Consider the following 57,671-nt stretch of genomic DNA (forward strand, 5'->3'; position numbering starts at 1 on the left):
GGGGCCTATCTGCGCCTGGGCCAGGCCGTGGGTGACGACATTATTCCGCTGCACAACAACCGCTACGACTTCAATGACGATGTGCTGCCGCTGGGTGCGGCGCTGCACGCCGGCATTGTCGAGCGTGGCATGCCACTTGCTTTGGGCTAAAGCCTCAGCTCCCGGCCCGGGGGGGCCGGACTTCAGAAAAGGGGAAAACGATGAAACACACGATGAGCAAGACCTTGTTGGTATCGATGTTGGCCGCCGCCTATGTTTGCGCCGGCGCGCAGACGGTGCGCATCGGTTCCCAGGGCGATGCCCTGTCCATGGATCCGCATTCCTTCAATGAGACGGTGCAGCTGAGTGTGACCGGCAATGTCTACGAGCCGCTGGCCGGCCGCAACAAGGACCTGAGCCTGCGCCCGGTGTTGGCGACCAAGTGGGAGCAGACCTCGCCCACCGTCTGGCGTTTCACCTTGCGCAAGGGCGTGCAGTTCCACGATGGCACGCCGTTCACCGCCGATGATGTGGTGTTCTCGATGATGCGCACGCAGCTCGAGGGCTCGGACATGAAGTCCTACACCAACCCCATCAAGGAGACGCGAAAGGTCGATGACTACACGGTCGACATCGAGACCAAGGACCCGGCCCCGATCCTGCCGAGCATGATCTCGCAGGTCTACATCATGAGCAAGGCCTGGTCCGAGGCGAACAATGCCGTTAACCCGGTGGACCGCCGCAAGGGCATCGAGAACACCGCGTCGTTCAAGGCCAATGGCACCGGCCCCTACCGCGTGCGCGAGCGCCAGCCCAATGTGCGCACCGTCTTCAACCGCAGCGCCAACTACTGGGACAAGGTCGAAGGCAATGTGCAGGAAGTGGTCTACACGCCGGTGGCCAATGATGCGACCCGTGTGGCCGCGCTGCTGTCGGGCCAGGTCGATGTGATCGACCCGGTGCCGGTGCAGGATCTTGACCGTGTCGCCAATACCGGCAGCACCCGCGTGGTGTCCGGGCCGGAGCTGCGCGCCATCTTCATGGGCATGGACCAAAAGCGCGATGAGCTGCTGAACGCCAGCGTCAAGGGCAAGAACCCGTTCAAGGACAAGCGCGTGCGCCAGGCCTTCTACCAGGCCATCGATATCGAGGGCCTGCACAAGCAGGTGATGCGCGGCGCCTCGGGCAATCTGGCCACCTTGATCGGCAAGGGCGTCAATGGCTATACCGACGACATCAAGCGCCTGCCCTACGACCCGGCCGCCGCCAAGAAGCTGCTGAGCGAAGCGGGCTACCCCGATGGTTTCTCGCTGACCTTGAACTGCTCGAATGACCGCTACATCAACGACAGCCGCATCTGCCAGGCGGTGTCGGCCAACCTGGCCAAGATTGGCGTCAAGGTGCAGCTCAATGCCGAGACCAAGGGCACCTATTTCCCGCGCATCATGCGCCATGAAACGGCCTTCTACATCCTGGGCTGGACGCCGTCGACCTACGACGCCCACAACCCGCTGCTGGCCTTGATGAACTGCAATGACGGCAAGGGTGCTGGCGCGTTCAACTATGGCAACTACTGCAACCCCAAGGTCGATGCCTTGACCCGCCAGGTGCAGTCCGAGACCGACACCACCAAGCGCAACCAGGCGATCCATGAGGCGCTGCAGACCGTGGCCGACGATGTGGGCTACCTGCCGCTGCACCAGCAGTTCATGAACTGGGGGGTGAGCAAGAACGTCGAGCTGGTGCAGATGGCCGATGGCTTCATGCCCTTCAAGTGGATGACCGTGAAGAAGTAAATGCCCCGGGCCGCTGCACTGCAGCGGCCAGAGACTAGAGAGAGAAGATGACGATGAAAAACCGAATCAGGCGCTGGATGGACAGCGATGTGGGCTACAGCTTTCGCAAGTCGCCCACAGCCATCGTGGCCGCCCTCATTGCGGCGGTCTGCGTGTTTTGCGCGCTGTTTGCCGGCTGGGTGGCACCGCACAACCCCTTTGACCTGACCACCCTGGAGCTGAGCGACGCGCGCATTCCGCCGGTGTGGAGTGAAGAGGGCGGCTGGAAATACATCCTGGGCACCGATGACCAGGGCCGCGACATTCTGTCGGCGCTGATGTATGGCGCGCGCATTTCGCTGATCGTGGGCCTGGCCTCGGTGGCGCTGTCCGTGGTCGTCGGCGTGGGCCTGGGCCTCTTGGCAGGCTTCAAGGGCGGCTGGATCGATTCGGTGCTGATGCGCCTGTGCGATGTGATGCTGTCCTTCCCGGCCATTCTGGTGGCACTGCTGATCGCCGGTGTGGGCCGCGCGGTGTTTCCCAATGCCAATGAATCGCTGGCCTTTGGCGTGCTGATCATCTCGATCTCGCTCACCGGCTGGGTGCAATACGCACGCACGGTGCGCGGCTCGACCATGGTCGAGCGCAACAAGGAATATGTGCAGGCCGCCCGCGTCACCGGTGTGGCGCCGCTGCGCATCATGGTCAAGCATGTGCTGCCCAATGTGCTGGGCCCGGTCATGGTGCTGGCCACCATCCAGGTGGCCACCGCCATCATCACCGAGGCGACCCTGTCTTTCCTCGGCGTGGGCGCGCCGCCCACTTCGCCCTCGCTGGGCACCCTGATCCGCGTGGGCAATGACTACCTGTTCTCCGGCGAATGGTGGATCACGATCTTCCCGGGCCTGATGCTGGTGCTGATCGCCCTGTCGGTCAACCTGCTGGGCGACTGGCTGCGCGATGCGCTTAACCCGCGCCTGCGTTGATGGTGCGGACACAAGACGAACAAGGAACAACCACGATGTCATTGTTGGAAGTAAAAAATCTGGTGGTCGAGTTTCCCAATCGCCATGGTGTGCTGCGGGCGCTGGACAACATCTCCTTTTCCATCGCCCCCGGCGAGATCCTGGGCGTGGTCGGTGAATCGGGCGCGGGCAAGTCGCTGACGGGCGCCTCCATCATCGGCCTGCTCGAGCCGCCAGGCCATGTGGCCTCGGGCGAGATCGTGCTCGAAGGCGAGCGCATCGACAACCTGTCCGCCGACAAGATGCGCCATATCCGGGGCCGCCGCATTGGCGCGATCTTCCAGGACCCGCTCACGTCGCTGAACCCGCTCTACACTGTGGGCCGCCAGCTGATCGAGACCATCCAGACCCACCTCAAGCTCTCGGCCTCGGAGGCGCGCCAGCGCGCGATCGAACTGCTCAAGGACACCGGCATTCCGGCCGCCGAAGAGCGGATCGACCATTTTCCGCACCAGTTCTCCGGCGGCATGCGCCAGCGCGTGGTGATTGCGCTGGCGCTGGCGGCCGAGCCCAAGCTGATCGTGGCCGACGAGCCCACCACCGCGCTCGACGTATCGATCCAGGCGCAGATCATCAGCCTGCTCAAGAACATCTGCCGCACCCGTGGTGCGGCCGTGATGCTGATCACCCATGACATGGGCGTGATCGCCGAGACCTGTGACCGGGTCGCGGTGATGTACGCCGGCCGCATTGCGGAAATCGGCCCGGTGCATGAGGTGATCAACCACCCCGCGCACCCCTACACACGCGGCCTGATGGCGTCCATTCCGGATATGGAAGCCGACCGTGAGCGCCTGAACCAGATCGACGGCGCCATGCCCCGGCTCAATGCCATCCCCAAGGGCTGCGCCTTCAACCCGCGCTGCCCCCAGGTGTTTGACCGCTGCATGGAGCAGCGCCCCGAGCTGATGGCTGCGGGCGCCACCCAGGCCGCCTGCTGGCTGCATGCAGCCGATTACCAGCCCCAAGTGGCTGCCACCGAGGACACGGTATGAGCGAGATGGCAACCATGACGAACAAGGACGCAGCAGCGCTGCAAGGCGCGGGCGACAAGCAGCCCCTGGTGCAGGCCCGTGACCTGGCCAAGACCTTTGATGTGTCGGCACCCTGGCTCAACCGGGTGCTGGAGCGCAAGCCGCGCAGTCTGCTGCGCGCCGTCGATGGCGTGAGCTTTGACATTGAAAAGGGCAAGACCCTGGCCCTGGTGGGCGAGTCCGGCTGCGGCAAGAGCACGGTGGCGCGGCTCTTGGTGGGCCTGTACGGCCCCACGCGCGGCAGCTTCACCTTCGATGGCCAGGATGCGCATGCCGCCTTCCGCGACCCGAACGCGCGCGCGATGCGCCGCCGCGTGCAGATGATCTTCCAGGACCCCTACGCCAGCCTGAACCCGCGCTGGTCGGTTGAGCAGATCATTGGCGAGCCGCTCAAGGAGCATGGCCTGATCACCAATACCGAGCAGCTCAAGGCCCGCGTGGCCGAGCTGCTGGTGCAGGTGGGCCTGGCGCCGATGGACATGCTCAAGTACCCGCACCAGTTCTCGGGCGGGCAGCGCCAGCGCATCTCCATCGCCCGTGCACTGGCGACCGAGCCGGAGTTTCTGGTCTGCGACGAGCCCACCTCGGCGCTCGATGTGTCCGTGCAGGCCCAGGTGCTCAACATCATGAAGGACCTGCAGAAAAAGCGCGGTCTGACCTATCTGTTCATCTCGCACAACCTGGCTGTCGTGCGCCACGTCAGTGACCAGGTGGGTGTCATGTATCTGGGTAGGCTGGTAGAGCTGGCCGATAAGCAAACCCTGTTTGCCAAGCCGCGCCACCCCTATACGCGCATGCTGCTCGATGCCATTCCGAAGATGCACGACACCGGCAAGGCGCGCACCCCCGTGCAGGGCGAGGTGCCCAATCCGCTCAACCCTCCGACCGGTTGCGCCTTCAACCCGCGCTGCCCGCTGGCCAATGAGCGCTGCCGCAGCGAGCGCCCACAGCTGATCGACGATGGCGGCGTGAAGGTCGCCTGCCATGCGGTGGAAGAGGGGCGCATCCCCGTTTTGTGATGTACTGGCGACCGCCTGCGCTGTGCGCGGGCAGCCCACCAAACCGGCGTCCTGGACGCCGGTTTTGCATGGAGCGGGTGCCTTGACAAGCCCCTTTGCTATTACAGAAAGTCACACCTACGTCATCTAGCGGACAAACCATAGAGCTCTTTGTCATAACGGAGAGAGCAGAAATGGTTGCATTGTCAGTGCGAGAGGGTGCACGTCAGGTGATGGTTTGGACGGTGTGCGGTGTGGCGGCTGCCGTGTTGGTGGCTTGCGGTGGAGGCGGCTCCAGCGACAACGACAGCGAAAAAGACGATGTGCTGACGATCCTGCACATCAACGACCACCACTCCACCTTGGCCAGCAAGACGGCCACCCTGCAATTGCCCGTGGACGGCAAGACCACGGCCGTGACCGTGGACGCCGCAGGTTTCCCCCGCGTGACGGCCGCCATCGAAGCGATCGCTGCCCAGTCGACCAATGTGCTCAAGCTGCACGCCGGCGATGCGGTGACCGGTACCCTGTACTTCAACCGCGCAGGTGCCGATGGCGAGGCCGACATGGCCATGCTCAACACCGTGTGCTTTGATGCCTACACCCTGGGCAACCACGAATTCGACAAGGGCGACACTGGCCTCAAAGGCATCCTCGATCGCCTCAAGAGCGGCAAATGCACGACCCCGGTGCTGAGCGCGAACGTGCAGTTCGGTGCCAGCTCGGCACTGAACCCCAGCCGCGCACCGAACATGGTCTCGCCCTCCACCGTGGTGGAACGTGGCGGCCAGAAGATCGGTATTGTCGGCCTGACCATTGCGCAAAAGACCAAGGCCTCGTCCAGCCCGGACAAGGACACCTTGTTCGAAGACGAAGCCGTCGCGGCCCAGCGCGAAATCGACAAGCTGCAGGCCCAAGGCGTCAAGCGCATTGTGCTGCTGAGCCACATCGGCTACGACAACGACCGCACCATCGCCAAAAAGCTGCGCGGTGTGGACGTGATCGTTGGCGGTGACTCGCACACCCTGCTGGGCCCGGACGCGATGAAGACCATTGGCGTGGGCACGCCAGGCGGCGCCTACCCCACCAACACCACCGACCTCGACGGCAAGCCCGTCTGCATCGTGCAGGCCTGGGAATACTCGCAAGTCGTCGGTGAGCTCAAGGTCAAGTTCGACAAGGACGGCGTGGTCAGCCAATGCGAAGGCACGCCCCACGTGCTGATCGGCGATGACTTCAAGATCGCCGGCACTGCCGCGACCGAAGCCCAGCGCACTTCCATCATCAGCAGCGTCAATGCCGCCGGCTTCCTGCGCATCACGTCGCCGTCCGCCCAGGCGGCCGCGGTGCTCAAGCCTTTCACCGAAAAGGTCGCCAGCTTCAACGTGACCAAGGTGGCCTATGCCCCGCAAGAGCTGTGCTCGCGCCGGGTGCCGGGCGGTGAAGGCAGCACCGACTACAGCCGCTCCAGCGCGGCCTGCAATGCCGAAGGCAGCGTCAGCCTGCGCGGTGGCGACATCCAGCAGCTGGTGGCCCAGTCCTACCTGGAAGTGGCCAACGAACACTACGGCGGTGCCGACATCTCGCTGCAAAGCGGTGGTGGCGTGCGCATTCCGCTCAATGGTGAAGTGACGGCGGCCAATGCGATCCAGGTGCTGCCCTTTGGCAACATGCTGTTCCGCCTGGATGTGACCGGCACCGAAGTCAAGGGCATGCTCGAAGACGGCCTGGAAGCTGTCTACGGCGCAGGCGGCTCGACCGGCCCTTACCCCTACACCGGCGGCATGCGCTTTGATGTGAATGCCAAGGCCGCCTTTGGCAGCCGTGTCACGGGCATCGAAGTGCGCGACACCACCAGCGGCCAATGGACTGCGCTGGACCAGGGCAAGACCTATCGCCTCTTTGTGCTGAGCTTCAACGCCAACGGCGGTGACGGCTACAAGACCCTGGCCTCGGTGCCTGCAGCGCGCCGCCTCGACATCGGCGTGCTCGATGCCGATGTGTTCTTCAACTACATCGAATCGCAGCCCAAGGATGCCACCACCGGTCTGCCAGCGCTCAAGCGCCTGTCCACCGACCTGTACAGCACCAAGAGCTTTGTGGATGTGCGTTAAACGCTGACGCCGCATGACGAAGGGGCAGCCTAGGCTGCCCCTTCTTTCGTTTCGGCCAGGCAAAAAACGCCGTCAGGTATAGCGCTTGGCGTGCAGGTTGTCCTTCATCTGCTGCAGCACCGGCTGCAGCGGCTCGCCGATGCGCAGCGCCACGCTGGTAGCCAGCACATCGAGAATCAAGAGGTGCAGCAGGCGCGAGACCATGGGGCTGTAGCGGTCGTAGCCCTCGGGGTGGTCGGCGGCCAGGTGGATATTGGCCGCGCGTGCCAGCGGCGAGCCGCTGGCGGTGATGGCAATCGTCGTGGCGCCATTGCGCTTGGCGATGTCGGTGGCATCCATCAGGTCGCGCGTGCGGCCGGAGTTGGAGATGACAATGGCGCAGTCGCCCGCGCCCAGCATGGTGGCACTCATCACCTGCATATGGCCGTCGCTGGTCGCCAGGCTGGTGACGCCCAGGCGAAAGAACTTGTGCTGCCCATCCTGCGCGACGATGCCGGAGTTGCCCACGCCATAGAACTCGATGCGCTTGCCCGCCTGCCAGGTCGCCACGATGGCACTGGATGCCGCCTCCAGCGCCGTGGTGCTGGCGGCATTGCGGTAGGCCAGAAAGGCCGCGACCGAGTTGTCCACCACCTTGACCAGCACATCGCTGGTCTTGTCATCGGCATCGACGCTGCGGTGGATAAAGGGCACGCCTTCGCTGACGCTGCCGGCGAGCTTGAGCTTGAAATCGGCCAGGCCGTCATAGCCCATGCTGCGGCAAAAGCGCACCACGGTGGGTTTGCTGACATGGGCCAGTTCGGCCAGCTCGCGCACCGGGCGCGAGGCAAAGGCACGCGGATCGGCCAGCACCAGGCGGGCCACGCGCTGCTCGGCCGGTGCCAGCGAGGGGAGAGAGGCGGTGATGCGGTCTAGCATGGGGATCCCTTGTGGGTGGCGGCGGTGCTCAAAACTCTTCCATCCAGCTGTGGCCGTCGCGTGCCACCAGCGCGCTGGCGGCGCCCGGGCCCCAATGCCCGGCCACATAGGGGCGCGGGCTTTCGCCGCGGGCATTGGCCTGTTGCCAGGCCTCCAGAATGGGCTCGACCCACTGCCAGGCGGCCTCTTGCTCGTCGGCGCGCACAAACAGGTTTAGGCGCCCGGCGATCACATCGAGCAGCAGGCGTTCATAGGCGCCCACGCGCTCGGTGCCAAAGCGCTGGTCAAAATCCAGGTCCAGCGCAGCGGGCGACAAGGTCTGCACACCGCCGGTATCGGCCTGGCTCTGCGCGGCGGCCATCAGCTGCAGGGTCAGGCCATCCTTGGGCTGCAGGTGGATGGTCAGGCGGTTGGCCGCGCCCAGCGGCGTGCGGTAGATGGCATGGGGCACCTGGCGGAAATGCACGACGATCGAGGCCTCGCGCCCGGCCAGGCGCTTGCCGGTGCGGATGAAAAACGGCACGCCGGCCCAGCGCCAGTTGCTGATCTCGGTGCGCAGCGCCACAAAGGTCTCGGTCTGGCTGGTGGGCGAGACACCTTCTTCCTGGCGGTAGCCCGGCACCGGCTTGCCGGCAATCTGGCCGGCCGCGTACTGGCCGCGCACCACGTCGCGGATCACCGTCTCCGGCGTCCAGCGCTTGAGCGACTGCAGCACCTTGAGCTTTTCATTGCGGATCGCATCGGCGTCAGCGCTGATGGGCGGCTCCATGCCAATCGCGCAGAGCAGCTGCAGCGCATGGTTTTGCACCATGTCGCGCAGCGCGCCGGTGCTTTCGTAGAACTCGCCGCGCTTTTCCACGCCCAGCTGCTCGGCCATCGTGATCTCGATGCTGGCGATGTTCTCGCGCCGCCACAATGGCTCAAAGATGGCATTGCCAAAACGCAGCGCCAGCAGGTTCTGGACAGAGGGCTTGCCCAGGTAATGGTCGATGCGGAAGATCTGCGCTTCGGAAAACACCTCGCGCACCGCTGCGTTGATCGCACGGTTCGAGGGCAGGTCATGGCCCAGCGGTTTTTCCAGCACCACGCGGGTGCGCTCGGTGGCGAGGCCCGCTGCGCCCAGCTGCTCGCAGACGGTGGTGAACAGCGAAGGCGCCGTGGCCAGGTACATCACCACAGTGTCGGCATCGCGCGCCTGCAGCAGCGCGCGCAGCGCGGCATAGTCGGCCGGCTGCGACAGGTCCATGCGCAGGTAGTGCAGGTGCTGGGCAAAGCGGGCAAATTCCGCGTCGCTGGGCCGCTTGTCGGCCTCAACCTCGGCCAGCCGCTGGGCGATCAGCGCGCGGTACTCGTCGTCGCTCATTGCCCCTCGGCCTACGCCGATGATGCGCCCGCCCGCAGGCAGGCTGCCGTGGCGGAAAGATTGAAACAGCGCGGGCAGCAATTTGCGCCAGGCCAGATCGCCGGTACCGCCAAATAAAACCAGATCAAAACGCATGAAACTTCCTGAACATCAAGGCAGGGATTAATGTAACTCAGTTTCATGGCCGGAGAGAAGCCGTAGAATACATCCACCCCTGAACCGGGCATAAGTTCGGTTAAGCTTGGGCGGCCCTCATGTTGGCCGCAGTACGCCGTGGGAGACAGGCGCGGCAAACCGGATATTGACCAAGAGCAGACCATGAACCAACTCGATGCACTCAAAGCGCTGACCACGGTAGTGGCAGATACCGGTGACTTTCACCAACTCGCGCAGTTCCAGCCGCAAGACGCGACGACCAACCCGTCCTTGATCCTCAAGGCCGTGCAGAAGGCCGACTACGCGCCGCTGCTGACCGAGACCGTGCAAAAGTTCCGCGGCAAGCCGCTCGATGAGGTGATGGACCGCCTGCTGGTGCGCTTTGGCGCCGAGATCCTGTCCATCATTCCAGGCCGCGTGTCGACCGAAGTCGATGCCCGTCTGTCGTTCGACACCGACGCGACGGTGGCCCGGGCCCAGCGCATCATCGCGCTCTACGAGGCCGAAGGCGTGCACATCGACCGCGTGCTGATCAAGATCGCCTCGACCTGGGAAGGCATCCAGGCTGCCAAGGCGCTGGAAGAGCAGGGCATCCACACCAACCTGACCTTGTTGTTTGCGCAGTGCCAGGCCATTGCCTGTGGCCAGGCCCAGGTGCAGCTGATCTCGCCTTTTGTCGGCCGTATCTACGACTGGTACAAGAAGCAGGCCGGCAGCAACTGGGACGAGGCCGCGATGGCCGGTGCCAACGACCCGGGTGTGAAATCGGTCAAGGCCATTTTTGACTACTACAAGCATTTCGGCATCGCCACCGAAGTGATGGGCGCGAGCTTTCGCAATATCGGCCAGGTCACCGCGCTGGCGGGCTGCGATCTGCTGACCATCTCGCCCGAGCTGCTGGCCCAGCTGGCCGCTGCCGATGCACCGCTGCAGCTCGCGCTGAACGCCGAAGCGTCCAAGGCGCTGTCGCTGGAGCGTGTGCAGTACGACGAAGCGGGCTTTCGCTTTGCATTGAACGAAGACGCGATGGCCACCGAAAAGCTGGCCGAAGGCATCCGCGCTTTTGTCGCCGATGCCATCAAGCTCGACAAGTTGTTGCAATCGGCCTGATCGGGTGGCTGCCAGCCCGCCTGGCAGCCCCGTGCAGCCATTTACACTGCCCTATGAACCGAGAATGTGCGACACAGCGCAAGCGCTGCGATGAAACCCCCGCGTGGCAAGAACTGCAAAAATACTACGACGCTGAGGGCCGGGGCCAGGACCTGCGCGCGGCCTTTGCCGACGATGCGTCCCGCCTGGACCAGTTCAGCCAGCAGGCGCCCCATCTGTTTGCCGACCTGTCCAAGAACCTGATCGACCGCCAGAGCCAGCAGCTTTTGCTGCAGCTGGCGCGCGACTGCGGTCTGGAGCAGGCGCGCGATGCGATGTTTGCCGGCGCCCAGGTCAACGGCTCCGAAGGCCGTGCCGCCATGCACTGGCTGCTGCGCCAGCCCGCCCAGGGCCTGGACAGTTGGCTGCCGGATAGCCCGGCCACCGTGCGCGAGGCCCTGGCCGATGTGCAGCGCAGCCTGGCCCAGATGCTGGCGCTGGCCGAGCAGGTGCGTGCCAACCCGCAGATCACCGACATCGTCAATATCGGCATTGGCGGCTCGGACCTGGGCCCGGCCATGGTGGTCAATGCGCTGGAGGACTGGCGCATTGCCGGCAAGCGCTTCCACTTTGTCTCGAACGTGGACGGGCATGAGCTGGGCCATGTGCTGGCGCAGACCCGGCCCGAGAGCACCTTGTTCCTGGTCGCGTCCAAGTCCTTCACGACCCTGGAGACCATGGTCAACGCGCATTCGGCGCGTGACTGGTTTCTTGCGCAAGGCGGCAGCGAGGACCGCAGCGCCGCGCTGTCGATCTCCCAGCACTTCTGGGCGCTGACCACCAATACCGAGGCGGCAGCGGCCTTTGGCATCGACACCACGCTCGGTTTCTGGGACTGGGTCGGCGGCCGCTATTCGCTGTGGTCGGTGATCGGCCTGCCGATTGCGATTGCGGTGGGGGCCGAGTCCTTCCGTGCGCTGCTGCAGGGCGCGCATGACATGGATGTGCACTTCAAGACCGCGCCGCTGGCGCAGAACTTGCCGGTGCGGCTGGGCCTGCTCGATGTCTGGTACCGCAACTTCCACGGCTTTGCCACGCGCTGTGTTGCGCCCTACAGCCATGGCCTGCGCCGGCTGTCGGCCTACCTGCAGCAGCTGGAGATGGAGAGCAACGGCAAGGGCCGGGATGTAGACAACCAGCCGCTGCCCTATGCGACGTCGCCCGTGGTCTGGGGCGAGCCCGGCACCAATGGCCAGCATGCCTTTTTCCAGATGATCCACCAGGGCCGCGATGTGATCCCGGTGGAGTTCATCGCCGCGCGCGAGGGCGGCAAGAACCTGGCCAGCCACCAGAACAACCTGGTGATCAATGCGATTGCGCAGGCGCAGGCGCTGCTGGTGGGCCGCACCGAAGAGCAAGGCCCCAAGTACTGCCCGGGCAACCGGCCCAGCAGCTTCTTGCTGATGGACAAGCTCACCCCCACCTCGCTGGGGGCGCTGATCGCGCTGTACGAGCACCGCGTGTTTGTCAGCGGTGCCCTTTGGGGCATCAACAGCTTTGACCAGTGGGGCGTGGAGCTGGGCAAGCAACTGGCCAAGGACCTGTTTGCGCGCCGCGACCAGGGCGACTGGCAAGGCGTCGATCCCTCGACCGTGGCGCTGGTCAGCCGCTTGGCGCCCTGACGCTGCTCGCCAGGCACTGCCGTCCGCAGATACGGCAGTGCAGCACGGTGTTTCCAAAACAGCAACACATGCTTCTAAATACGCGCTAGGGATTGGCGCGACTCTCTGGAATACTCGGAGGCTGGATGCGCTGGCGCAAAACCGGCGCATCCTTTTTGTTTTAAAGCGCATGTGCAGCGCAGCAAAACCAGCGCAATCGCAAAGCTGGTGAGGCATCTTGGCCCGGTGCCGGGATAGCAGTTCGTTCATTCCAAGGAGTACACAATGAAATTCAGCATCAAGATGGTGGCTGCAGCGGTGGCTTTTGCCGCAGGCGGCGCGGCATTTGCGCAAAGCACCTTCGACAAGATCAACAGCACCGGCAAGGTGGTGGTGGGCGTGCGCGAGAGCTCGGCCCCGATGGCCTATGCGATCGGCTCCAACCAGACCTTTGGCGGCTACCACGTCGAGCTGTGCGAGCGCGTGCTCAAGGAAATTGCGCCCAAGGCCAAGATCGAATACATGGCGCTGACGGCGCAGAACACGATGCCGCTGGTGCAAAACGGCACCGTGGACATTGGCTGCGGCCCAACCACCAACAACCTGAGCCGCCAAAAGCAGGTGGCTTTTGCCGTGACCACCTATGTGAGCCAGGTGCGCGCAGCGGTGCGTGCGGACTCCAACATCACCAGCGTCAAGCAGCTCGATGGCAAGACGGTGGCGGCCTCGGCCGGCACCACCGCCGTGCAGCTGCTGCGCAAGTTCGCCAAGGACAACAGCATCAACCTGCCCACGACCCTGGGCAAGGACCATTTCGAGAGCTTCATGCTGCTTGAATCGGGCCGCGCTGACGCCTTTGTGCTCGACGACAACCTGCTCGCCGGTGTGATCGCGAACTCGGCCAACCCTGCTGGCTACAAGATTGTCGGCGAGGCGCTGGGATCGGAGCCGATTGCGCTGCTGTTCCGCAAGGATGACCCGGCCTTCAAGAAGGCCGTGGACGACAGCCTGACCAAGATGATGAAGTCCGGCGAGCTGGCCAAGGTCTATGACAAGTGGTTCATGCAACCCATCCCGCCCAAGGGCCAGGCGCTGAACCTGCCGATGAGCGATACCCTGAAGAAGCTGCTGCAAGAGCCCAACGACAAGCCACTGGAAGCCTACGCGGACCAGTAAGCTGCGCGCTTGCACCCTGCACCCACCCAGCCCCGGCTGGGTTTTTTTATGCCCGCAGGCCGCGCCTATCGGGCAGCGATGGCTGCGCCAAACATCGCATTTTTCATCGCAGGCACCGGCCCCCGCCATGTTGTGCGTAATTGGAATAATTTGCCGCGCTATTGTCGTTTGACCTGGCACAAGGCTCTGCCTAGCATGACGCGCAGTGTTGTCTTGGTGCGCAGCCGCTTTTTGGCCGGCCGCCAAGGCCCGGTTTTCCCGTTTTATTAGCTATTGATCTGGTACCCACGATGACCCACTTTGTGCACCCCGATGAGGTTCGTTCGCGCTTCTCCCGCGCCATGTCCGATATGTACCGCGACGAAGTGCCGCAATACGGCAGCTTGATGGCGCTGGTAGCCCAGGTCAATGGCGAGGTGCTCAAGGCCCAGCCCGCACTGGCCAATGCAATGGCGCAGGCCGACGAGCTGGACCGCCTGGATGTGGAGCGCCATGGCGCCATCCGCGTTGGCACCAAGGAAGAGCTGTCCACCCTGCGCCGCCTGTTTGCCGTGATGGGCATGGAGGCCGTGGGCTACTACGACCTGTCGGTGGCGGGCGTGCCGGTGCACTCCACCGCCTTCCGCCCGGTCTTGGGCAGCTCGCTCAACCGCAACCCTTTCCGCGTCTTCACCTCGCTGCTGCGCCTGGACCTGCTGGCCGATGAGGCGCTGCGCGCGCAGTCGGCCGCCATCCTGGCGCGCCGCCAGATCTTTACCGAGCGCGCGCTGGCGCTGATCGCCCAGTGCGAAGCCGCCGGTGGATTGACCGATGCCCAAGCCGACGAGTTTGTGCGCGAAGCGCTGGAGACCTTCCGCTGGCACAGCGAGGCGACCGTGGATGCCGCTACCTATGACAAGCTGCACAAGGCGCACCGCCTGGTGGCCGATGTGGTCTGCTTCAAAGGCCCGCACATCAACCACCTGACGCCGCGCACCCTGGATATCGACGCCGCCCAGCTGGGCATGCCCGCCCATGGCATGGATGCCAAGGATGTGGTCGAAGGCCCACCCCGCCGCGCCTGCCCGATCCTGCTGCGCCAGACCAGCTTCAAGGCGCTGCAGGAGCGCGTGAACTTCCCCGGCAGCGATGACCAGGGCACGCACACCGCCCGCTTTGGCGAGATCGAGCAGCGCGGCGTGGCCCTGACCCGCAAGGGCCGTGCCTTGTACGACAGCCTGCTGGCCAATGTGCGCAGCATGGGCAATGCCGGCAGCGCCAGCGCCAACTACCAGGACCGCCTGGAGTCATCCTTTGCCGCCTTCCCCGACAGCCACGACGCCATGCGCCAACAAGGCCTGGCCTTCTACCGCTATGTGCTGCAGCAGCCGGTGGGCGATGCCTCGGCCGATATCGAGACCCTGATTGCCGACGGTGTGGTGCGTGCCGAGCCCATCGTGTACGAGGACTTTTTGCCGGTGAGCGCGGCCGGTATCTTCCAGTCCAACCTGGGCGGCGAAGAGCAAAAGCACTACGAGGCCAACCAGGCGCAGCAGGCCTTCGAGGCCGACCTGGGCGCCCAGGTGCATGACGAGATCGCGCTGTACCAGTCGATGCAGGATGCATCCTTGCAAGCGGTGCGTGAGGCCCTGGCACAAGCCGATGTGGCAGAAAGCGTGGCCTGAGCGATGGCCGCCTCTGATCTGGACAACAGCGAGCTGCTGAGTGCGCTGCACGCCATTGTGGGCGAAGTCGGGGTGCTGCAAGGCGCCGACATGGCCGCCTATGAAGAAGGCGCGCGCTACGGCCAGGGCCGTGCGCGCCTGGTGGTGCGCCCCGCCGATGTGGCACAGGTGCAGGCCGTTGTGCGGCTCTGCGCCGAGCGCGGCCTGGCGCTGCTGCCCCAAGGCGCCAACACCGGCATGGTGGGCGCCAGCACGCCGGACATGAGCGGCACCCAGCTGGTGCTGAGCCTCTCGCGTCTGCGCAGCCACTGCGAGGTGGATGTGGCCAACCGCAGCGTGGTGGTCGATGCCGGCGTCACCCTGCAGGAGCTCAACGACCAGCTCGAAGCCCATGGCCTCTGGTTTCCGATCGACCTGGGGGCCAACCCCTCGATCGGCGGCATGGTGGCCACCAACACCGGTGGCACGCGCCTGATCCGCTACGGCGATGTGCGCTCCAACCTGATGGCACTGCAAGTGGTGCTGATGGACCCGCCCGGTGAGGTGGTGGAGCTGGGCCGCGCGCTGCGCAAGAACAATACCGGCGTGGACTGGAAGCAGCTGTTTGTCGGCGGCTCTGGCGCCGGTGCCATCGTGACGCAGGCCACCCTCCAGGTGCATGCCCGCCCGGCGCAGCGCGCCACCGCGCTGGTGGTGCCCGCATCGGACGAGGCGGTGATGGAGCTGCTGCAGGCCTTTGAGCGCGACCTGGGCGATTGGCTGGCCGCGTTTGAAGGCATCTCGGGCAACGCGATGCAGGCGGCCATTGACCATGTGCCCAACCTGCGCAACCCCTTTGCGCCGGATGATGCGCCCGAGTTCGCCATCCTGGTCGAGCTGGAAGCCAATGCCGCTGCCAAATACAGCCAGCTGGATCTGCAAGAGGCGCTCAACAGCTTTCTGGAAGACCAGTTCGAGTCGACCATCGTCAACGCGGCCTTGGGCAATGCCACCGAGCTGTGGCACCTGCGCCATAGCATCAGCGAAGGCGCACGCGCGCTGGGCAAGCCCATTGCGTTTGATGTGTCGGTGCCGCGCTCGCGCATCATGGAGTTCTGCCGCAAAGGCCGCGAGCTGGTCGCACGCGACTACCCCTTCCTCACCGTCGTGGACTTTGGCCATATCGCCGATGGCGGTGTGCACTTCAATGTCATCTGGCGCAAGGATGCGCCCGAGCCCTACGACCCGGCCGTAGTGCAGCGCCTGCGCGATGCCATCTACGGCATGGTGGTGCAGGACTTTGCGGGCAGCTACAGCGCGGAGCACGGTGTGGGCCCGCACAACCTGGCTTACTACCAGCGCTTTACGCCGCCGCTGCTGCAGCAATGGGCCGATGGCTGGCGCGACCGGCTGGACCCCCAGCACCTTTGCGGCACCGTGGATTTGGGCACCGCCAAAAACTAAGACCCTGGCCATGCCTGCATGGGCAGGCATGGCCAACAACAACCACTAGAGACAACCCAGCGAGACAAGGCCATGTCCTTTTTTCAATTCACTCCCGCATTCGCCAACCCCCAGGGCTCGCCCATCCGCGAGCTGTTTCCCTACCTGAGCCGCCCGGGCATGATCTCGCTGGCCGGTGGCTACCCCTCGCCCAGCCTGTTTGACCAGGAAGGCCTGGCAGCGGCGGCCGCGCAGGCGATGACCACCGGCGCCACCGCGCTGCAGTACGGCGCCACCGAAGGCTCGCCCGCGCTGCGCGAGCAGCTGGCGGCCCAGTGCCAGGCCCGGGGCATTCGCTGCACAGCGGCCGACATGCTGGTGACCACCGGCTCGCAACAGGGTTTTGACCTGCTGCTGCGCGTGCTGATCCAGCCCGGCGATGCTGTCTGCGTGGAGACCCCGGCTTACCCCGCCACCCTTGCGGCGCTGCGCCAGGCGGGCGCCAGGATGCTGAGCACGCCGGTCGATGGCGATGGCCTGGATGTCGAAGCGCTGGCCGCCATGCTGGCTGCGCTGCCGATGGCCGAGCGCCCCAAGCTGCTCTACACCGTGCCCAACTTCTCCAACCCCTGCGGCACCTTGCTGACACAACAGCGCCGCGAGCGCCTGGTGCAGCTTGCGCTGCAGTATGGCTTTGTCGTGGTCGAGGACGATCCTTACGGCGAGCTGGCCTTCACCGATGCCCGCCCAGCCCCCGTCTATGCCGCGGCCCAGCAGCAAGTGGGTGAGGGAGAGAACCCGGTGGTCTACCTGTCGAGCCTGTCCAAGACCGTGGCCCCCGGCCTGCGCGTGGGCTGGATGGTGGCCGACCCGGCCGTGCTGCGCCGCTGCACGGTGGCCAAGCAGACCAATGACCTCTGCACCTCGCCGCTGGCGCAAGCCGTGGCTGCCAGCTACCTGCAGTCGGGCCGCTATGGCCAGGCCGTCGCCAAGGCCTGCGCCGAATACCAGCGCCGCATGCTGGCCTTGACCCAGGGCCTGAAGGCGCGCCTGGGTGACCTGGTGCAGTTTGTGCAGCCCGCTGGCGGCATGTTTGTCTGGTTGACGTTCGACACCCGCATCGATCCGCAAAAGCTGTTTGATGCCGCCGTCGCCGCCAACGTGATCTTTGTGCCGGGCAAGGCCTTCTATGCCGACAACGCGAACCTGCATTCGATGCGCCTGTCGTTTGCCGCGCCCGATGTGGCGCAGATTGAGCAGGCGGTTGACAGGCTGGCTGCAGCATTTGATAAAGCCGGCTAATCACTATCCAACCCATGGCAGCCTAGCTCGTCGGTTTTTCAGCCAACGGGCTCTTTTCTTATGACTTGGGCTCTGTCGCTGTCTGCGCCGTACTGCTGCTTTTGGAAGATATTGCTTTGACCGGGTATGGTCCATTCAGGGGATTGCCGCAAACCTACCGAACACAATGGGTCTGCCCTGGACACGATGCGGTGCAAGACCTCTGTCTAAACGGGAGAAATCAGAAGGGATCTTCTGCTTGTCAGCCCGTCCTCTTCTCTTCTGGAGAGACTGGCTGCTGCACTATTTCTACCTCGCTTGCTAACGCAGCTTCTGATAGCTACACCCAGGGCTACGGCAACAATGCGGCGTTGATGACTAAAGGGCTTCTGTTCAGTAGGCGGCTCTGCGAGCTGAGTAGCTTGGTGCCCATTGGGGGAGTTGCCACGACCAGCAGTTTCTAGCCGATCAACCTTCAGGCGCCGGTGAATACGGCGGAGGCACTGGTGTCCTATACCAGCCGCTCGGATGCGGCGTTGTTCTATGGATCGGCCAGCATTGGGGCCACCCGCTATGAGAGCGCGAAATTGCTCAAAACCAAGATGACGCTGCCATCCGTAGTACACATTCACTAGATGGGCTCCCCGCAAGCGCTGAACGATTTGGCCAGTGGGATTTTGCGGCTCTGTTCGGAGCACGTCGTCACCCTTGCGCGCGTTACCGCCAACTTGGGCCCCCCCAAGCAGAGGGCAGCTGGCATAGGCTATGCCATCGTCAACGGGACTATCGCCTAATAGCAAAGCGTGTATTGGGGCACGAGAACCGGTATGTAGCTGCGACGCACTGCGCTGGTCACGACGAGTCCAGGTTTGTAGTGAGAGGCTGGCAGGGCGGATGGAGCGCTGGGGTGGTGGTCCTCACAGCCCTGCAAGCGAGCCTTCAAAGTTCAGAGCCTGTCTCAAGGCACCTTTTGACGCAAAGGTATGCGATAGGTTGCGGAACCCCCAGGATTGCTCCGGTGTGGCTCCTTGCCTTCAAAAATCAGGCTATGCGTGGCGGCTAGCCATTGCATGGCTTGCAAGGTGTAAGGATTGTGCAGCTCGGTAGGGGATGCTTGTACCCAAGCCTGCATGTCCTGGGCAGGAATGCTTTTGTGCATCGCAAGGTATTGCAGCATGACCAAACGGCGGTAGCCGTCCAAGTCGTGGACGCGTTGAAAAGAGCTTTGATAGTGATCAGAGTTCATAGCAACCATGCATGTCCCAAAGTAGTTGCGCAGCCGAAGTGGACGGGCGCAGTGATAGCGGTCAGCCGATACCCGATGGTATGTCTTGAAGGCTGCCTCTAACGCATTGGCGGGCAAATGTGCCATGGCTTTGATTTGGTCCAGATGCTCCAGCGAGGCATTCAAGGTGGCGATTGGTAGAACGCCGAGGCGTGAGAGGTTGTCATGCAGCTTTTCTTGCCAGCTGTCGTATTGCCCCTTTTGCGATACCAATGGGAGCATTCCGACAATCAACTGTTGCTCTCCCTGCAGCGCGGAGTCTAGATTTGGGCCGGGCTGCAAGATGAGCTCCCGGATTCTTGAAGAGACGATGGGTGATATGTGGGCATTCGTATGCCTCATTGCCTGGCTGAGCCAGCGTAACTCTGCGCTTTGCATTTCCAGCACCACCATGGCTTCTAACAAACTGCTGGCGGTGTTGCCCATGCGTGCTCGCAGTCTGCTGGTGATTTCCATCGTATCCAAAGCTACCTGCGCAGACAGCGGCCATTCCAGAGTAGCTTTCGCCAACATCAGCGCATGGACGCTGCGCAGCTGAGAGTAGGAAGGGAGTGGATTGAAAATATCGTAAGGAAGGTTGATGAACTGCGGAGCCGTTGCTGCCGCTTCATAGCGAACGAGCAATGGGCGATATGTTTGCACCAACGTAAGGACCTGATTTCTATTTGCCAGTGTCCAACTAAAGCAGTCTTTGTCGGCCTTCCAGGAGCAGTCAAGAGTCAGTGGAGAAACCCCGTCTTCGCCTGTGGAGGTTGCCCAAGCCATGATCGCATCGAAGCTTTGCGGCGCCTCCTTGGCCTGGTGACGTGCTTCCTGCGACTTCGCCAGGGATTGGCGCGCAAACGTCTCAGCGCTGCTAATAGGATTGCCGCTATCAGTGGGTGCATTTAAACCCACGATGATCAGATAGCCATTGCCCTCCTGCATGGCGTCAGTCGGCGGCATCTGTAGCACTTGGCGGGCCGTTTCGCTGAGAGGATCGTCATGCCAATTCGCCACTAAAAGCGCAGTCAAGACGCCCGCCCCCAATACGAACAATAGTAGGGCCAAATAGCGCACAGCCATGAAAGTTTGACGCATGAAGGTCATGGATGTGTAATGGAAGTATGCAATGTGAGTGAATTCCTCAATCTAACATGAGCGATGCATCTGGTACGAAACAGACGCCGCTGAGTGACGAGGTTGCCAGGCGCCGCGGTCAACCTCGTCTGCGTCATCAGAAGTCGTAACGCATGCCCACATTCACGCTGCGCGGCGCTCCCCAGGTGTAGTACAGGCCAATGGCGCTGAAGTTGTTCACACCCGCTTTGTAGTGCTTGTCCAGCGCGTTGTTGATGTTCAGGCTGAAGGACAGCTGCTTGTCGACCTGGTAGCGGGCCATCAGGTCCAGCACCGCGTAGCTGCTTTGTTCCAGGGTAGCAGCGCTGTTGCTGACGGAGGTCTTGTCCTGCCAGCGGGTGGAGGCACCGACGGTCAGGCCGCGCAGTGCGCCTTCGTCAAAGCGGTAGGTGCTGCCCAGCTTGAACTGGTACTCGGGGTACTGGCTGGTGTTGCTCAGCGAGCTGTTTTGCCGCACCAGGCTGCCCTGGGCCTGCCAGCCGCGTGCCAGCTCGCCCGACAGCTCCAGCTCCCAGCCGTGGCGGGTGGCAGAGGCGACGGAGCGGTAGGCGGTGTCGCCACCAGGGGTGAGGCCACCGGTTTCCTCGGCGGTGTTCTTGGTCTTGATCCAGTAGTGGCTGATGCTGGCGTTGAGGCGCTTGTCAAAGAACTCGCCCTTGATGCCGACCTCATAGGTGTTGCCTTCTTCGGGCTTGAGGGTGCGGCCCTGTTCGTCCTGCGAGGTCTGCGGCTGGAAGATGCTGGCGTAGCTGGCGTAGGCCGACATGTTCGGGTGGAAGTCATAGACCAGACCGGCGTAGGGCGTGTAGACCGCGCTCTCGTTCATGTCGTAGTTCCACCAGTAGGGGGTGGTGTCGCGCTCTTCGAACTTGGTCACGCGCAAGCCGGCAATCAGCTGCAGCGGATCGCTGAGCTGAAAGCGGCCTGCCGCATAGGCATAGCGCTGCTTTTGGCTGAAGCGGTTGTCGCCATAGGTCCAGCTGCTGGTGTCGGGCTCGGGCAGGTAGGCGCCGCCCTGGTCGTAGCTGGTGCCCAGGCCATCGAGCGGCAGCAGGGTCAGCGCGTTCAACGGCAGCTTGACGCTGCTCTGGAAGCGCGAGATACCGATGCCGGCGAGCAGTTCGTGCTGGCGGCCCAGCAGGCTGAATGGGCCCTTGATGTCCAGGTTCAGGGTCCAGTTGTCGTTGCGCATGTCGGTCCAGCGGCCGTAGTTGACCCGGTCCTGGTCGTAGAGGTAGCCGGCAAACATGTCATCCATGCGCACCTGCTGGTGCGAGAACTTGAGGCTGGTGGACCAGCCATTGCCCAGGCGCTGCTCCAGGCTGCCGAAGAGGTTGAGCGAGTCCTGGTCATAGCCGCCCCAGGGCGCACCGGTGTTGAACGAACGCGGCCGGTCGGGCGTTTTGACACCGGCACGGGTGTAGCCCTGGATGGGTTGGGTGGTGCCGATGCCGTTGGCCGCACGCTGGCGGTAGGTAAAGCCGACATTCAACAAGGTGTCCGGGCTGAGGTCCGCTTCCAGGGTGCCGAACAGCATCTTGCTTCTGCTGTCTTCATGGTCGCGAAAGCTGCCCGCATCGGTGGCCGAGGCCACCAGGCGGCCGCGCAGCGTGCCTGCCTCGTTGAGCGGGCCGCCGATATCGGCCTGTGCGCGGTAGCTGTCCCAGCTGCCGGCGCTGGCCTGCACGCTGGCCTGGAAGGTCCGTGTGGGGCGCTTGCGCACCATGTTGACGGTGGCGCCGTATTCGCCCTTGCCAACCACCAGGCCCGACGAGCCCTTGAGCACATCGATATGGTCAATCTCGGCCATGTCGTCGAGCGAGAACAAGGTGCTGGTCAGGTAGTACCAGCCGCTGCGCACTTGGGCCATGCCATCGGTCTGCAGGTTGACCGAGGTGCCGCGTGCCTGGAAATCGGTGGCATTGCCCTGGCGGTAGGTGCCGATGCCCGGGGTCTGCTCCATCACATCGGTCAGGGTGTCGAGCTTGAAGTCGTCCATGCGCTGGCGCGTCATCACGCTGACCGACTGCGGGGTTTCGCGCAGGCTCAGGCTCAAGCCCGTGGCGGTGGCGCTGGGGCCGCGCTGGGTGTAGCTGCCCGTGCCTTCGGTGGCGCCATCGCGCTGGGCATCGGCCGTCACGGTGACGGTCGCCAGGGTCGCGCCTTCTTCCCCGACCGAGGCGGCCTTGATCACCACGGCCTGGCCTTCGACCGTGGCCACCAGGCCGGTGCCGGCCAGCAAGCGGTCCAGCGCCTGGTTGGGCGTCAAGGTGCCGACGATGGCAGGGGCCCGCTTGCCGGCGACCAGGCCTTGCTGGGCAATGAGCTGGATGCGCGTTTGCCGCGCCCAATCATTGAGCGCCTCTGCCAGCGGCTGGGCCTGGATGCTGAAGGCCAGCGGCGTGGTCGGCAGCGCGGCGCTTTGCGCATGGGCTGCTACGGAGCCCAAGGCCAGGGCCATGGCCAAAGCCAGCGGAGCGGGGCGCAGAAGGGGGTACGACATGGAGGTCCTCAAAGTAGTCAATGCAAATCATTCCTACTGAGGTAGACGCACGAGTTGCGAGAAATACGGTAGTGAGCGCGAAAAAAATATTAAAAATTTTCTGGGGCTTGGCGACGTCAACGCAGCGCGCGTATTTCCAGTCCGCCCGCCACCTGCTGCAGCCGCACCGGCAGCGCATGGGGCAGCACCTTGCGCAAGGTCTGGGTATCGCTAGGGTCAAAGGTGCCGCTCAGGCGCAGCGCGGCCACGGCCGGGTCGCTGATCGTCAGGCCCGTGCTGCCGTAGCGCTCAAACTCGGCCAGCGCCTGCGCAAGCGGCGTGTTGACAAAGCTGATGCGGTGCTCGCGCCAGGCGGCAATGCCTTCGGCGGCGACGGGCTGGATGGGGCGCAGGCTGCCTTCGGGGTTGGCGCTGATCTGCTGGCCGGCCACCAAGGTCTGGGCTTCGGCGATCTGCGCCAGCGCGGGGCCGGGCGCGCCATCGCGGCGTACCACGCGCACCTTGCCTTCTTCGACGGCCACGCGCACGCCATCGCTGCCAGCCAGGCCCGGCGTGTAGCGCACCGAAAACCGGGTGCCCACCACGGTGATGCCGACCGGGCCGCTCAGCACATGGAAAGGCCGCTGCGGACCGGCCTGCACGCTGAACACGGCCTGGCCCTCGTGCAGCAGCACTTCGCGGCGGTCGCGGTAGTAGGCCACCTCCAGCCGCGTGGCGGTATCGAGGCGCAGCTCGCTGCCATCGGGCAGCTGTACCTGCAGCTGCTGGCCGCGCTGCGAGGCATAGGCCTGCTTGAACACAGGTTGCGCCTTCCAGTGCTGCCAGGCCAGCAGGCCCGTGCCGCCGGTCATCACGACCGCAGCGGCCATGCCCAGCGAGGGCAACAGCCAGCGGCGGCGCAAGGCTGACAGGGCTGCGGCAGGCGCAGGCGCTGTTGCGGCCGGGCGCGGCGCGGGTGCAGCAGCGGCCGTGGTGCTTGGCTGCGCCTTGTCATGCGCCAGGTTGCGGCGCAGCTGGGCGATGGCATCGGCGGGCACGGCATCGATCGCGCGCCAGTGCTGCTCCCACTGCACATAGGCGGCGCGGTGCGCGGCATCGGCCGCCAGCCACTGCTGCAAGGCCTGCTCGTCCGCCGTGCTCCAGCTCTCGCGCTGGCGCCGGACAAACCAGTCCAGCACCTGCAGGCGCAGGCCGGCGGTGTTGTCTGGTGGCAGGGGCGATGCGTTCATCTCGTGGTCAATTCTGGAGTCGGAGGCGGGCATGGGCTGCTCAAGACTTGGCGCGTCTGGTGCGGGCGCGTCCGTGGCGGGCATGCGCCACGCCATCGAGCCGGTCCTGGCAACGCCAGCAGGCCTCCATTGCGATTTGCAGCTGCATCTCGACCGTGCGGGTGGAGATGCCCATGTGCTCGGCGATCTGGGCATAGCTCAGGCCGTCGAACTTGTAGAGCATAAAGGCTTCGCGGCAGCGCGGGGGCAATTGGTCGATGGTGGCGACCAGGGCCGCCAGACCTTCGCGCGAGGCCAGGATGGTCTCGGGCTCCAGGGTGCGCGGGCCCGGCAGGTGCTCCAGTGCCGGCTCATCGCCGGCTGCGGGCGCTGCGGTCTCCAACTCGGCGCGAATGCTGCTGCGCCGGTGCTGGTCGATGACCAGGTTGCGGGCGGTGCGGTAGAGCAGCGCGCGCGGGTCTTGCACGGCCTCGCCGGTCTGCTGGGCCGCCAGCACGCGGGCATAGCTCTCCTGGGCCAGATCGGCCGCCGTGTCGCGGTCCTGTACCGATCGGGACAGAAAGTTCAGCAGTTCGCGGTAGTAGCGCTCAAACACCAGGCGGCCGTTGCAAAAAGGAGAAGAGGGGACTTCGCAACCGGTGGACGCCGTCGCCGTGGCCAGGGACGCAGCCCTGCCATATACGCAAATGGGAATTGTTATCATTATCGCTGATTGCTGGCCCCGTTTCACCAATGCCGCTGGGCTTGGAGGGAGAAGGCGCGCGCTTGCCCCAAGGCTGGATTTGCGCTTCCAGCCACATGCAGACCTTCCGCTGGCACTGCTTGCTGCGCGGGTGATGGCGCCTGGCAGATCGGCGCATGCGCCGATGGATCGCCCCTTCATGGCTGGCCAGCCTTGCGCATTTCCGCACAAGCCCAGAACGCTAGGTTCGCGCCAGGCCAGCCCCGCCCCGCCTCGCCCCGTGGCCAGACTGAAGGGCCGGCAGAAGTCTATGCCTAGTGTTTTTACCAGTGCGTAAAACTTTAATCGGGCATTTAATGGTTCCCTAAGTGCTGCGGCAACAGCAGCACAGGACAGATAAAACACCCACGATGAGGGCCTGATGAACCCTCCCTGGTTGGTGCAGCTTTGGCGGTGAATGGGATGGCGCGGCCATGCCATTTGCCGGACCCGTTGTAGATGCAGTGGCGCGGTCGCAGGCGGCATGGTGATGGAGCCGTTCGCACTCGCGCTGGTAACCCAGTCGAGGAGGATGAGTCATGAACGGACCCACAGGATGCGGTGTGCGCGCAGGACGGCTTGGCGCGCAACAATATGCCGATAACTTTTCAGATGCGCACCCGCCGCTGACATGGGCGCAGGCATCGATCGAGGCCGAGCGCTGTTACTACTGCTACGACGCGCCCTGCGCCACGGCCTGCCCCACCAGCATCGATGTGCCCAGCTTCATTGCCCGCATTGCGCAGGACAACATCCGGGGCGCGGCCAAGACCATTCTCGAATCGAACCCGCTGGGCGGCATGTGCGCCCGGGTGTGCCCGACCGAGGTGCTGTGCGAGCAGGCCTGCGTGCGCAACACCAATGAGGACAAGCCGGTGGAGATTGGCGCGCTGCAGCGCTATGCCACCGACCGCTTCATGGCAGCGGGCGGCGCGCCGCTGTTCCAACGCGCCGAGCCCACCGGCAAGAAGGTGGCCGTTGTGGGCGCAGGCCCGGCCGGGCTCGCCTGCGCGCACCTGCTGGCCTTGCAGGGCCATGATGTCAGCCTGCTCGATGCCAAGCCCAAGCTCGGCGGCTTGAACGAGTACGGCCTGGCCAGCTACAAGACCACCGATGATTTTGCACAGCGTGAAATTGACTGGCTGCTGTCGGTGGGTGGCATTGCCCCGCGCAACAACCAGCGGCTGGGCCGCGACTTTACCCTGGACAGCCTGTTGGCCAGCCATGATGCGGTGTTTCTGGGCCTGGGCCTGGCAGGGGTCAATGACCTGGGCATTGCCGAGCCCGCCGCACAGGGCCTGCGCAATGCGGTCGATTTCATTGCCGATATCCGCCAGGCGCCTGACAAATCCACGGTGCCGGTAGGCCGGCGTGTGGTGGTGATTGGCGGCGGCATGACGGCCGTGGACGCGGCCGTCCAAGCTCGCCTGCTGGGTGCCCAGGAAGTCACCATCGTCTACCGGCGTGGCCAGGATGCGATGTCGGCCTCCGCAGTGGAGCAGCAATGGGCGCAGACCCATGGCGTGACGATCCGGCTGTGGGCGGCGCCGCAGGAGCTGCTGGTGGACAACGGTGCCGTCAGCGGCATCCGCCTGGCGGCCACGCAGCAGGTGGATGGCAAGCTGCAAACCACCGGCGAGACCGAGGTGCTGGCGGCCGACATGGTGCTCAAGGCCATCGGCCAGAGCTATATCGCCGAGCCCGCCGGCGCACGTATCGCCCTCAAGGCCGGGCGGATCGAGACGGACGAAGACGGCCAGACCAGCCTGGAGCGGGTCTGGGCGGGGGGCGACTGCCGCTGGGGCGGCCGAGACCTGACGGTGGAAGCCGTGGAGCACGGCAAACGCGCCGCAGCGGCCATGCACCGCATGTTGATGCGCGAAGTGGGTGTCAGCGCCTAAGCGCACGCCCAGCCCTTTATCCACCGAACCAAGGAGTCGCCATGGCCGATATTCGCAGCAATTTTCTGGGCATCCGCAGCCCTAACCCTTTCTGGCTGGCCTCTGCGCCGCCGACCGACAAGGAGATCAATGTCACCCGCGCCTACGAGGCGGGCTGGGGCGGTGTGGTCTGGAAGACGCTGGGCGAGGACCCGCATGTGGTCAACGTCAACGGACCGCGTTACTCCACCTTGATGTCGCAGGACCGGCGCGTCATGGGCCTGAACAATATCGAGCTGATCACCGACCGTCCCTTGCAGATCAACCTGGAGGAGATGACCCGGGTGAAGCGGGCCTGGCCCGACCGCGCGCTGATCGCCTCGCTGATGGTGCCCTGCGTCGAAGAGAGCTGGAAGCGCATCCTGCCGATGGTGGAGGACACGGGCGCCGATGGCATTGAGCTGAACTTTGGCTGCCCGCACGGCATGAGCGAGCGCGGCATGGGCGCTGCCGTGGGCCAGGTGCCCGAGTACATCCAGATGGTCACCGAATGGTGCAAGCACTACAGCCGGCTGCCGGTGATTGTGAAGCTCACGCCCAACATCACCGATGTGCGCTTTCCGGCGCGCGCGGCCAAGGCGGGCGGGGCGGATGCGGTGTCGCTGATCAACACCATCAACTCGGTGATGGGCGTGAACCTGGACACCTTGGTGATGCACCCCAGCACCGATGGCAAGGGCTCGCACGGCGGCTACTGCGGCCCGGCAGTCAAGCCGATTGCGCAGAACATGGTGGCCGAGATCGCCCGTGATCCGCAAACCGCTGGCCTGCCGATCTCCGGCATTGGCGGCATCACCACCTGGAAGGATGCGGCCGAATACATTGCGCTGGGCTGCGGCACGGTGCAGGTCTGCACCGCTGCGATGGTCTATGGCTTCAAGATCGTGCAGGACATGTGTGATGGCCTGTCGCACTACATGGACGCGCATGGCTTCAAGACCATCGAGGACTTCCAGGGCCGCGCCGTGCCCACCGTCAGGGACTGGAAGGACCTGAACCTCAACCACATCGACAAGGCCGTGATCGACCAGGACAGCTGCATCCAGTGCGGGCGCTGCCATGTGGTTTGCGAAGACACCTCGCACCAGGCCATCTTCTACCAAAAGGGTGAGGCCGGTGAGCGCCGCTTTGAGGTGAACGAGGCCGAATGCGTGGGCTGCAACCTTTGCGTGTCGATCTGCCCGGTGCCCGACACGATCTCGATGCGCAGTCTGCAGCCCGGCGAGGTGGATGCGCGCACCGGCAAGACCGTCACCGGCGAGTACGCGAACTGGACCACCCACCCCAACAACCCGTCACGGGTGGCCGCGCAGATCTCCCCTTGAGCGGCGAGCGCGCCGTCCCTTGCGGTGGCGCGCTTTTTGCATGACCCGATGTGCTACAGGATGGAAACCAAGACTTTGGATTTGGACGCTTAGAACCTATCGATAACACCTCTCAAGGAGTGAGCAATGTCCCATGACGCGCAAGCAAGGGGTGCCGCCGGCAGCGAAGCCGGTGGCCTTTGGAACGACGACCTCGCACCCACGCAAGCCTCGCAGCGAACGTGGACCTGGTACCACTTCACGGCGTTGTGGATAGGCATGGTGATGTGCATTCCGGCCTACACCTTGGCTGCCAGTCTGGTTGAAGGCGGCATGTCGGCGTTCCAGGCGGTCATGACCGTGTTTCTGGCCAATCTGATTGTGCTGGTGCCGATGCTGCTGATCGGGCATGCGGGCGCCAAATACGGCATCCCCTATGCGGTGCTGGCCCGTGCCTCCTTCGGCACCCGGGGCGCCAAGCTGCCTGCCGTGCTGCGCGCGCTGGTGGCCTGCGGCTGGTATGGCATCCAGACCTGGTTTGGTGGCCTGATGATCTACACCTTGCTCGGCGTGATCCTGGGCCATCCGCTCGAGAGCGAGAAGATCTCCTGGCTGGGCATCAATGTGGCGCAGCTGGTCTGCTTCCTGGTCTTCTGGGCCATCCAGTTCTACTTTGTGGTGCATGGCATCGAGTCCATCCGCAAGCTCGAGACCTATACGGCGCCGGCCAAGATCGTGATCTGCTTTGTGCTGCTGTGGTGGGTGTATGACAAGGCGGGCGGCTTTGGCCCGATCCTGAGCAAGCCGTCGGCCTTTGCAGCCGGCGAAGCGAAGGCCGGTCAGTTCTGGGGCACCTTCTGGCCGTCGCTCACAGCCATGATTGGTTTTTGGGCCACATTGGCGCTGAATATTCCCGACTTCACCCGCTTTGCCCGCTCGCAGCGGGACCAGATCGTGGGCCAGGCCATCGGCTTGCCGGTGCCCATGGGCCTGCTGGCGGCCCTGGCGGTGATCGTCACCTCGGCCACCGTGGTCATCTATGGCAAGGCGCTGTGGGACCCCGTGGATGTGGCCGCGCGCATGACCGGCGCTGCGGTGCTCATCGCCCTCATCGTGCTGCTGGTCGATACGGTGAGCGTCAATCTGGCCGCCAACCTGGTGGGCCCCGCCTACGACTTTTCTGCGCTGAACCCCAAGCGCATCAGCTACCGCACCGGCGGCTACATCACCGTGGCGATTGCGATTTTGATGATGCCCTGGAAGATTCTGGAGTCCACCCAGGGCTATATCTTCACCTGGCTGATCGGCTACTCGGCGTTGCTCGGCCCGATCGCGGGGATCCTGATGGTCGACTACTTCCTGATCCGCCGCACCCAGCTCGATGTGGACGAGCTCTACCGCGAGGGCGGCAAATACAGCTATTCCGGCGGCTGGAACTGGGTGGCTGTTGCCGCATTTGCCTGCGGCGTGGCGCCCAATATTCCGGGCTTTCTCAATGCCGCGTTTCCTGCCAGCTTCCCCGATGTGGGAGCGATCTTCAAGGACCTGTATGCCTATGCCTGGTTTATCGGCCTGTTCATTGCCGGTGTGGTCTACCGCATCGGCATGGCCAGCCATGTGGCGGCTTCGCAGGCCATGCTGCGGCGCGCTTGAGCGCAGCTGCCGCCGTTTTTGTGATCTGAACCAAGGAGAGACATGATGAGCACAGCCTGCCACCCCCTTCTGATCCGTGGTGGTACCGTCGTGAATGCGGACCGTGAAGAGCGCGCCGATGTGCTGCTGGTGGACGGCAAGATCGTGGCCGTCGGTGAGGGGGCTGCGGCCCAGGCGCCGGCTGGCACCGAAACGCTGGATGCCAGTGGCCAGTATGTGATGCCCGGCGGTATCGATCCGCACACCCATATGCAGCTGCCCTTCATGGGCACGGTCACGGCTGACGACTTCTTCACTGGCACCGCCGCTGGCCTCGCCGGTGGCACCACCAGCATCATCGACTTTGTGATTCCCGCGCCGCAGGAGCCGCTGATGGACGCCTACCGCAAGTGGCGCGGCTGGGCCGAGAAGTCGGCGGCCGACTACTCCTTCCACGTGGCGGTGACCTGGTGGAGTGAGCAGGTGCGCGAGGACATGGGCCGGCTGGTGCGCGACGAAGGCATCAACAGCTTCAAGCACTTCATGGCCTACAAGAACGCCATCATGTGCGACGACGAAACCCTGGTCAACAGCTTCCGGCGCGCGCTGGAGCTGGGTGCCATGCCCACCGTGCATGCCGAAAACGGCGAGCTGGTCTACCTGCTGCAGCAGGAGGTGGCGCGCATGGGCATCACCGGCCCGGAAGGCCATCCGCTGTCGCGCCCGCCGATGGTGGAGGCCGAGGCCGCCAACCGGGCGATTGCGATTGCCGATGTGCTGGGCGTACCCATCTATGTGGTGCATGTGAGCTGCATTGAGGCGGCCGACGCCATTGCCCGTGCCCGGGCGCGCGGCCAGCGCGTCTACGGCGAAGTGCTGGCCGGCCATTTGACGATTGACGACAGCGTCTACCGCCATCCTGATTACGCGACGGCCGCCGCCTATGTGATGAGCCCGCCGTTCCGCCCCAAGGAGCACCAGGAGGCGCTGTGGCGCGGCCTGCAGGCCGGGCACCTGCACACCACGGCGACGGACCACTGCACCTTCTGCGCCGAGCAAAAGGCCGTGGGCAAGGACAATTTTGCCAAGACGCCCAATGGCACTGGTGGCGTTGAAGAGCGCATGGCCGTGGTCTGGGATGCCGGGGTGAACACCGGGCGCCTGACGCCCAGCGAGTTTGTCGCGATCACCTCGGCCAACACGGCCAAGCTCTTCAATGTCTATCCACGCAAGGGCTTTGTCGGCGTGGGCGCCGATGCCGACGTGGTGCTCTGGGATCCGAAGGCGACCAAGACCTTGTCGGCCAAGACCCAGCACTCCAAGGGCGATTTCAACATCTTTGAAGGCCGGCAGGTGACGGGCCTGCCCAGCCACACCATCAGCCGGGGCCGGCTGGTGTATGCCAATGGCGAGCTGCGGGCCGAGAAGGGTGCGGGCCAGTATTTCAAGCGGCCGGCCTTCGGCCCCAACTTCCAGGCGGTGCAAAGGCGGGCGCAAGAGACGGCGCCGACGGCCGTGGCCCGCGCGCAATGAAACAAGGAGACCAAGCATGGACACGAAAGTGAAGACCGATACCAGCCAGCTGCGCATCAATGGCGACCGGCTCTGGGCATCGCTGATGGAGCTGGCCCAGATTGGTGCCACCGCCAAAGGGGGCGTGTGCCGCCTGGCCCTGACCGACCTGGACCGCCAGGGGCGCGACCTGGTGACACGCTGGGCCAAGGAGGCGGGCATGACGGTCACCATCGACAAGATCGGCAATGGCTTTATGCGCCGCCCGGGCCGCAACAACAGCCTGCCGCCGATCATGACCGGCAGCCATATCGACACCCAGCCGACGGGTGGCAAGTTTGATGGCAACTATGGGGTGCTCGCCGGCATCGAGGTGGTGCGCACGCTCAATGACCATGGCATCGAGACCGAGGCGCCCATCGAGGTCGCGTTCTGGACCAACGAGGAGGGCTCGCGCTTTGTGCCGGTGATGATGGGCTCGGGCGTGTTTGCCAAGGCCTTCAGCCTGGAGCATGCCTATGCCGCCAAGGATACCGACGGCAAAACCGTGCAGGACGAGCTTGCGCGCATCGGCTATATCGGCCCGCAGGAGCCCGGTGACCACCCGATCGGCTACTACTTTGAAACCCATATCGAGCAGGGCCCGGTGCTGGAGGACCATGACAAGACGATTGGCGTGGTCACCGGTGTGCTGGGCATCCGCTGGTATGACTGCACCGTCACCGGCATGGAGGCGCATGCCGGCCCCACGCCGATGGCGCTGCGCAAGGATGCCTTGCAGGTTGCCACCCAGGTGATGCAGGAAGTGGTGGCCTGCGCGCACCGCCACCCGCCGCACGGGCGCGGCACGGTGGGCATGGTGCATGTGCACCCCAACAGCCGCAATGTGATTCCGGGCGAGGTGAAATTCAGCATCGACCTGCGCAATGCCACCGATGCCGACTGCGAGTCCATGGACCAGGACATCCGCGCGGTGGCCGCGCGCATCAGCGACGAGACCGGCCTGCCGATCAAGATCGATCTGGTGTCCAGCTACACCGCCCAGCCCTTCAACGCCGATTGCATCGATGCCGTGCGGCGCGGCGCGCAGATGCTGGGTTACTCGCACATGGATGCCGTCTCCGGCGCCGGCCATGATGCCGTCTATATGGCGCGCCTGGCGCCTGCGGGCATGATCTTCATCCCCTGCAAGGATGGCATCTCGCACAACGAGATTGAAGATGCCAAGCCCGAGCACATCACCGCAGGCTGCAATGTGCTGCTGCATGCGATGCTGGAGCGCGCCGGCCGCTGAGTCGGTGCGGATGGACTGGCTGAGCCAGAGACGATAAAAAACCCGGCCACCTTGACGGTGCCGGGTTTTTTGGTGTCTGGCACCAAGCCCGCAAGCTTGCTTGCAGGCTTGATGGTGCGCTATGACAGCCGGGGCAATTACATGCCCATGCCGCCCATACCACCCATGCCGCCCATGTCGGGCATCGCAGGTGCTGCGTCAGCCTTGGGGGCTTCAGCAATCATGCACTCGGTGGTCAGCAGCAGCGAAGCCACGGACGCAGCGTTTTGCAGCGCGGTGCGGGTCACCTTCGTTGGGTCCAGGATACCCATTTCCAGCATGTCGCCGTAGGTGTCGTTGGCCGCATTGAAGCCGAAGTTGCCCGTGCCCTTGAGCACGGCATCGACCACCACCGATGGCTCGCCACCGGCGTTGGCCACGATTTCGCGCAGAGGCGCTTCGATGGCCTTCATCACCAGCTTGATACCAGCGTCTTGCTCGGCGTTGCCGGTAGCCAGCGCGCCCACGGATTGCTTGGCGCGCAGCAGAGCCACGCCACCACCGGCCACGATGCCTTCTTCCACAGCAGCGCGGGTAGCGTGCAGGGCGTCTTCCACGCGGGCCTTCTTTTCCTTCATTTCGACTTCGGTGGCAGCGCCCACCTTGATCACGGCAACACCGCCGGCCAGCTTGGCCACGCGCTCTTGCAGCTTTTCACGGTCGTAGTCGGAAGTGGCTTCTTCGATCTGAGCGCGGATTTGCTTCACGCGGGCTTCGATTTCAGCAGCTTGGCCAGCACCGTCGATGATGGTGGTGTTTTCCTTGCCGATTTCGACGCGTTGGGCTTGGCCCAGGTCTTCCAGGGTCACCTTTTCCAGCGACAGGCCCACTTCTTCAGCGATCACCTTGCCGCCGGTCAGGATGGCGATGTCTTCCAGCATGGCCTTGCGGCGGTCGCCGAAGCCTGGAGCCTTCACAGCCACAACCTTCAGGATGCCACGGATGGTGTTGACCACCAGGGTAGCGAGTGCTTCGCCTTCGACGTCTTCTGCAATGATCAGCAGAGGACGGCCGGCCTTGGCCACGGCTTCGAGCGTAGGCAGCAGGTCACGGATGTTGCTGATCTTCTTGTCGAACAGCAGCACGAAGGGGTTGTCCAGAATCGCGGCTTGCTTTTCTGGGTTGTTGATGAAGTAGGGCGACAGGTAGCCACGGTCGAACTGCATGCCTTCAACGACGTCGAGTTCGTTGTCCAGCGACTTGCCTTCTTCCACGGTGATCACGCCTTCCTTGCCGACCTTGTCCATCGCGTCAGCAATGATCTTGCCCACGGATTCGTCGGAGTTGGCGGAGATCGAACCGACTTGGGCGATTTCCTTGGAGGTGGTGGTGGCCTTGGATTGCTTCTTGAGCTCTTCCACCAGGGCGGCGACAGCCTTGTCGATACCGCGCTTCAGGTCCATCGGGTTCAGGCCAGCGGCCACGTACTTGGAGCCTTCGCGCACGATGGCTTGGGCCAGCACGGTAGCGGTCGTGGTGCCGTCACCAGCGATGTCGTTGGTCTTGGAGGCCACTTCCTTCACGAGCTGGGCGCCCATGTTCTGCAGCTTGTCCTTGAGTTCCACTTCCTTGGCCACGGACACACCGTCCTTGGTCACGGTAGGGGCGCCGAACGAACGCTCGAGCACCACGTTACGGCCCTTAGGGCCCAGGGTCACCTTGACGGCGTTAGCCAGAATGTTCACGCCTTCAACCATGCGTGCACGTGCTTCACCGCCGAATACTACGTCTTTTGCTGCCATTTTTGGCTCCTAAAATCTGAATCAATGGGGCTGCTGGAGCGCATCTTGCGCAAGGGTCAGCAGCTATGAAAACTGGGAGAGTTTGCCCGGTCAGGGCATCGAGCGCGCTGCAGCCATTCGCAGCAGCGCCACTGCATTACTTCTCTACGACAGCGAACAGGTCTTCTTCTTTCATGACCAGCAGTTCGTTGCCGTCCACCTTGACCGATTGGCCGGAGTACTTGCCGAACAGCACGCGGTCGCCGACCTTCACGCCCAGGGTGATGGACTCGCCCTTGTCGTTCTTCTTGCCTGGGCCAACGGCCAGCACTTCGCCTTGGTCTGGCTTTTCAGCAGCGTTGTCGGGGATGTAGATGCCCGAAGCGGTCTTGGTTTCGTTTTCCAGACGCTTAACGATCACGCGATCGTGCAGAGGACGCAGGTTCATAACAACTCCTTCAATATCAATACCAGGTTTTGATGAAAGATGGCCCGGCAGATGCCGCGCCAAATACGCAAAAATTTCTGAGAAGTGGTGGTTTTAGCACTCTACCCCTTCGAGTGCTAATAATAAGGTCATTTGATGACAGTTCAAGACTGCGGGGGCTAAAAAATCCAGGGGGCTGTGCTGTCGGATCGCGATCCCTCAGCACTGGATTTGCGCAAGCATCGATGGATGCTTGGAATGTTGCTATCAAATTTGGATATGTACAGGCAAATGCGACATGCAGCACGGGGGACAAGCGCTGCACCAGGGGCCGCAGGTCCTTGTTCAATCGGGCAGTTCGATCTTGAGCGTGGCCGACAGCATCTGCACCAGCAAGGCCTCGGCCTGGGCGAAGTCACCTGCGTCCAGTGCGGCCTTGTTCTGCAGCAGCGCAAACTGGGTTTGCTGGTCGACATAGCCTTGGGTGATGGCCCAGATGCTGAACATCAGGTGCTGGAAATTGACCGGCGCGATCCGGCCTTGCCCGGCCCAATGCGCAAACGCTGCCACATTGGCTGCCAGCAACGGTGCGATGCGCTCGCGCACCGCAGAGGCGGCAAACGGCGCGCCGGCAATCATCTCCTTGGTGAACAGCTGGCTGCCATAAGGGCGGGTGCGCGCAAACTCGAATTTCTCGCGGATGTACTGGCGGATCTGCTGGGCCGGCTCGCCGTCCTTGGACAGGCCTGTCATATGGCCCAGCCAGTCATCGATCACCGAGGCCAGCACCGCCTGGTACAGCGCCTCTTTGCTGGGGTAGTAGTACAGCAGGTTGTGGCGGCTAAAGCCTGCGTCCTGCGCGATCTGCTCCAGCGGTGCACCTTCAAAACCCAGCAATGCGAAATGCCGCTCTGCCGAGCCCAGGATCATGTCAATCTTGCGCAGACGGGCCGCACTGGGTTTGCGTGCCATCGCGGCAGTGGCTGCATGCGCGCTGGCTGGCGGTGTGGGAAGGGCATCATTCATGAGCCCGTATTGTCTGGCATTTGGGAGGCCTTGTAGCCAGACATGAAAAGCGCCGCACGACAGACAAGAAAAAAGGCAACGCATCGCGTTGCCTTGGTGACCAAGCGGTGCCTTGCGGCACCCGGGCAGGTTGCCCGGCTTGGTGGTCTTATTGTGGGCGGCTGTTGGTGGGGAAAGGCCAAGCAGCATTGGTGCTGAGCACGGTCTTGACAGGCTCTGCAGCAGCAGGCGCAGCAGCCGCTGGGGCCTTGGCAGGAGCGGCAGCCTTCTTGGCGGGAGCAGCCTTCTTCGCAGGTGCTGGAGCCTTGGCAGCAGCAGGGGCCTTGGCAGGAGCAGCGGCCTTCTTGGCGGGTGCTGGAGCCTTGGCAGGAGCGGCAGCCTTCTTGGCTGGAGCAGCGGCCTTCTTGGCTGGAGCAGCAGCCTTCTTAGCTGGAGCAGCAGCCTTCTTAGCAGGAGCGGCAGCCTTCTTCGCAGGAGCGGCAGCCTTCTTCGCAGGAGCAGCGGCCTTCTTAGCTGGAGCGGCAGCCTTCTTGGCAGGAGCTGCAGCCTTCTTGGCTGGAGCAGCGGCCTTCTTGGCAGGAGCTGTAGCCTTCTTAGCTGGAGCGGCCTTCTTGGCAGGAGCTGCAGCCTTCTTGGCAGGAGCAGCAGCCTTCTTAGCTGGAGCGGCAGCCTTCTTCGCAGGAGCAGCAGCCTTCTTCGCAGGAGCAGCAGCCTTCTTCGCAGGAGCAGCAGCCTTCTTCGCAGGAGCAGCGGCCTTCTTGGCGGGAGCAGCAGCCTTCTTGGCAGGAGCTGCGGCCTTCTTCGCAGGAGCGGCAGCCTTCTTCACGGCAGTCTTGGCAGCTGCGGTGGATTTGGTTGCGGGCTTGGAGGCGGCCTTCTTGGCGGCTGGCTTAGCAGCGGCCTTTTTGGCGACGGCCTTGGCAGCAGGCTTTGCAGCTGCCTTGGTGGCGGCTGGCTTGGCAGCGGCCTTGGGCTTTGCAGCTGCCTTGGGGGCGGCTGCCTTGGTTGCAACTGCCTTCTTGGCAGTTGCCTTGGTGTCAGCAGTTTTCTTGCTTGCTTTGGACGTTGCCATGCTCTTCTCCTTCGGGTCAATTTAGAAAGCAGACTTCATGCCTGATTGAATTCGACACGAAGTTTTGATAGCAAACTGAATTGTGCATCAGCTGCTAGCAACTGGCATAGTGCAAACCTCAATAAAGACGCCAAATTTCACAGTTTTCTCTCAGGAAAACCACATTCTGACGGGGTTTGCACATCAAGGTCGGCGTCAATCCCAGGAAAGCGCGCCACCGGACTGGTATTCGATGACCCGTGTCTCGAAGAAATTTCGCTCCTTTTTCAGGTCGATCATCTCGCTCATCCACGGGAAAGGGTTGTCCTCGTTGGGGTACAAAGCTTCAAGGCCGATCTGCGTTGCGCGGCGGTTGGCGATGTAGCGCAGGTAGCCTTTGAACATCGATGCGTTCATGCCCAGCACACCTCTGGGCATCGTGTCTTCGGCATATTGGTATTCAAGTTCGACTGCTTGAATAAACAAGGCCTTGATCTCGTCCTTGAACGCGGCGGTCCACAGCTGCGGGTTCTCCAGCTTGAGCTGGTTGATCAGGTCGATGCCGAAGTTGCAGTGCATGGACTCGTCGCGCAGGATGTACTGGTACTGCTCGGCTGCGCCCGTCATCTTGTTCTGGCGGCCCAGCGCCAGGATCTGCGTGAAGCCGACATAGAAGAACAGACCCTCCATCAGGCAGGCAAAAACGATCAGGCTCTTGAGCAAGGTCTGGTCGGTCTGCGGCGTGCCGGTCTGAAAGTGGGGGTCCATGATCGCCTCGATGAAGGGGATCAGAAACGCATCCTTGTTGCGGATCGAGGGGACCTCGTTGTAGGCGTTGAAGATCTCGGCCTCATCCAGGCCCAGCGACTCCACGATGTACTGGTAGGCATGCGTGTGGATGGCTTCCTCAAAGGCCTGGCGCAGCAGAAACTGGCGGCACTCCGGCGCAGTGATATGGCGGTAGGTGCCCAACACAATATTGTTGGCTGCCAGCGAATCGGCGGTGACGAAAAAGCCCAGGTTGCGCTTGACGATGCGGCGCTCGTCCTCGGTCAGGCCATGGGGCGATTTCCACAGCGCGATGTCGCGCGTCATGTTGACCTCTTGGGGCATCCAGTGGTTGGCGCAGGTGGCCAGGTATTTCTCCCAGGCCCATTTGTATTTGAAAGGCACCAGCTGGTTGACATCGGTCTTGGCGTTGATGATGCGCTTGTCGGCGGCATGGACGCGCTTGAATGTGGCGGCTGGGGATGCGGCAGGCGATGCAGAGGGCGAGGCCGCCGTGGTGGCCGGCGCGGCTGGTGTGGCCAGCGCGTCCATCGAATCTTCTTCAAAGCTCAGCATGGATGAATGCTCCTGATAGGGGGCCGCAGTTGCGGCCAAGTTCAGACGGTCAGCGAGGTCTACTGGCAGGCTTCGCAGCCGGGGTCATCGATGGCGCAAAAGCGGATGTCGGTGCCGGGCGCGGCGGACTGCGATGCAGCAGCGGCGGCGTTGGCGACAGCCTGGGCAACGGGCGAGGCATGGCTGCTGGGCACGGCATTGAGCACGCGGCTTTGGATGGTGGATTTCTCGGCCTGCGTGGCGCTGGTGGTGCGCAGGTAGTAGGTGGTCTTGAGGCCGCGCACCCAGGCAAGCTTGTAGGCGTCGTCGAGCTTCTTGCCCGAGGCCCCTGCCATATAGATATTGAGGCTTTGCGCCTGGTCTATCCATTTCTGGCGCCGCGAGGCCGCTTCCACCAGCCAGACCGGATCGACTTCAAAGGCCGTGGCATACAGCGCCTTGAGTGCATGGGGCACGCGGTCGATGGGGCGCAGCGAGCCATCGAAATGCTTGAGGTCCATGACCATCACATCGTCCCACAGGCCCAGCGCTTTGAGGTCGCGCACCAGGTACTGGTTGATCACGGTGAACTCGCCCGAGAGGTTGGACTTGACCGAGAGGTTGCCAAACGAGGGCTCGATCGAGGCATCGACACCGACGATATTGGAGATCGTGGCCGTGGGCGCAATGGCCACGCAGTTGGAGTTGCGCATGCCGTCCTGCGCGATCTTGCGGCGCAGTGCCTCCCAGTCCAGCTGCATGCTGCGGTCGACCTGCACATAGCCGGCCTGGCCGCGCGCCTGGGCAAGCAGGTCCAGCGTGTCCAGCGGCAAAATGCCTTGGCTCCAGAGCGAGCCGGGGTAGCTGCTGTAGACACCGCGCTCGCGCGCCAGCTCGGTCGATGCCCAGTAGGCGTAGTAGCAGACCGCCTCCATCGAGGTATCGGCAAACTGCAGGGCCGCATCGCTGGCGTAGGGAATGTGCAATTGGTAGAGACTGTCCTGGAAGGCCATGATGCCCAGGCCCACCGGGCGGTGGCGCAGGTTGGAGTCGCGTGCCTTGCCCACCGCGTAGTAGTTGATGTCGATGACGTTGTCGAGCATGCGCATGGCCGTCGTGATGGTGCGCTTGAGCTTGTCATGGTCGAGCGCCAGGCCGCCTTGGCCGTCGTCTTTCAGGTGGCGTGCCAGGTTGACCGAGCCCAGGTTGCAGACGGCGGTTTCCGTGTCGCTGGTGTTGAGCGTGATCTCGGTGCAGAGGTTGGACGAGTGCACGACGCCGGCATGCTGCTGTGGGGAGCGCAGGTTGCAGGCATCCTTGAAGGTGATCCAGGGGTGGCCGGTCTCGAACAGCATCGATAGCATCTTGCGCCACAGATCGACCGCGGGCACGGTCTTGCTCAGCGCCAGCTCGCCGGTCGCGGCCCGGGCCTCGTAGGCGGTATAGGCCCGTTCAAAGTCCTGGCCAAAGCGGTCATGCAGATCGGGCACATCGGAGGGGGAGAACAAGGTCCACAGGCCTTTTTCCATGACCCGTTGCATGAACAGATCGGGGATCCAGTGGGCGGTGTTCATGTCATGGGTGCGGCGGCGGTCATCGCCGGTGTTCTTGCGCAGCTCCAGAAATTCCTCGATGTCCAGGTGCCAGGTCTCCAGGTAGGCGCAGACGGCGCCCTTGCGCTTGCCGCCCTGGTTGACCGCCACGGCCGTGTCGTTGACCACTTTGAGAAAAGGCACCACGCCTTGCGACTGGCCATTGGTGCCCTTGATGCGGGCGCCCATCGCACGCACGGGGGTCCAGTCATTGCCCAGGCCACCGGCGAACTTGGACAGCAGCGCGTTTTCGCGGATCGCATCGTAGATGCCGCCCAGGTCATCGGCCACGGTGGTCAGGTAGCAGGACGACAGCTGCGAGCGCAGGGTGCCGCTGTTGAACAGGGTGGGTGTGGACGACATGAAGTCAAAGGACGAGAGCAGGTCATAGAACGCGATGGCCCTTGCATTGCGGTCGTCCTCCTTCAGCGCCAGGCCCATGGCCACGCGCATGAAGAAGGCCTGGGGCAGCTCGATGCGCTGCTGGCCTACATGCAGAAAATAGCGGTCATACAGCGTCTGCAGACCCAGGTAGTCAAACTGCAGGTCGCGCTCGGGCTGGAGGGCGGCAGCCAGGCGCGGCAGGTCAAAGTCCAGCATCTCGGGGGCGAGCAGTTCATGTTCCACCCCTTGCGCGACAAAGCCGGGGAAGCTGCTGCGGTAGGCCGCGCCCATGTCGGCACTGCTGACGTCCTGGCCCATCACCTCGCGCGTGATGGTGTGCAGCAGCAGGCGCGCGGTGACAAAGCTGTAGTCCGGGTCTTTTTCGATCAAGGTGCGGGCGGCGAGGATGGAGGCCTTGAACACCTCGTCCATGTGGACGCCGTCATAGAGGTTGCGCAGGGTTTCGCTCAGGATGGGCGCGGGGTCGACATCCTGGCCCAGGCCCTGGCAGGCTGCGGCAATGCGGTCATGGAGCTTTTTGACATCGAGCAGCACCTGCTGACCCCGGTCCTGCACATGCAAGCTGGCATGGGCGGGCGTGTGCTGGGCCTGGAGCTGGGCGCGCTCCTGGTTGCGGCGCTCGCGGTACAGCACATAGGCACGTGCCACCTCATGGTTGCCGCCGCGCATCAGACCGAGCTCGACCTGGTCCTGCACATCTTCGATATGGAAGGTGCCGCCGCCCGGGCGCGAGCGCATCAGCGCACGCACCACCGTGTGGGTCAGGTTCTCGACCACTTCGCGCACGCTGGCGGATGCCGAGCCCTGGCTGCCATGCACGGCCAGAAAGGCTTTCATGATGGCGGTGGTGATCTTGGGGGGCTCGAAAGGGACGACTGCTCCGTTGCGCCGCATGATCTGGTAGTCCGGCAGTACGGTAAATCCATCCAGGGTGCGCGAGCTGGCGGCCGGGGCGGACCGATGCTCGGAAAGCGAAGCAGCGCTCATGATGTCCTCTCTGTGGTGCGTGAAAAGCCGGAGAAACAGCGCTGGGCATACCGGTACCACTGAGCCGCCGGCAACCACCTCACACTACATGTAGTGTTTTATTAAGCGCTGGACACTACCTGTAGTGTATGGCGCATTGCAGGCTTTGTGTGTAGTGCTGATGACCATGCTGCGCAGCAAAACGGCGGCAACTGCGCATGGCGTGGTGGTTTGCGCCTGCAAACCACCGCTGTGTGTGTGTTTCTGCGCCATCTGCGTTGCAGAGCCTGCGTAAAACATAGGCATTGCATCTGAAAAAATTTTTTTCAAATGTGGAAAATTGCCGTGTTTTTTGTGGCGTACATGCCTTTCATTGCATGCGAATGAAAGGGGATGCCGGGCAGATGCAGGCGGCTTTGAACAGGTTCTTAGAGGCTTGGGCTATAGCCCGATTTAGAGGCCGAGCGATGCGGGAAACATCGATCGCGGCCAGGCCAGATCCTGCTGCAGCTGGGGCCAGAGAAAGCCGGGACCCGGGTCGTTCTTGCGGCCCGGCGCAATGTGCTCATGGCCGGCAATATAGGCGATCGCATACTGCGCGCGGATCTGCTGGCACAGCTGCACCAGGCTCTCGTACTGGGCGGGCTCGAAAGTCTCGCCCTCCAGGCCTTCGAGCTCGATGCCGATGGAGTCGTCATTGCAGCGCGGCCTGCCGCGCCAGAACGATTGGCCGGCATGCCAGGCGCGCTGGTCGGCGCTGACAAACTGCCACACCAGGCCTTGGCGCGTGATGAAGAAATGCGAGGACACCTGCAGGCCCCGGATGCTCTGGAAATAGGGGTGGGCATCCCAGTCGAGCTGGTTGGTAAAGAGGCGCTGCACATCCCCCGTGCCGTAGATGCCCGGCGGCAGGCTGATCGAGTGGACGACCACCAGATCGGTGCATGCCCCCTCAGGCCGGGGGCCGAAATTGGGCGAGGGGCAGTGCGTGGCCGTGCGCAGCCAGCCGTCTTGCCAGAGCGCTGCCTGCGGCGCGCTGGTGGCGTGCATATTGGCATGAGGCGCAGCGTGGGGGTGCGCGCCAGGCGGTGTCTCGGGCAGGTCGTGGGGCATGGCGGCGGGCCCTAGGGCTGCATCCCATCGCTGGGGTCATGGATCTGCAGCCGCTCCATGCGGTAGCGGATCTGGCGCAGGCTGATGCCCAGGCGGTTGGCCGCAGCGGTGCGGTTAAAGCCAAACTCCTGCAGCGCACGCACGAGGATGTCGCGCTCGATGCCATCGAGCCAGGCCTGTAGATCGGCGGGCAGATCCTGTGGCGGCGCAAAGCCGTGGAGGCGCTGAGGCGCGACGGCTGCGGCCTGTGGCGCGGGCGTGGGCTGCCCATAGGCAGGCGCCGGCTCTGCTGCCTGGCTCTGCGCGGGCGAGGGACGCGTGGCATCGGCCCGGGCCGGCTCCACATCGAGAAGAGCGCCATCGCTCAAGGCGACCGAGCGCAGCAACAGGTTTTCCAGCTCGCGCACATTGCCCGGCAGCGCGTGGCCCGCCAAGGTGTGCAGCGCCTGGGCGCTGAGCTGGGGTACCGGCTGGCCGCTCTCGCTGGCGATGCGCTCGAGCAGCGCCTGGCACAGCGCGGGCACATCTTCGCGGCGCTCGCGCAGCGGCGGGATGAAGATGTCAATGACGTTGAGCCGGTAGTACAAGTCCTGGCGAAAGCGCCCGGTCTGCACATCGGCCGCCAGATCGCGGTGGGTGGCGCTGACGATGCGCACATCGACCGCTTCTTCCTGTTGCGAGCCCAGGGGCCGCACCTTGCGCTCCTGGATCGCACGCAAGAGCTTGGCCTGCATCGACAGCGGCAGCTCGCCGATTTCATCGAGGAAGAGGGTGCCACCATGGGCGGCCTGGAAAAAGCCTTCACGGTCCTGGTTCGCGCCGGTGTAGGCACCTTTGCGGGCACCAAAGAACTCCGCTTCGAGCAGGTTCTCGGGGATGGCGCCGCAGTTGACGGCCACCATCGGCCCGCTGGCCCGCTGGCTGTTGCGGTGCAAGGACTGGGCCACCAGCTCCTTGCCGGTGCCCGATTCGCCGCGCACCAGAATGGGCGCCATGCTGCCGGCCACCTTGGCAATGCGCTCGCGCACCTGCTGCATCACAAGGGACGGGCCGATCAATTCGCGCTGGGCCGGGAGGGCTGACCGCGCGGGCGTGCCCGGCTGCGGCGCCGCTTGAGACGCGGGCTGCGCCAGGGCCAGCGCAGCGGCATCCTGCAGCCCCTGGCTGGCAGAGGCCACCACCTGGCGAAACTGCTTGAGGTCCACTGGCTTGGTCAGGTAGTCAAACGCGCCTTCGCGCAGGGCCGCGACGGCATTGTCGGCCGAGCCATAGGCGGTCATGACGATGGCGCGCTCGCTGCGGCCCTGGCTGCGCAGGTCCTGCAGCAGCTCCATGCCCAGGCCATCGGGCAGGCGCATGTCGGTGATCAGGATCTCGAAGCGGCGCTGCTGCAGCTGGGCGCGGGCTTCCTGCACCGAGCCGGCCGTGTAGACCCGGTAGCCTTCGCGCAGCAAGGTCAGCTCATAAAGGGTTCTGAGGTCGGGCTCATCGTCCACGACCAGAACAGTGGTGTTTTCAAAACTCATGCCTGGTGGATCAAATCAGTCTGCTGGGGATGCGCGGGGCTGGCGGCCCTGCGAAACTGCACAATAAAGGCATTGCCCTGTGCCAGCTCGGGCAGCGCTGTGCTCTGCCTTTCGTAGCGGATCATAGCGCCATGGCGGGTGCACAGCTCGCGGCAGATGTACAGGCCCAGGCCGCTCGATCGGCTCTCGGACGAGAAGAAGGGCTCGAACAGGTGCTTTTCAATGGTCGGCTCGATGGGCGCGCCGTCGCTCCAGACCACCAAGGTGGTGGTGCCCGTGAGGCTGCTGTGGGTGCTGACGCGCAAGGAGTCTGCACAGTCCCGGCGGTAGCGCTGGCCGTTGTTGAGCAGGTTGTAGAGCAGCTGGCGCAGGTGCCCGGTGTCAAAGGCCACCAGGCTGTCCTCGGCACTGAGCGACAGCGCCACGGTGTGGGCGGCAGGGGCCAGTGCCATCCAGTCATGGCAGATGTGCAGCACGCTGTCATTGAGGGCAATGGAGTCGCCATCGCCGGGCTGGATCTGGTTATGCACGCGGGCAATGTCCAGGATATCTTCGGCAATGCGGCCCAGGCGCTGGGCATTTTGCTCGACCATATAGGTCAGGCGCTTCTGGCCCGGGTCGGTCAGCTCCTCATCGAGCAGCGCATTGGCCTGGGTGATGGCCGTCAGCGGGTTGCGGATTTCATGGGCGACAGCTGCGGACATGCGCCCCATCGCCGCCATTTTCTCGGTGCGCAGCCGCGCCTCTATCTCGCGCAGGTCATGCAAGAACACCAGGCACAGCGGGTCATTGTCATGGCTGCCAATGGTGCCGAAGGTGGGCAGCGGGTGGGTCAGCCAGGTGCGCACATGCAGGCCGATGGGGGCCATCTGCGGCGCGGTCAGTGCCAGGTCTTGCGAGAAGGGCTTTTGCTCGGCAAAGGTCTGGGTGACCTGCTCGACCACACCGCGCCAGGCGGGCAACTGCGCCAGCGCCAGCGGCAGGTGGGGGTGGCCCAGCAAGGTCATGGCAGCCGGGTTGGCAATACGCACCTGCAAGGCCTGGTCGGCCACCAGCACGCCATCGGGCAGGTTCTGCAGGATGAGCGCATTGATCTGCTCTTGCTGGTTGGCCGCAGCGGCATTGCGCAGGCCCTGCAAGGTCTCGCGCTCCACCCGCGAGGCGAGCAGCCGCACAAGAATGCCCACCAGAAAATAGGCCGCCCCGGCGAGCCCCGCTTGCACCGTGTTCTGCGTGCCATCGGGGTCAAACACCGACAGGCGAAAGCTCAGCGACTCGACAATCAGGAAGATCGTGATGTAGGCGCAGCTGCCCAAGGTCACCAGCCAGCCGCCCAGGGTGCCGGCAAACAGCACCGCCAGGCCGAACATCGGCGTCAAGGTGTAGGTACCGGTTTTGGTCACCTCCAGCAGCGAGATCAGCAGCAGATCCATGCCGATCGTGGGCAGCCAGGCATAGACGCGGCGCTGCGGTGGCGGCTGGTGGCTGAGCGCGGCATACAGCATCGCCGAGATGCCATAGGCGCCCAGCAGCGCCAGCTGCGACAGCAAAGGGCCCGATTGCGCCGGCGTGATGGCCATGGCGCCCAGCGCCAGCAGCAGGGCCACAAAGACGCGGGCCACCAGGTAGCCGCGCCACAGGCGCTTGAAGGGGGTTTCCATCAACGCCAGCGCGGCCATCGTGGCGATGCCCAAAGCCTAGCGCTGGCCAGGCGGCAGCGCCTGGGCGAGATGGGCTTGCGAGCAGTAATGTGCGCCCTGGTAGCCGATGGCATCGGACTGTGGCAGGTGCACGCCGCAGTGCGCGCAGTGCACCATGGGCTCGGGTTTGGCCAGGCCTTTTTTGGGCGGTGGCGGCGGCGCGTTCTTGACCCGTTGGCTGCGCCACATGTGCCAGCCCACGGCCAGCACCAGCAATACCAGCAAATACTTCATGGCAGCTCAGTGTTTCAAGATGACTTCAAGGACAAAGCGCGAGCCCACATAGGCCAGCAGCAGCAAGGTGGCGCCCACATAGAGCATGTTGACGGCGCGCTGCCCGCGCCAGCCAAAGCGCTTGCGGCCCACCAGCAGCACGGCAAAGGTCAACCAGGCCAGCATCGAGAACACCGACTTGTGGTTCCAGACCCAGGCCTTGCCGTACAGCGCCTCGCCAAACCACCAGCCGGCCAGCAAGGTCGCGGACAGCAGTATGAAGCCGGCCGTGACAAAGCGGAAGGTCAGGCGCTCCAGGGCCAGCAGCGGCAGACCGCCGTCGTGGCTGCCATCCTGGCGCATCTGGCGCTCGGCCCGGGTCATCAGTGCAGCATGCACGACGGCGGCGGCAAACAGGCCATAGGAGGCAATGCCCAGCGCCAGGTGCAGCGGCAGCCAGGGCGAGGCATTCACATGCAAAGGGCTGCCGGGGTAGACGCCGGCCAGCAGGACCGCGATGCAGCCCATGGCCGACAGCGGCCAGCGCGAGCGCAGCTGCGGGTAGAGCTGCTGCTCGACCACATACACCGTCAGCACCAGCCAGGCGGTGACGGACAGCGCCGGCGCAAAGCCGAAATGGGGCGTGTCACCCACCAGGCTCCAGCCGATGGCCGCCAGGTGCAAGGCCCAGGCCGCGCGCAAGCCCAGCCGTGCGCTGGGCTCCTGCAGGCGTCGGGCCGCAAGTGCGGGGATGGCGTAGGCAATGGCTGCAGCAATGGCCAGCGCCCAGCCGATGGGGCTGGTGCTGGCTGCGGCAAAGGCGGGAGAGAGCATGCCCGCTATCATAGCTGCGGCGAAAGGCCTGTGTGCTCTGCGCGGGCGCTAGCGCCTTGCCATCTGCCGGCTATTGCCAGCGATCAACCGCAGAGCCTGCCCAGCGCGCGCTATATGCCGACGCTGGTCGCGCAGACCCGGTTGCGGCCGCTGGTCTTGGCCTCGTACAGCAGTTCATCGGCCCGGCGCAGGCAGTCCTCCAGGCCGTCGGTCTGGCCGCAGTGGATGGTCAGCACCCCGCAGCTCACCGTCAGCTCTGGCGCGGTGGTGGAGGCCGCATGGGCAATCGCCATCGTCTGCACTTCCTGGCGAAAGCGCTCCACCACGGCCACGGCATCGGCGTGGCCGGGCAGGATCAGCGCAAACTCCTCACCGCCAAAGCGGGCGGCCAGGTCATAAGGGCGGCGCGCATGGCGCGCCAGCGTACCGGCTACTTGCTTGAGCGCCTCATCGCCTTGCACATGGCCATAGTGGTCGTTGTACAGCTTGAAGTGGTCGATATCGATCAGCGCCAGGCCCAGCGGGTCGTTCCTGCGCAGGCACAGGCGCTGGCTGCGCCGCAGCATGTCATCAAAATGCCGGCGGTTGGCCAGGTTGGTCAGGCCATCGACCTGCGCGAGGCGCTGCAAGGCTTGGCGCTGCAGCGCCAGGTCGATCTGGTTGCGCACCCGCACACTCACCACTGCCGGGCGGATGGGTTTGGAGACATAGTCGGCCGCGCCCAGGCGCAGGCCATACTCCTCGGCCGCAGCATCGCTTTGGCCGGTGATGAAGATGATCGCAATGCCGGCCGTCGCCTCCTGCTTTCTCAACTGGGTCAGCACCTCATAGCCATTCATGCCGGGCATGCTGACATCGAGCAGCACCAGCAGCAGCCGGTGCGATTCGCGCGTGGCGATGGTCAGCGCACTGGGGCCGTCCTTGGCCAGCAGCACGCGGTACTGCTGGCCCAGCAGCTCGGCGAGCATGGAGCGGTTGACGCGCTCGTCATCCACAATCAGGATGGTGGGTTGGTCGTTATCGGGCTCAGCTTGCATGGTGCGATGGTAGGGGGTCTAGGTCTCAAGGGGGCTGGTAGCCAGAAGGTCAAGGCAGGATCTGTTCGAGCCGCTCGATCGCCGCCAGCGCGGCCTCGCCATCCAGGTCTTCCACATGCTGCAGGATCTGCTGGAGCAGCGGCGTCCAGCGCGCCGTGGGGCTGGCCAGGAGCATGCGTTCGAGCTCGCTGACGGCGGCATAGTCGCCATCGGCCACCAGGCGCTTGAGGTGCTTGAGGTCCTGGCGCAGGCTGGTGGCAGCGGGCGGGCTGGCCGCAGGCGCGGCGTCCAGCGCTGCGCTCGGCGGGGCCGGTGGATGCTGGCGCGTGGCCAGGCCTTGCAGCAGTGTCTGCAGCTGGGCGGCAAACTCGGAGGTCTCGGCATGCAGCAGGCGCTGGGGCTGCGCTGCGGGCGGCGGGGCCTGCGTCCACTCCCGGGCCTGGCTCTCGATGGTTTCGGCCGCCTGGACCAGGGCCGTGGCATCGAGGTAGCCCAGCGCCCCCTTGAGCGAATGGGCGAGCATCGACAGCGGCTCCCAGGATGACTGCTGCACATGCAGCACCAGGGTCTGGGGGGCGTCGGCAAAGTCGCGGTAGAAGCCGGCCAGCACCCGTTCGACCCGCTCGGCATTGCCATGGAAGCGCTGCAGCATCTTGGCGTGGTTGATGCCGGGCGTGGCTGCCACGCGGGCCTCGTCGCGCAGGAATTCGGACTCGGGTGCATCCGGCGTATCGGCGCCGTTGCCGGGGCCTGCGATCCATTCGCTCAGCGTTTCGTACAGCTTGCGCTCGTCAATGGGCTTGGTCAGGTGGGCGTTCATGCCCGCTTCTTCAATGGCGCTGCGGTCCTCGACGCGGGCCTGCGCGGTCAGCGCAATCACCGGCAGCTGCTGCAGATGGGGCAGCTGGCGCAGCGCGCGCGTGGCATCCAGCCCATCCATCTGCGGCATGTGCACATCCATCAGCACGGCGTCGTAGTGGTGGTGCTCGAGCATGCTGAGCGCCTCGGCGCCATTGGTGGCCAGGCTCACCTGCACGCCGACCAGGCTGAGGAAGTCGGCAGCCACCTCGCGGTTGAGGGCGTTGTCATCGACCACCAGAACATTCTTGCCATGCAGGTGGGGGTAGAGCTGGATCGGGTTGGTGTGCAGCGCCTGCGGCTGGCCCGGCGTGTCGGGCAGGGCGCGCCGCGAGAGGCCGCCGCCCTGCGACTGCAAGGCCTCCAAGATGGCATTGAACAGCACCGATTGGGTCACCGGCTTGATCAGCAGGCCTTGCAGGTGCAGCTCTTCAGCCTTGCGCATGACCTCGTCACGGCCGTAGGCGGTCACCATCAGCACCGCCGGGGTGGCCGAGAGGTGTTCTTCCTCGCGGATGCGGCGCGCCACCTCCAGCCCGTCCATGCCTGGCATGCGCCAGTCCATCAGCACCAGGCCATAGGGCGTGCCCACGCGGGAGGCGAGCTGCAGATCGGACAAGGCCTGCTCGCCCGAATCCACCGTGTCGGCGCGCATGCCAAAACCGCGCACCATCTCGGCCAGGATGTCGCGTGCGCTGGCGTTGTCGTCGACGATCAGCACGCGGTCCACCGGCGTGCCGTGGTAGCGGGCTGGTTTGGGCGCCTGCTGCAGCTGGGCGGGGTGCAGCTGCACCGAGAAGTAGAAGGTGCTGCCCAGCCCCGGGCTGCTCTCGACCTTGAGCTCGCCCCCCATCTGGCCCACCAGGCGCTGGCAGATGGCCAGGCCCAGGCCCGAGCCGCCATAGCGCCGCGTGGTCTGGCTGTCGGCCTGCGAGAAGGGGCGGAACAGCTGGCTCATCTGGGCCGGGCTCATGCCGATGCCCGTGTCCTTGACGGTGATCTCCAGCCCGATCTTGCCCGGGACCACGGGGCGGTTGCCGGCGGTCTCGGTGGTCTGGATGCTGATGACCACCTCACCCAAGTGGGTGAACTTGATGGCATTGCTCACCAGGTTGTTGAGCACCTGGCTCAGGCGCAGCGGGTCACCGCTCAGCTGCCGGGGCACATCGGGCGCGACCGAGTAGACCACCTCGATGCCTTTTTCCTCGGCGCGCAAGGTGGTGACGGCCGAGACGGTCTCGAGCACATCGTCGAGCGCGAACTCCACGTTCTCCAAGGTGAGCATGCCCGCCTCGATCTTGGAGAAATCCAGGATGTCATTGATCACCGACAGCAGTGCGTTGGCCGACAGCTCCACCTTCTCCAGGTAGTTGCGCTGCTTGGGCAGCAGCGGGGTCTGCTGGATCAGGCGCGTCATGCCGATGACGGTGTTCATCGGCGTGCGGATCTCGTGGCTCATCGTGGCCAGGAACTCGGACTTGGCGCGTTCGGCCGCTTCGGCCATTTCCTTGGCTTTTTGCAGCGCCAGCTCGGCCTCGCGCTCGCGCGTGATATCGAGCATGATGCCGTCCCAGATCGTGCCCGCTTCCTGGCGGCTGGGTGCCGAGCGGCAGCGCAGCCAGCGCAGGCTGCCATCGGGGCGGATGATGCGAAAGCTGCAGTCAAACAGGCTCAGGTGCTCCAGCGCCTCGCGCTGCTGCTGACGGTACATCGCCAGATCTGCCGGGTGGATGGTTTTGATATAGGCCGCGTTGTCGGCCATGATGGCCTGCGCGCTCACGCCGATGAGCTTTTCGATACCGGCGCTGATGTAACTCATGCGCAAGGTCGTGGCCGTGCCTTCGACGCGGTAGATCGCGCCACTGGGCAGGTTGTCGGCCAGTGCCTCCAGCCGCTGGCGCGCCTGTTCGCGCTCGGACAGATCCTGCAGCGTGCCGCTGAGGCTGACGATGCGGCCGCTGCTGTCATAGTCGGCCTGGCCCAGGATGCTGGCCGGGAACTGGCCGCCATCGGGCGTGTAATGGGTCACATCGAGCCGGTAGGGCTGGCCGGTCTGGGCGCATTGGGCAATGGCCGCGGCCACCTTGGCATAGTCCTGCGGCGGCATCATGTGGGCGATGTTGTCCTGGGTCAGCTTGGGCCCCTGCGGGTCCAGGCCATTCATCTCGTACATCATCTCCGAGGCCTCGATCTCACCGCTGGCCAGGTCCAGCGTCCAGCTGCCGATGCGCGAGAGCCGCTCGGCGCGGCGCAGCGAGTCATAGCTTTGGCGCAGCTGGTTTTCCGATTCGCGCATCTGCGTCGTGTCACGCGAAATGCCCAAGAGGCCGATGACCTCGCCATGCTCGTTGCGGTACTGGCTCTTGATGGACTGGAAGCTGAGCCGGCGCCCCTCGATCAGCGCATGTGACTCCGACACCACCGGCGTGCTGCTCCGGTAAACGGCGGCATCGTCGTCGGCAAAATTGTTGTGGCCCCCGAGGATTTCGGCATCGGTCTTGCCAATCAGTCCCCCGGGCGGCATCTGCGTGATGGCCTCGGCCGCGGGGTTGGCGAACACATAGCGGCCCTGGCGGTCTTTGACAAAGACGATGTCCGAGGTGCCGCGCATCACCGCATCGAGCAGGTGGGTGGAATGGCGCCACTGCTGGGTGCTTTTCTCGACCTGCTGCTCGAGCGCGGCATTGAGCAGCTGAATTTCCTGGTCGCGGCGCATGCGCTCGGTGATGTCGTGGGAGATGGTGAAAAAGCGCTTCTCGCCATCCACCAGCTGGCAGGTGATGTGCACCTCGACGGGAAAGCAGGAGCCGTCCTTGCGCTGGTGGGTGTTGGTGGCCACGGTGTGTTCACCGGGCTCCATTTTCTGCCACAGGGCCAGCAACTCCTCCTGTGTGTAGTCCAGCGCAAAATCGGCCACCGTCAGGGCCATCAGCTCTGCCAGGCTGTAGCCCATCTCCCGGTAGGCCTGGGTATTGACATCCAGGATCCGGCCTTGCGTATCGGTCACGAAGAAGGCGTCCGAGAAATGGTCTAGCAAGTGGCGATACGGCGTATCTGGCATCGGTGATCCTGGTCAAAGAAAGCGCCACCTCAGGGTGGCGGGCAGGGCTTTGGCATTGCAGCTGGCCATGCCAGCGGGGGCAGGCGCAGGCCGCAGCTGCATTGTCGCGGCTTCGGGCCTGCATGTGCGCAGCCTCAAAGGCTAAATTCGTTTGGCGCTTCACGGTCAAACATTTACCTATTGTAGGGAGCGGGCCATAGTTTCTTGCGCTCGCGGGCAGGCTGCCAGCCCTGGCCCCGCGTCAGTTTTGGGGTGAGCGGGTAGAATCAAAGGTTTGCAGGGCTGTGGCTTACAGCCCCTGGCGCCAGTCGTTTTTAGCCCGGGCTCCGGCCAGCGGCTACCGCTGGGCGCCCCCTTTGCCACGATTACTCAAGACTCCACCCTATGGCTTCCGCACTGACCGATAAACTCTCGCGCCTCGTCAAGGAAATGCGTGGCCAGGCCCGTATCACCGAATCCAATGTCCAGGACATGCTGCGTGAAGTGCGCATGGCCCTCTTGGAGGCGGATGTGGCCTTGCCCGTGGTGCGCGACTTCATTGCCCGCGTCAAGGAAAAAGCGCTGGGCCAGGAAGTGCTGGGCAGCCTCAAGCCGGGCCAGACCCTGGTGTCGATCGTCAACAAGGAACTGGCCGCCACGATGGGCGAGGGCGTGGCCGACATCAACCTGCAGGCCCAGCCGCCGGCGGTGATCCTGATGGCCGGCCTGCAAGGTGCCGGTAAGACGACCACCACGGCCAAGCTGGCCAAGCACCTGATCGAGCGGCGCAAGAAAAAGGTGCTGACCGTCTCGGGAGACGTCTACCGCCCCGCCGCTATCGAGCAGCTCAAGACCGTGACCCAGCAGGCGGGCGCGGAATGGTTCCCCAGCACGCCCGACCAAAAGCCGTTGGATATTGCCAACGCGGCGCTCGATTACGCCAAGAAGCACTACTTTGATGTGCTCCTGGTCGATACCGCCGGCCGCCTGGCCATCGACGAAGTGCTGATGACCGAAATCCAGCAATTGCATGCGGCCTTGAAGCCGGTCGAGACCTTGTTCGTCGTCGATGCGATGCAGGGCCAGGACGCGATCAATACCGCCAAGGCCTTCAAGGAGGCGCTGCCGCTCACCGGTATCGTGCTGACCAAGCTCGACGGTGACTCGCGCGGCGGTGCGGCGCTGTCGGTGCGCCAGATCACCGGCGCGCCCATCAAGTTCGCCGGTGTGTCCGAAAAGCTCGATGGCCTGGAAGTGTTCGACGCAGAGCGCCATGCGCAGCGCGTGCTGGGCATGGGCGATATCGTGGCCCTGGTCGAGCAGGTCTCCAAGGGCGTGGACATGGAGGCGGCCCAGAAGATGGCCGAGAAGATCAAGTCCGGCGACGGCTTTGATCTGAACGACTTCCTGGGCCAGCTCCAGCAGATGAAGCAGATGGGGGGCCTGTCGACCCTGATGGACAAGCTGCCCTCGGAGCTGGCGGGCAAGGCCGGCAAGGTCGATATGGACAAGGCCGAGCGCGAAGTGCGCCGCAAGGAAGGCATCATCTGCTCGATGACCCCCTATGAGCGCGCCAAGCCCGAATTCATCAAGGCCACGCGCAAGAAGCGCATTGCCGCTGGCGCTGGCGTGCAGGTGCAAGAGGTCAACCGCCTGCTCAACGAGTTTGGCCAGATGCAGCAGATGATGAAGAAGATGAAGGGCGGCGGCCTGATGAAGATGATGAAGAAGATGGGCGGCATGAAGGGCATGATGGGCGGCGGCATGCCCAAGCTGCCGTTCTAAGCACATACCGGCGTTATCGCGCCCCCACCAACAACGCCTGCATCAAGCAGGCGTTTTTGCATTCAGGCGCTGCGCTGTTACGACACCACAACCTGCGCCTCGCCCGCCTGCATCTGGCCGACGACGCAGGCATCGCCAAAGCCCTGGGATTTGAAGATGTCCAGCACCTGGCCAACAGCCTCCGGCGTGCAGGAGACCAGCAGGCCGCCAGAGGTCTGTGGGTCGGTCAGCAGGCTGCGCATCGCATCGGGCACTTTTGCGCCCATTGCCACATCGCTGCCGTAGGACGCCCAGTTGCGTCCCGAGGCGCCAGTCACCACGCCTTGCTGGGCAAGATCGAGGACGCCGGGCAGCAGTGGCAGCGCTTGGCTGTCGATCACGGCTGTGAGCTGCGCGCCGCGCGCCAGCTCCAGCGTGTGGCCCAGCAGGCCAAAGCCGGTGACATCGGTCAACGCATGCACATCGGCCAGCTGCGCCAGCGCGGCACCGGGCCGGTTGAGCTGGGTGGTGGTGCGCACCATGCTGGCGTAGTCACTGTCGCTGAGCAGGCCTTTCTTCAGCGCGGCCGATTGGATGCCGACGCCGATGGCCTTGCCCAGGATCAGCACATCGCCCGCCTGGGCATCGCGGTTGCGCTTGAGCTGCGCCGGGTTGACGATGCCGATACCGACCAGGCCATAGATGGGCTCGACCGAGTCGATCGAGTGGCCGCCGGCCAGCGGAATGCCGGCATCGCGGCAGACGGACTCGCCGCCTTCCAGAATCTTGGCAATGACATCATGGGGCAGCACATTGATCGGCATGCCGACAATGGCCAGCGCCATCAGCGGCGTGCCGCCCATCGCGTAGATGTCCGACAGCGCATTGGTCGCAGCAATGCGGCCAAAGTCATAGGGGTCATCGACGATGGGCATGAAGAAATCGGTGGTCGCGACAATCGCCTGCGTGTCGTTGATCTGGTAGACCGCCGCGTCATCCGCCGTCTCGGTGCCCACCAGCAGCTGCGCATAGAACTGCTTGGGCACCGCACTGCGGCTCATCAGATCGGCCAGCACCCCAGGGGCAATCTTGCAGCCGCAGCCGCCGCCATGCGACAGCGAGGTCAGGCGTGGCGAGGTGGGCAGGGGGGCGGTGGGGGCATTCATACGGGCATCCTCAGGGCTAACAGACTGGCGAGAAAAGCGGTGCCGCCCATGGCGGCCCACCATTATCGGCATTTGGCTGGCGGGCGTGCACCATGCTGCCTTGCGCGTGAGGGGCAAAGCGGCAGCAATCGCCGATGGGGCCAAAAGTGGCCGCGATGAATTCAATGCCATCTTGGCTGTGGCAACCAGACAGTTTAAAAGTGAGCATCGATAGTCGTCAGGGAAGCGCTGACCCGTGTCGCATCGGGTATGCTCTCAGATTTTTCTGCGAGATCCTATCGAGACGGGGATGCGAGAGAATAACTTTGACCTGCTGCGACTGATGGCGGCCCTGGGCGTTTTCTGGGCCCATGGCTCGCTCTTCTACGACCTGCAGATCACCCCATTTTTCAACAATACCTACAGCATGGGCTCGCTGTCGGTCTATGTCTTTTTCTTCATCAGCGGCTATCTCAATGTCCAAAGCTGGAGCCGAACGGCGCAATGGACTGCGTTTGGCATCAAACGGGCGCTGAGAATTTTCCCTGGGCTGCTGGCGGCAGCCTTCATATCCGTGTTTGTCATTGGTGGGCTCATGACGACGCTGGATCTGAAAAGCTTTCTGTCTTCGGGGCAGACCTGGGGGTTGTTTGTCAACTATGGAACTGGCCTTGCGACACTCAATGACCTCCCCGGGGTGTTTGCGCACAATCCAATTCAGAACGCGGTAAACGGCTCGCTGTGGACCATCAAGTACGAGGTCTTGATGTATGTGCTGCTGGTTTTATTCGGTATGACGCTAGGGCTCTCTCGCCGGATTCTTGTGCTAGTAGTGGCCGTGTCGGCCGCTGCTTTTCTGTTGGTGAAAATTCCCGCGCTGGATGACGGCGCGATCAGCTGGCGAGATTTCTGGCAATTCGCCACCATGTTCTTCGCTGGGGCTGCTTTTAACTACATCCCGGTAGACCGCAGGCTATGGTTGGTACTGCCTATGCTGCTGGGCTCTGTCATTGCCTGTACCGGGACCACGTTGGCGATCGTTCAGGGCGCTGTCTTCCTTTGCCTGCCCGGTGCCGTTTTTCTGCTTGCCTATTGGAAGCCTTTGACCCGCATTCGTCTGCGCCATGATCTGTCTTACGGCATCTACATTTATGCATTCCCGGTGCAGCAGGCCCTCACCGAGATCAGTCTAAGGCATGGGATTTCCAAGCCGATATACATGGTCTTGGCCCTGGTCATCGTGTTGATGCTGGCGCTGGCTTCCTGGGTGTTTATCGAACGCCCGGCCATCGCCTGGTCCCGGTCTCTGGTGCCGCCTACGCGTCGGTCCTCACATCCCCATGTAAAACCGTGAAATGATTAAACAGATACAAATACTCCGGCTGATGGCAGCCCTCTGGGTAGTAGTTTTTCATGGCGCAATACTCGGTATTTTTTCGGATGTGACACCTTGGGTGGCTGCTGTCATCAACTTTGGCTATGCGGGTGTGGATGTTTTCTTCGTCATCAGTGGCGTGATCATGGCGCATTCCACCAAAAATATGGGCCATGGGCCACGCACTGCCACTGCATTTTTGCTGGCTAGATTTTCAAGAATCTATACAGGCTGGTGGCCGGCCATGCTGCTCTACGTCATTTACTTAAAACTAACGCAGCAACTCGATCCCCACATTCAGCTGCAAGCATCTTTTTTTCTCTACTTTTCCGATCTTGCAGGCCTTGTCAGTATTGCCATCTGGTCACTGATGTTTGAGCTGTATTTCTACGTGGTCTTGTCGCTGGTCTTGTTGTTTCCGAAATGGCATCGCCAGCGCTTTATTAAAACTCTGTTTGCGGCACTCGTTGTGCTCAACCTCTACTTGTTGGCGCATCGCTCTGCCGCAGATGGAGGCATCGAGCAAAACTGGATTCAGCTCTTTTATATGGCTCCCCTTGTGGCAGAATTTTTCATGGGCTACTTCCTCTATCAGTACCTGCAACGTCCTTCGCGCGCATCATGGAAGTTGTGGGCCTTGCTGGCTGCAGCATGGATTGCCTTGATTGTCTATTTCATGCCCCATTTTGAAGATTATCCCTATGGTTTGGCCAATTTTCACTATTGGCCTGAGCGCGCAGTATTGATGGGCGGCGCCGCAATGGCGATCGTAGGCATGGCGTTGAAGCTGCCCTCTCCGCGAAGCCAGATCGCACTGGCGCTGGCAAAATTTGGTGATTATTCTTACGCCATCTATTTGCTGCATATCCTGGCATTCAGCATGATGCTGACGCTATTGCCTTGGCACAGCTGGAATAGCCAGGTGCAGCTTTGGATTGTCGTTGGTGTCCTCGTTGCATTGCTACTGGCGTCAGCTGCCTATTACCACTGGGTGGAGCGGCCGGTCTACATGTTTTGCCGCCAAAAAATCAACTACTGGTTGCACCCCACCGTCCCTGCCCAGCCTGTTCTTCAACCACTCTACAAAAATCAACAGCTGCGATAACGCATTCGCAAAGGGTCCTCTGCATAGCCCTCGCCAAGCGGGTTGGGTGCGGATGGGGATAAGACGCAAGGCGTCTTTTGACGGTGGAGCCGTGGGTTAACTATTGCGGAGGAATGCGTCCCTAAGGTGCATGAAGCCAGAAAGCTTGGCCTTGGATTTGAGACATTCCCGGTCAAGCATCAGGACTGGGAACCATGCGCTGCAGTGCTCAGAAGAGCGCTACCTGACTGAGCGCATACCACCTGTACAGAGACCGAGATGGCGGAAGACAGCTGGAGTCGAACCAACCCAGGAGTGGCTGACACCCCTCACCGGGTTTGAAGCCCGGCCGCGCCACCGGGCACGATTGCCTTCCCTGCAACACGTGCGTGTTGGGCAAGATGGCCGATTGTAGCGGCTCTGCGTGGCGCCTGCGGCTGGCGCTGCCGCAGACCCTTGGGTGGCTTAGGACGTAGCGCCTGCCTGCCAGCGCACACCCGGGCGCAGCACATGCGTATCGCGCACGCGGCGGGTGTAGCCTACGCGGTCAAAAAACTCCAGGATCTGGATGGCGCGCTTGCGGCCCAGGGCCGTGGCATCGCGGAAGGCATGGGCCTGCACTTCGCCGCGCTCGGCCTGCTGGGCAAGCTCTGCGGTGAGTGCCGCCAGCGCATCCATGGAGGGGGCGGCATAGAACAGGTCCTTGACCACCTGGAACACGAGGCCCTGGCGCGAGAGCTTTTTGAGCAGCTGGCGCACCAGCTCCTCCCCGGCGCCATGGTCGCGGGCCAGGTCGCGCACCCAGGGCGGGTCAAAGCGGCCTTCGGTGATCGCGGGCATCAAGCGCTGGGCGAGGGCCTGTTCGGCCTCGCTCAGCTGCACCTGGTGGCCGGGCAGGTGCAGCCAGGCGCCGCTGCTGGCGATCTGGCCGGCGGCGATCAGCGCATCGAGCAGGCCGTGGTAGAGGGCATCGTGGGGGCCATGCTGCAGCGCAGGCAGGGCCATGCGGCGCAGCCGGGCTGCGTTGATGCCGGGCTCGTCCGGGGCGACTTCATGAAAGCGGTGCAGCGCCTGCAGCAGCTGGTCTTGCAACGTATGCCAGGCCTGGCTGTCCACCAGCAGCGCATCGCCATCGGGCAGCGGCAGGTGGGTGCAGGTCTCGGCCACGGCCGGTGTCGCCGTGCCAGTCAGCCGTACCAGCTGTGAGCGGGCCAGGCCCAGCGGGGCCTCGGCCAGCA

General features: G+C 63.8%; 41 protein-coding genes and 1 tRNA gene (2 of these 42 cut by a window edge). 20 read left to right on the forward strand and 22 right to left on the reverse strand.

Features of this window, described 5'->3' with window-relative positions; translation table 11 throughout:
* The 6 genes from WH367_RS03490 to WH367_RS03515 all read left to right on the forward strand — a co-directional run.
* Positions 1-150: the final stretch of a M20 aminoacylase family protein gene (locus WH367_RS03490; RefSeq protein ID WP_021025744.1), read on the forward strand. 1,068 nt of this gene lie to the left of the window's left edge; the window shows 150 of its 1,218 coding nt (coding positions 1,069-1,218); its start codon lies off the left edge, out of view; its stop codon occupies positions 148-150.
* Between the two features lie 50 nt (positions 151-200).
* Positions 201-1,775: an ABC transporter substrate-binding protein gene (locus WH367_RS03495; protein ID WP_339534270.1), complete on the forward strand. Its 1,575-nt coding sequence runs from the start codon at positions 201-203 to the stop codon at positions 1,773-1,775.
* Between the two features lie 53 nt (positions 1,776-1,828).
* Positions 1,829-2,740, forward strand: a complete 912-nt coding sequence (locus WH367_RS03500) for an ABC transporter permease (RefSeq protein ID WP_027010623.1) — start codon at positions 1,829-1,831, stop codon at positions 2,738-2,740.
* Positions 2,741-2,775: 35 nt separating this feature from the next.
* Entirely contained in the window at positions 2,776-3,774 is a 999-nt protein-coding gene (locus WH367_RS03505) for an ABC transporter ATP-binding protein (RefSeq protein WP_339534272.1), read from the forward strand.
* A gap of 5 nt (positions 3,775-3,779) precedes the next feature.
* Positions 3,780-4,832 carry an ABC transporter ATP-binding protein gene (locus WH367_RS03510; RefSeq protein WP_239644894.1) on the forward strand — a complete coding sequence of 351 codons (1,053 nt, stop codon included), beginning with the start codon at positions 3,780-3,782 and terminating at the stop codon, positions 4,830-4,832.
* A 173-nt stretch (positions 4,833-5,005) separates the two neighbouring features.
* Entirely contained in the window at positions 5,006-6,925 is a 1,920-nt protein-coding gene (locus WH367_RS03515; RefSeq protein ID WP_445228062.1) for a bifunctional metallophosphatase/5'-nucleotidase, read from the forward strand.
* A 72-nt stretch (positions 6,926-6,997) separates the two neighbouring features.
* Here the strand turns inward: WH367_RS03515 and WH367_RS03520 are convergent, their stop codons facing one another.
* Both WH367_RS03520 and zwf read right to left on the reverse strand, forming a co-directional pair.
* Positions 6,998-7,843 carry a MurR/RpiR family transcriptional regulator gene (locus WH367_RS03520; protein ID WP_133857719.1) on the reverse strand — a complete coding sequence of 282 codons (846 nt, stop codon included), beginning with the start codon at positions 7,841-7,843 and terminating at the stop codon, positions 6,998-7,000.
* A gap of 28 nt (positions 7,844-7,871) precedes the next feature.
* Complete coding sequence (gene zwf, locus WH367_RS03525) at positions 7,872-9,341, reverse strand: glucose-6-phosphate dehydrogenase (protein WP_339517272.1); 1,470 nt, start codon at positions 9,339-9,341, stop codon at positions 7,872-7,874.
* Positions 9,342-9,524: 183 nt separating this feature from the next.
* On the opposite strand from zwf, the gene tal reads away from it, so the two are divergent.
* The 6 genes from tal to WH367_RS03555 all read left to right on the forward strand — a co-directional run bounded on the left by tal (position 9,525) and on the right by WH367_RS03555 (position 17,676).
* A complete protein-coding gene (gene tal / locus WH367_RS03530) occupies positions 9,525-10,472 on the forward strand; it encodes a transaldolase (protein WP_339534276.1) in 948 nt (315 codons plus the stop codon).
* A gap of 53 nt (positions 10,473-10,525) precedes the next feature.
* Positions 10,526-12,133, forward strand: a complete 1,608-nt coding sequence (gene pgi, locus WH367_RS03535) for a glucose-6-phosphate isomerase (RefSeq protein ID WP_339534278.1) — start codon at positions 10,526-10,528, stop codon at positions 12,131-12,133.
* Positions 12,134-12,397: 264 nt separating this feature from the next.
* Positions 12,398-13,288 carry a transporter substrate-binding domain-containing protein gene (locus WH367_RS03540; RefSeq protein WP_021025754.1) on the forward strand — a complete coding sequence of 297 codons (891 nt, stop codon included), beginning with the start codon at positions 12,398-12,400 and terminating at the stop codon, positions 13,286-13,288.
* A 290-nt stretch (positions 13,289-13,578) separates the two neighbouring features.
* A complete protein-coding gene (hglS, locus tag WH367_RS03545) occupies positions 13,579-14,952 on the forward strand; it encodes a 2-oxoadipate dioxygenase/decarboxylase HglS (RefSeq protein ID WP_339534280.1) in 1,374 nt (457 codons plus the stop codon).
* Between the two features lie 3 nt (positions 14,953-14,955).
* Positions 14,956-16,395, forward strand: coding sequence for an FAD-binding oxidoreductase (locus WH367_RS03550; RefSeq protein ID WP_339534281.1), 1,440 nt, complete (start codon positions 14,956-14,958; stop codon positions 16,393-16,395).
* A gap of 72 nt (positions 16,396-16,467) precedes the next feature.
* Entirely contained in the window at positions 16,468-17,676 is a 1,209-nt protein-coding gene (locus WH367_RS03555) for an aminotransferase-like domain-containing protein (RefSeq protein ID WP_339534283.1), read from the forward strand.
* 937 nt (positions 17,677-18,613) lie between these two features.
* Here WH367_RS03555 and WH367_RS03560 read toward each other — a convergent pair.
* The 4 genes from WH367_RS03560 to WH367_RS03575 form a co-directional block, all read right to left on the reverse strand.
* Entirely contained in the window at positions 18,614-20,029 is a 1,416-nt protein-coding gene (locus WH367_RS03560) for a hypothetical protein (RefSeq protein ID WP_339534285.1), read from the reverse strand.
* 127 nt (positions 20,030-20,156) lie between these two features.
* Complete coding sequence (locus WH367_RS03565) at positions 20,157-22,562, reverse strand: TonB-dependent siderophore receptor (protein ID WP_339534287.1); 2,406 nt, start codon at positions 22,560-22,562, stop codon at positions 20,157-20,159.
* Between the two features lie 116 nt (positions 22,563-22,678).
* On the reverse strand, positions 22,679-23,824 hold the full coding sequence (locus WH367_RS03570) for a FecR family protein (protein WP_339534289.1): 1,146 nt from the start codon (positions 23,822-23,824) through the stop codon (positions 22,679-22,681).
* A 7-nt stretch (positions 23,825-23,831) separates the two neighbouring features.
* Complete coding sequence (locus WH367_RS03575; protein ID WP_445228070.1) at positions 23,832-24,386, reverse strand: sigma-70 family RNA polymerase sigma factor; 555 nt, start codon at positions 24,384-24,386, stop codon at positions 23,832-23,834.
* 665 nt (positions 24,387-25,051) lie between these two features.
* Here WH367_RS03575 and WH367_RS03580 point away from each other — a divergent pair.
* From WH367_RS03580 to WH367_RS03600, 5 genes are all read left to right on the forward strand, one after another.
* Positions 25,052-26,413 (forward strand): NAD(P)-dependent oxidoreductase, encoded by a 1,362-nt coding sequence (locus WH367_RS03580; RefSeq protein ID WP_312988518.1) that lies wholly within the window; start codon positions 25,052-25,054, stop codon positions 26,411-26,413.
* 41 nt (positions 26,414-26,454) lie between these two features.
* On the forward strand, positions 26,455-27,777 hold the full coding sequence (gene preA / locus WH367_RS03585) for an NAD-dependent dihydropyrimidine dehydrogenase subunit PreA (RefSeq protein ID WP_021025784.1): 1,323 nt from the start codon (positions 26,455-26,457) through the stop codon (positions 27,775-27,777).
* A gap of 126 nt (positions 27,778-27,903) precedes the next feature.
* Entirely contained in the window at positions 27,904-29,409 is a 1,506-nt protein-coding gene (locus WH367_RS03590; protein WP_021025783.1) for an NCS1 family nucleobase:cation symporter-1, read from the forward strand.
* A 45-nt stretch (positions 29,410-29,454) separates the two neighbouring features.
* The gene (gene hydA / locus WH367_RS03595; protein ID WP_339534294.1) at positions 29,455-30,921 is read left to right on the forward strand and encodes a dihydropyrimidinase; all 1,467 of its coding nucleotides are present in this window, start codon (positions 29,455-29,457) and stop codon (positions 30,919-30,921) included.
* Positions 30,922-30,937: 16 nt separating this feature from the next.
* Positions 30,938-32,194 carry a Zn-dependent hydrolase gene (locus WH367_RS03600; protein ID WP_339534296.1) on the forward strand — a complete coding sequence of 419 codons (1,257 nt, stop codon included), beginning with the start codon at positions 30,938-30,940 and terminating at the stop codon, positions 32,192-32,194.
* A gap of 137 nt (positions 32,195-32,331) precedes the next feature.
* Here WH367_RS03600 and groL read toward each other — a convergent pair whose 3' ends face one another.
* The 13 genes from groL to WH367_RS03665 all read right to left on the reverse strand — a co-directional run bounded on the left by groL (position 32,332) and on the right by WH367_RS03665 (position 51,086).
* Positions 32,332-33,975, reverse strand: coding sequence for a chaperonin GroEL (groL, locus tag WH367_RS03605; protein ID WP_339517284.1), 1,644 nt, complete (start codon positions 33,973-33,975; stop codon positions 32,332-32,334).
* A gap of 136 nt (positions 33,976-34,111) precedes the next feature.
* On the reverse strand, positions 34,112-34,402 hold the full coding sequence (locus tag WH367_RS03610) for a co-chaperone GroES (RefSeq protein WP_021025779.1): 291 nt from the start codon (positions 34,400-34,402) through the stop codon (positions 34,112-34,114).
* Positions 34,403-34,726: 324 nt separating this feature from the next.
* Entirely contained in the window at positions 34,727-35,407 is a 681-nt protein-coding gene (locus WH367_RS03615; RefSeq protein WP_027010630.1) for a TetR family transcriptional regulator C-terminal domain-containing protein, read from the reverse strand.
* A gap of 148 nt (positions 35,408-35,555) precedes the next feature.
* Positions 35,556-36,479 carry a hypothetical protein gene (locus WH367_RS03620; RefSeq protein WP_339534299.1) on the reverse strand — a complete coding sequence of 308 codons (924 nt, stop codon included), beginning with the start codon at positions 36,477-36,479 and terminating at the stop codon, positions 35,556-35,558.
* Positions 36,480-36,674: 195 nt separating this feature from the next.
* A complete protein-coding gene (locus tag WH367_RS03625; protein WP_445228063.1) occupies positions 36,675-37,802 on the reverse strand; it encodes a ribonucleotide-diphosphate reductase subunit beta in 1,128 nt (375 codons plus the stop codon).
* Positions 37,803-37,861: 59 nt separating this feature from the next.
* Positions 37,862-40,765, reverse strand: a complete 2,904-nt coding sequence (locus tag WH367_RS03630; RefSeq protein WP_339534300.1) for a ribonucleoside-diphosphate reductase subunit alpha — start codon at positions 40,763-40,765, stop codon at positions 37,862-37,864.
* A gap of 432 nt (positions 40,766-41,197) precedes the next feature.
* Positions 41,198-41,794 carry a 1,6-anhydro-N-acetylmuramyl-L-alanine amidase AmpD gene (ampD, locus tag WH367_RS03635; RefSeq protein WP_339517453.1) on the reverse strand — a complete coding sequence of 199 codons (597 nt, stop codon included), beginning with the start codon at positions 41,792-41,794 and terminating at the stop codon, positions 41,198-41,200.
* Positions 41,795-41,868: 74 nt separating this feature from the next.
* The gene (locus WH367_RS03640) at positions 41,869-43,383 is read right to left on the reverse strand and encodes a sigma-54-dependent transcriptional regulator (RefSeq protein WP_339534302.1); all 1,515 of its coding nucleotides are present in this window, start codon (positions 43,381-43,383) and stop codon (positions 41,869-41,871) included.
* Positions 43,380-45,077 carry an ATP-binding protein gene (locus tag WH367_RS03645; protein ID WP_052329916.1) on the reverse strand — a complete coding sequence of 566 codons (1,698 nt, stop codon included), beginning with the start codon at positions 45,075-45,077 and terminating at the stop codon, positions 43,380-43,382. Before WH367_RS03645 ends, WH367_RS03640 begins: the two co-directional genes overlap by 4 nt.
* A 3-nt stretch (positions 45,078-45,080) precedes the next feature.
* Entirely contained in the window at positions 45,081-45,317 is a 237-nt protein-coding gene (locus WH367_RS03650) for a PP0621 family protein (RefSeq protein ID WP_021026462.1), read from the reverse strand.
* Positions 45,318-45,323: 6 nt separating this feature from the next.
* Positions 45,324-46,130: a cytochrome C assembly family protein gene (locus WH367_RS03655; protein ID WP_339517289.1), complete on the reverse strand. Its 807-nt coding sequence runs from the start codon at positions 46,128-46,130 to the stop codon at positions 45,324-45,326.
* Positions 46,131-46,240: 110 nt separating this feature from the next.
* Positions 46,241-47,167: a diguanylate cyclase gene (locus WH367_RS03660; RefSeq protein ID WP_021026460.1), complete on the reverse strand. Its 927-nt coding sequence runs from the start codon at positions 47,165-47,167 to the stop codon at positions 46,241-46,243.
* Between the two features lie 49 nt (positions 47,168-47,216).
* Positions 47,217-51,086 carry a response regulator gene (locus tag WH367_RS03665; protein ID WP_339534305.1) on the reverse strand — a complete coding sequence of 1,290 codons (3,870 nt, stop codon included), beginning with the start codon at positions 51,084-51,086 and terminating at the stop codon, positions 47,217-47,219.
* A gap of 384 nt (positions 51,087-51,470) precedes the next feature.
* Here WH367_RS03665 and ffh point away from each other — a divergent pair, with 384 nt between their 5' ends.
* The gene (ffh, locus tag WH367_RS03670) at positions 51,471-52,850 is read left to right on the forward strand and encodes a signal recognition particle protein (RefSeq protein WP_021026457.1); all 1,380 of its coding nucleotides are present in this window, start codon (positions 51,471-51,473) and stop codon (positions 52,848-52,850) included.
* A 77-nt stretch (positions 52,851-52,927) separates the two neighbouring features.
* Here ffh and selD read toward each other — a convergent pair whose 3' ends face one another.
* Positions 52,928-53,995 carry a selenide, water dikinase SelD gene (gene selD, locus WH367_RS03675; RefSeq protein WP_339534307.1) on the reverse strand — a complete coding sequence of 356 codons (1,068 nt, stop codon included), beginning with the start codon at positions 53,993-53,995 and terminating at the stop codon, positions 52,928-52,930.
* Between the two features lie 289 nt (positions 53,996-54,284).
* Here selD and WH367_RS03680 point away from each other — a divergent pair, with 289 nt between their 5' ends.
* Positions 54,285-55,328 (forward strand): acyltransferase family protein, encoded by a 1,044-nt coding sequence (locus tag WH367_RS03680; protein ID WP_339534309.1) that lies wholly within the window; start codon positions 54,285-54,287, stop codon positions 55,326-55,328.
* Position 55,329: 1 nt separating this feature from the next.
* Positions 55,330-56,454: an acyltransferase family protein gene (locus tag WH367_RS03685; protein WP_339534311.1), complete on the forward strand. Its 1,125-nt coding sequence runs from the start codon at positions 55,330-55,332 to the stop codon at positions 56,452-56,454.
* Between the two features lie 259 nt (positions 56,455-56,713).
* Here WH367_RS03685 and WH367_RS03690 read toward each other — a convergent pair.
* Together WH367_RS03690 and selB are read right to left on the reverse strand one after the other, a co-directional pair.
* Positions 56,714-56,809, reverse strand: a tRNA-Sec gene (locus WH367_RS03690).
* An 89-nt stretch (positions 56,810-56,898) separates the two neighbouring features.
* On the reverse strand, positions 56,899-57,671 hold the end of the coding sequence (gene selB / locus WH367_RS03695; protein WP_339534313.1) for a selenocysteine-specific translation elongation factor. The gene runs 1,153 nt beyond the window's last position; 773 of the gene's 1,926 nt are visible here — the last part of the coding sequence; its start codon lies beyond the right edge, outside the window — the gene reads right to left on this strand; it ends in the stop codon at positions 56,899-56,901.

The organism is Comamonas sp. MYb21 (assembly GCF_037479395.1).
Lineage (GTDB): Bacteria > Pseudomonadota > Gammaproteobacteria > Burkholderiales > Burkholderiaceae_C > Comamonas.

Coding starts and splice junctions, on each gene's coding strand:
- WH367_RS03495 (WP_339534270.1), top strand. CDS start 201: ATGAAACACACGATGAGCAAGACCTTGTTGGTATCGATGTTGGCCGCC.
- WH367_RS03500 (WP_027010623.1), top strand. CDS start 1,829: ATGAAAAACCGAATCAGGCGCTGGATGGACAGCGATGTGGGCTACAGC.
- WH367_RS03505 (WP_339534272.1), top strand. CDS start 2,776: ATGTCATTGTTGGAAGTAAAAAATCTGGTGGTCGAGTTTCCCAATCGC.
- WH367_RS03510 (WP_239644894.1), top strand. CDS start 3,780: ATGGCAACCATGACGAACAAGGACGCAGCAGCGCTGCAAGGCGCGGGC.
- WH367_RS03515 (WP_445228062.1), top strand. CDS start 5,006: ATGGTTGCATTGTCAGTGCGAGAGGGTGCACGTCAGGTGATGGTTTGG.
- WH367_RS03520 (WP_133857719.1), bottom strand. CDS start 7,843: ATGCTAGACCGCATCACCGCCTCTCTCCCCTCGCTGGCACCGGCCGAG.
- zwf (WP_339517272.1), bottom strand. CDS start 9,341: ATGCGTTTTGATCTGGTTTTATTTGGCGGTACCGGCGATCTGGCCTGG.
- tal (WP_339534276.1), top strand. CDS start 9,525: ATGAACCAACTCGATGCACTCAAAGCGCTGACCACGGTAGTGGCAGAT.
- pgi (WP_339534278.1), top strand. CDS start 10,526: ATGAACCGAGAATGTGCGACACAGCGCAAGCGCTGCGATGAAACCCCC.
- WH367_RS03540 (WP_021025754.1), top strand. CDS start 12,398: ATGAAATTCAGCATCAAGATGGTGGCTGCAGCGGTGGCTTTTGCCGCA.
- hglS (WP_339534280.1), top strand. CDS start 13,579: ATGACCCACTTTGTGCACCCCGATGAGGTTCGTTCGCGCTTCTCCCGC.
- WH367_RS03550 (WP_339534281.1), top strand. CDS start 14,956: ATGGCCGCCTCTGATCTGGACAACAGCGAGCTGCTGAGTGCGCTGCAC.
- WH367_RS03555 (WP_339534283.1), top strand. CDS start 16,468: ATGTCCTTTTTTCAATTCACTCCCGCATTCGCCAACCCCCAGGGCTCG.
- WH367_RS03560 (WP_339534285.1), bottom strand. CDS start 20,029: ATGACCTTCATGCGTCAAACTTTCATGGCTGTGCGCTATTTGGCCCTA.
- WH367_RS03565 (WP_339534287.1), bottom strand. CDS start 22,562: ATGTCGTACCCCCTTCTGCGCCCCGCTCCGCTGGCTTTGGCCATGGCC.
- WH367_RS03570 (WP_339534289.1), bottom strand. CDS start 23,824: ATGCCCGCCTCCGACTCCAGAATTGACCACGAGATGAACGCATCGCCC.
- WH367_RS03580 (WP_312988518.1), top strand. CDS start 25,052: ATGAACGGACCCACAGGATGCGGTGTGCGCGCAGGACGGCTTGGCGCG.
- preA (WP_021025784.1), top strand. CDS start 26,455: ATGGCCGATATTCGCAGCAATTTTCTGGGCATCCGCAGCCCTAACCCT.
- WH367_RS03590 (WP_021025783.1), top strand. CDS start 27,904: ATGTCCCATGACGCGCAAGCAAGGGGTGCCGCCGGCAGCGAAGCCGGT.
- hydA (WP_339534294.1), top strand. CDS start 29,455: ATGAGCACAGCCTGCCACCCCCTTCTGATCCGTGGTGGTACCGTCGTG.
- WH367_RS03600 (WP_339534296.1), top strand. CDS start 30,938: ATGGACACGAAAGTGAAGACCGATACCAGCCAGCTGCGCATCAATGGC.
- groL (WP_339517284.1), bottom strand. CDS start 33,975: ATGGCAGCAAAAGACGTAGTATTCGGCGGTGAAGCACGTGCACGCATG.
- WH367_RS03610 (WP_021025779.1), bottom strand. CDS start 34,402: ATGAACCTGCGTCCTCTGCACGATCGCGTGATCGTTAAGCGTCTGGAA.
- WH367_RS03615 (WP_027010630.1), bottom strand. CDS start 35,407: ATGAATGATGCCCTTCCCACACCGCCAGCCAGCGCGCATGCAGCCACT.
- WH367_RS03620 (WP_339534299.1), bottom strand. CDS start 36,479: ATGGCAACGTCCAAAGCAAGCAAGAAAACTGCTGACACCAAGGCAACT.
- WH367_RS03625 (WP_445228063.1), bottom strand. CDS start 37,802: ATGCTGAGCTTTGAAGAAGATTCGATGGACGCGCTGGCCACACCAGCC.
- WH367_RS03630 (WP_339534300.1), bottom strand. CDS start 40,765: ATGAGCGCTGCTTCGCTTTCCGAGCATCGGTCCGCCCCGGCCGCCAGC.
- ampD (WP_339517453.1), bottom strand. CDS start 41,794: ATGCACGCCACCAGCGCGCCGCAGGCAGCGCTCTGGCAAGACGGCTGG.
- WH367_RS03640 (WP_339534302.1), bottom strand. CDS start 43,383: ATGAGTTTTGAAAACACCACTGTTCTGGTCGTGGACGATGAGCCCGAC.
- WH367_RS03650 (WP_021026462.1), bottom strand. CDS start 45,317: ATGAAGTATTTGCTGGTATTGCTGGTGCTGGCCGTGGGCTGGCACATG.
- WH367_RS03655 (WP_339517289.1), bottom strand. CDS start 46,130: ATGCTCTCTCCCGCCTTTGCCGCAGCCAGCACCAGCCCCATCGGCTGG.
- WH367_RS03660 (WP_021026460.1), bottom strand. CDS start 47,167: ATGCAAGCTGAGCCCGATAACGACCAACCCACCATCCTGATTGTGGAT.
- WH367_RS03665 (WP_339534305.1), bottom strand. CDS start 51,086: ATGCCAGATACGCCGTATCGCCACTTGCTAGACCATTTCTCGGACGCC.
- ffh (WP_021026457.1), top strand. CDS start 51,471: ATGGCTTCCGCACTGACCGATAAACTCTCGCGCCTCGTCAAGGAAATG.
- selD (WP_339534307.1), bottom strand. CDS start 53,995: ATGAATGCCCCCACCGCCCCCCTGCCCACCTCGCCACGCCTGACCTCG.
- WH367_RS03680 (WP_339534309.1), top strand. CDS start 54,285: ATGCGAGAGAATAACTTTGACCTGCTGCGACTGATGGCGGCCCTGGGC.
- WH367_RS03685 (WP_339534311.1), top strand. CDS start 55,330: ATGATTAAACAGATACAAATACTCCGGCTGATGGCAGCCCTCTGGGTA.